Source organism: Microbacterium halimionae (genome assembly GCF_011761265.1).
In the GTDB taxonomy this organism is placed as follows: Bacteria; Actinomycetota; Actinomycetes; order Actinomycetales; family Microbacteriaceae; genus Microbacterium; species Microbacterium halimionae.
The window spans coordinates 1,611,847-1,667,397 of record NZ_JAAOZB010000001.1; the positions used below are offsets into that span (position 1 = coordinate 1,611,847).

Genomic DNA, 55,551 nt, shown 5'->3' on the forward strand with positions numbered 1-55,551 from the left:
GCTACGCTGCTGCGGCCGCTCTCGCGAAGACTGCGCTGCTGACGGGTCGGAATGTCGGCGACCTCGTCATCGAGGCTGGACTCATGTCGCGCGACGAGGTCACGAAACAGTTGTCGCCCGCGCGACTGTCTGGACTGCAAGCAATGACTATGGCGATTCCGATCATCGCTCCGACCGTCGATACCACTACAGAATGACGAAAGTCCGTGGCGTGATTGTGGCCGAGGCATCCGCAGCGCTAGCGTTCATAACGTTCGTCCCACACTACGAGGAGAGATCATGACTGACCCCACGCCTCAACCGTCCGCCTACAACGCGCCGCCGCCACCGCCGGCCGCAGCTTCAACCGAGCGCCCCGGGCGCACGATGGGCATCGTCGCCTTTATTCTTTCGTTCTTCATTCAGATCGTCGCGCTCGTGCTTGGCATTATCGCTCTGGTGCAAAGCCGGAAGGCTGGACAGAAGAACGGGTTCGCGCTCGCCGCAATTATCCTCAGCGCTGTATTCATGGTTGTCGGCGTCATTATCGGGATTGTCGTGTTCGCGACCATCATGGGCTCGTACGCAGACCTGTGTGCTCAGTACGGCTCCGGTACCCACGAGATCGACGGCGTCAGCGTGATGCTCACCTGCAACTAGCCGCAGGGTTCGTCCTTACTGCCGTGTCCTCAGCCGAGGATGCGGCAGTACGTCGTCAACTCACCAATGCCGTCAATGCCGACGGTGACCTTAGATCGGTCGCGAAGGAAGATTTGTGGGTCTCGAGAGTAACCCGCGCCGCCCGGGCTTCCGGTTGAGATGAGCGTTCCCGGTAGCAAGGTCACCGACCGGGAAAGATGCGAGATTAACGTCGCCACTCCTCGAATCATTTGCCCGGTCGATGCGTCTTGCACGGTCTGTCCGTCGACGACGGCCCAAATATGGAGGTCCTGCGGATCTGGGATTTCGTCGGCCGTAACGACATAGGGACCGGTCGGGGTGAAGCCATCGAACGATTTGCACCGCGACCACTGTGCCTCCGCAAACTGGATGTCTCGGGCCGTGATGTCGTTGACGACTGTGTATCCCCAGACGTGCTCAAGCGCATCTTCGACGCTGACATCCTTGGCGGCGGAGCCGATAATGACGCCAAGCTCTGCTTCGTAGTCGACCGATTCACTCAACGTTCGCGGCCAAGAGGTTGTGCTGCCATGGCCCGAGAGAGAATTCGGCCAGAGCACAAACACCGTGGGTGTGGAATCAGTTTTAAGACCAAGCTCGCCAGAATGAGCTGAGTAGTTGAGGCCGATAGCCAAAACGACGGGAGGCGAGAGTACCGCGGAGCCGAAGGTGAAGTCGGCGAGCTCATGCCGCTTCGCGCCGTGAGCCGCTTCGCGCACGTGCCTCAGTAGATCGTCGCCGCCCGCGATCAGCTCTTCGAGTACACGTGGTGCTCCGTCGAAAAGGTCGCCGACGAGCGTCGCGCCCTCTTCATCAACGAGCACTAGTTCCGGCGTCTTCGCCGTTTCACCAATGACATGGGCAAAGCGCATGACTCCACGCTAGCGCCAGCTAGCTCTCCTAGGCTGGATGCCATGACTTTCCCGTCTGATGACGAGCGCCCGCAGCGACCGAGGCCGAGCTTGACGCCGCCGTCCTTTTCGGAACTTTCGACAGAACCTCCGCAGGGTGCCGTCGTCGGTATCCCCGCAGTGGATGTGACTTTTCCAACGATTCCACCCGAGCACTCGTCGCGTGCGAATTGGCGACCGGCGATCTGGCTCGTCGGTGCGCTCGTGATCGTGCTCGTCATCCTGATCGCCTACTTTCTGAGCGCACTCGGCAGCGCGGCCTCGCTCGTCGGCATGCTGCTCGCACTCATACCTCTTGCTGTCGTCTTTCTGGCCGTACGTGCAATCGACCGCTGGGAGCCCGAACCCCCAGCGGTCATGGCGCTAGCGGTCGCGTGGGGTGGTGTCGGAGCAGTGGGAATCACCCTGGGCGTCGATCTGGCCATCACGCTCCTGTTCGGCAGCGAAGAGTCTGCGATCGCCGTCGCGCTGACGACTGTCGTGCAGGCACCGTTCGTCGAGGAGGTGGCCAAAGGCCTCGGCGTCTTATTGATCTTCCTGATTTTTCGGAGCCGTTTCGACGGCCCCGTAGACGGACTTGTCTACGGGGCACTTGTGGGTGCGGGCTTCGCTTTTACCGAAAACATCCAGTACTTCGCGATCGCATTCATATCCGGTGGCGTCGACCAGACGGGTGTGACGTTCTTCATGCGGGGAATCCTGTCGCCGTTCGCGCACGTGATGTTCACGAGTATTACGGGCCTTGCTCTCGGAATAGCTGCATGCCGCGGTCTCCGTCCCGCGGCATCGCTCCGCTGGTGGATATTGGGAGTTGCGGGTGCAATTGTGCTGCACGCGCTGTGGAATGCATCAGCCGTATTTTTCGATTTCTTCGCGCTCTATGCGCTCGTTCAGGTTCCGCTGTTTATCGTTTTCATTCTCGGAATCGTCGCTCTTCGTCGCGCTGAGTCGCGTCTCACGAGAGCGCGTCTTAGCGACTACGCAGCGGTGGGATGGTTCACGATCGAAGAAGTCGACATGCTCTCAACCGGTGCGGGTCGGCGCAAAGCGCTCGCTTGGGCCGCCACGTTGCACGGCGACAAAACATCGCTCATGAAGAGTTTTATTGCGGATGCCACCTCGCTCGCTGCGGCGCGCCAACGTGTGTTGAGCGGACGCGATGACCAGGCTCAGAATGACGAGCGGGCTCTTCTGACGCGGGCGACAGCTACCCGGTCAGCACTCTTCAGTTTGTGAGCATTCCGTCATCCAGCTGAAACATGCACGCAGTAGTGTGAACTGATCAGTTCATGCTCGATGTATTTTCCGGGAAGGCGCAGAAATGGCTCACGACGAAACTCTGGCAGCGCGAGACCTCGCCAGACTGCCCAAGGGGCATTTGCATCTGCACCTCGAAGCGGCAATGAGACCTGAAACCCTGACTGAGCTCGCAGCTCAGAAGGGTGTGACCATTCCGCCCACGAGCGGATTCTCGGGATTTTCCGCATTCGCTGGGATGTATCAGGGCCTTTTGGCGGTTCTCGCCGACGAAGAAAACCTGGAGCGACTCATTGACGAGGCGGTCGCTGACGCTGCAGCTGACGGCGCGTATTACGTCGAGTTCGGTGTGAGCCCCCAGTACTACATCGATACGTTCGGTTCGGTTGAGGCATCACTCGATCGACACCTCGAGTACGCGGCAGCAGCGGGCGCGCGCCACGGTGTTGAAATTGGGCTCATGGTCACAGTTGACCGCACTTTCGGTATCGAACCGGCTAGCGTTCTCGCGAGAGCCGCCGCGGCGCGAGCTGGGCGTGGCGTCGTGTCGTTGGGCCTTGCAAATGAAGAGCGCGGTTACCCCGCAGCTGAGTTCGCTGTTGCATTCGATATCGCGAAGGCTGCAGGTCTGCAATCAGCCCCACACGCCGGAGAACTCGTCGGGCCAGAATCGGTGTGGCAGGCGATTCACGCTTTGAAAGCTGACCGCATTTTGCACGGCGTGCGCGCGCTGGAAGATGAGGCTCTTGTCGCCGAACTTGCTCAGCGCGGCATCCCGCTGGACGTGTGCCTGACGTCCAACGTCATTCTCGGCGTGGTCGATGATTTGTCTGAGCACCCGCTGCAAGCACTTTTGGCAGCAGGCGTTCGTTGCTCAATCAACGCGGATGACCCGATTTTGTTCGGACCTGGTCTGCTTGGCGAATACATCGCAGCTCGCGAGCAGGTCGGTTTGAGCGATGAACAACTCGCTGCATGCGCGTGGACGTCTATCGAGACCACTCTCGCATCGGACGATACGAAAGCCCGAGCGCGCACAGAAATCGACAACTGGCTATCAACCACAGGAGATGACCGCTGATGTCACAACTTCACTTCGGGATTTTCGAATCCTTCCAGCCTCAAACGGGCGGCACGCACAGCTGGCCGCATCCTCTCGACGACGGGGAAGACTTCCTCGACCCCGAGCGCTGGGTGCGGATGGCACGTGTCATGGATGAGACGGGATACGACTTCCTCTTCCTGGCTGACCAGTACGGCTACCCGATTGTTGGCGATGACATCAGCACCGTCGCTGTCGAGCGAGGAATCAATTTCCCGACTCTCGACCCGATCGTGCTCGTCGCCGCGCTCCTGCGCGAGACGGAGAACCTCGGCTTTGTTGTGACGGCCACCACCGGAATTGACCATCCGCTGCAGATGGCTCGCAGATTTACCGCACTCGATCACCTGTCCGCGGGTCGTATCGGGTGGAACATCGTCACGGGGGCATCGCAGAACGCTCAAGCTGAACTGCTCGGGCACGAGACGCTCGTGCCGCACGACGTGCGATACGAGATGGCTGACGAATACGTTCGCCTCGCGCGTTCGTATTGGGAGGACAGCTGGGAAGACGGCGCCCTCGTCATGGTCGCGGACCAGCAGCTCGCTGTGCGCCGCGACCTCATCCATCGCACGATGTTCGAAGGCTCTCACTACCAGTCGCGCGGCTATTACACGTCGCCCCCGTCGCCCCAACGCACTCCGGTTCTCTTCCAAGCCGGAACCTCGCCGGCGGGCCGCGCGTTTGCCGCGACCCATGCTGAGTGTGTTTTCGTTCAGGCAACGGTGCCGGCGCACACGGCGCGAAGCGTCGCTGATATTCGCCAGCGTGCTGCGGATGCCGGGCGCGATCCGCGCCAGCTGCGTCTTATGGCTGGCATGACTGCGATCGTCGCCGATACGGAGGCCGAAGCGCGGGCCCTTGAGACAGAATTCGATGCTCTGCAAACTGACGAGATCGTTGCGGCCCTTTACGCCGGCAACACCGGCATCGATCTGTTGAGCCTCGATCCCGACAAGACGCTACGAGACATCATGGAAGCTGGCGGGCTCGTGGGCCAGCTCGGAACGAGCAATATTGAGCGTTTCCTTGGTAGTGCGGATACCCCTGCCCCCACGGTTCGCGAGATTCTTGACCAGCTACGTGGGCGTGGCACGCGCGGTTTCCGCGTCGTCGGAAATCCCGATCAGGTCGTCGATCAGATCGAGGCTCTTGCCGCTGAGACGGATCTCGACGGGTTCCTCATCGAACCCGCGTTTGGTTCGCGCGACGTCGAGGTGTTTGGTCGTGAGATTCTGTCTCGCTTGCGTGATCGCGGTCGCCTCGCACCGCCGGTCGGATCTACCCTTCGGGAACGCATGCGTGAGACCGAAGGGCCATTGGCCGACCGTCTCCCGGCTAAGTCGTAGCGTTGGGAGCGCCGCCGAAGAGCGCGTCTACGGCGGCGTCGTGGGCGACGTCGAGCACTTCGGCGGGCGTTCCCGAAATCAATGCGAATTGCAGGCCACGCCACAGTGCCATGAGCTCTACAGCGGCTGTCGCAGCCTCGTCCGTCGAGTAGCCACGCAGCGAAAACGCCGCTCGAATGTGGCTCGGCCAATGAGTCGCCAGCACCTCAAGGTGTGCGTGGTTCGCGTCGGGGTCGCGTGCGGCCGCCGCGAGCGCTTCGAAAAAGAGCGTGATGTATGGAAGGTTCTCTTCGTGGCGTAGCTGGCGCCAGCCATGCTTGAGGGCCACGCTCATGTCGCCCGGCTTTTGTAGCCCGGGCATCAATCCATGCAGACGCGGATACCTGTCATACGCCGCGCGAATTGCCTCTGTGAAAAGGCGATCTTTCGACGAGAAGTAGTACAACAGCATCCGGTTGTTTGAGCCGACCGCGCGAGCGAGTTGTGAGAGCGAGACATTCATGACGCCTCGCTCGAGTATGACGTCGACGCTGCGGTCGAGAAGTCGCTGAGCTTCTGGGTATTCCTCGCGGTCCACTTGCCCAGCATAGACGTGCCATAGAAAAGACTCAGCGCCCGGTGCCGCGGCGATGCCTGCGTGACTCCCGAGCGCTGAGCTGGTGTACAAACAGAATGCTCCCGTCTCCTGGGACTGTCAAGACCCACTACCCAAACGAGCCGGTCCTCATGCTTGGATAGAGATATGACTGACAACCGCACTAAGCCCGAAATCGATGCACCCGAGGGTGACGCTCCTGCTGAACTCGTCGTGCGCGACCTGATCGAGGGTGATGGCGCCGAAGCTAAGCCCGGCGACACAGTAACCGTTCACTACGTCGGCGTTGAGTACACGACGGGTGAAGAATTTGACTCCTCATGGGGTCGCGGCGAAACAATCCAGTTCCCACTTCGTGGGCTCATTCAGGGCTGGCAGGACGGCATTCCCGGTATGAAGGCTGGCGGACGCCGCGAACTCGTCATCCCTCCCCACCTTGCCTACGGACCGGCCGGTGGTCACTTCCTGGGCGGAAAGACCTTGATCTTCGTGATCGATTTGATTAGCGTCGGCTAATTTCTCGCTGATTCAACAAAGAGCGGATGCCGTCACGGCATCCGCTCTTTGTTATGAATATGCTGATTTTTTATTCTTTGGAATAGATTCGACCGCCAGTGAGTTTGAATTGTGCGAAGGCCGCGAACGGCGCGGCGACAGACTTGGAGAAACCATGAGCGACACCACGATCGACCTTCCCGGATACAAGTCGGGTACCTGGGTACTTGACTCCTCACACAGTGAGGTCACTTTCTCAGTGCGTCACATGATGATCTCGAAGGTGCGTGGCAACTTCGGCGTCAAGAGCGCGACCATCACCGCTGGTGAAAACCCGCTCGACACCAAGGTCGAGGCGACGGTTGACGTCGCGTCGGTCGACACTAAGGACGAGGGCCGCGACGCGCACCTCCGCTCCGCTGACTTCTTCGACGCGGAGAACTTCCCGACGTTCACGTTCACATCGACCGGTGTCCGCTACGAAAAGGGCGATCTGCTCGTCGATGGCGACCTGACGATCAAGGGCACCACGAAGTCCGTTACCTTCGAGCTGGAATTCGGTGGCTTCGGTACCGACCCGTGGGGCAACTACAAGGCTGGTGCCACGGCGAAGACCGTCATCAACCGTGAAGACTTCGGTCTCACCTGGAACGCGGCTCTTGAGACCGGTGGTGTTCTCGTCGGTAAGGACGTCACCATCGAGCTCGACCTGCAGGGTTCTGTGCAGGCCTGATCTGCTGTCACGAAGGAGGGGCAGGGTGCTGAGGCATCCTGCCCCTCCTTCGTGCCGTGCCGGATAGTGCGGGTTTCCGCGGCCCCGGTCGGGCTGGTAGAGTAAGGAGGTTGCCGTTTAATCGGCCGCGGCTAAAGAGAGCTCACGCATACGGCGAGGAGCACCGCGCAACGAGAAGAGAGGGGATCAAATTTATGGCACTCGAAGCAGACGTCAAGAAGGCGATCGTCGAACAGTACGGAACGCACCCCGGTGACACCGGATCCCCCGAGGTGCAGGTTGCGTTGATGACTAAGCGCATCAGCGACCTCACGGAGCACCTGAAAGAGCACAAGCACGACCACCACTCACGTCGTGGTCTGTTCCTGCTCGTAGGTCAGCGCCGCCGTCTTCTCAGCTACCTTCAGAACGTCGACATCGCGCGTTACCGCTCGTTGATCGAACGTCTGGGTCTTCGCCGCTGAGCGCACCCACGTATATCGCTTTCTTCAAGAGCCGCCCCATGGTGTGGGGCGGCTCTTGTCGTTTCTGCCGCTAACTCTCTAAACCGCCAGCGGTACCCGCCACATTGCCGAAACGCTGCTTGCACGAGTGAAACGCCGGGCTGTGGCATCCGTCTATCGGCGTGGTGCGGTGCCCGAGCAGCGTTTCGGCGTGGGACGTGGGTACTCAGCGGGGGAGTCAGACTGCGGCGGCGCGAGCTGAGAGGAGGTCGCTGTGCCAGCGTTCGGCGACATCCGGGTGGGCGCGAAGGCGAGATTTGAGGGCATTTTCGCCATACGTCGAGTGGATGGGGTTCTCGGGATCCTGAGTAACGCCCGCCGCAGCCGTAGCCAGCTCGTCGGGGAGCTGGATGATGGGTAGCCGCGCGTCGAGGGCTGGGTTGAAGAAGAACGGAACCGAAATACGGTCATCAGGATGCTGCGGCGAAATGACGCGGTGATTGGTCGCCGTGAGGTAGCCCTGGGTCGCGTACTCGAGAAGCTCGCCGATGTTTACAACAAACGCGCCAGGGACAGACGGGGCATCAACCCACTCGCCGTCTCGAAGCACCTGGAGGCCACCTTTTCCTGGCTCCACCCACAGCAGCGTGAGGACCCCGGAGTCTTTGTGTGCACCGACTCCCTGCTGCGGCGTAGGGTCATCTTTGCCGGGGTATCGCACGATCTTTATGAGAGTCGATGGGTCATCGAAGTGCTCGTCGAAGACCGTGGGCTCGGCGCCGAGCGACTCGGCCCACGCGGCAAGGAGCTTGTGAGCGACCTCCGTGAGTCGGTCGTGCCACTCCAGAGCAACTTCGCGGAGCTCTGGATGTGCGTCGGGCCAGAGGTTGGGTCCGGTGAGACGCGCGAAATCGGGCGCACCGTCACTCGTAATCGCTTCGCGTTCGGGGCCGATGTCGATCTGTTCCCGCCAATCAATCCGACCCTGCGTGAGCTCGCCACCTATGCGCGTGTAGCCGCGAAAATGTGGACTCTTTATGTTTTCAATGGCGAGTTTGTCGGCCACGGGAAGGTCGAAGAACTGCCGCGCGGCGGTGTGGAGACGGGCCTCAAGCTCCGGACTAACTCCGGTTCCGACGAGGTAGAAGAACCCGACGTCGTGTGTTGCCGCGCGCAGGTCTTGGCGAAACTTCTCAGCGGCAGCGGGTCCAGCGTCGAGCTGGGACAGGTCCAGAATTGGCAGGTTGGCATCGTCCATGAGTTGAGGCTACGACGAGTTTTAAGGCGAGCGGGTCAATGTTTCACTTCATGACCGACACCTGTGCTTAGGGTTGTGGCCTCTCTTTGCCGGGCGCAGCGTCGGCGTCACGGCGCGAGCCGGTTGGGTCGTTGTCGTGCCCATTGGATCGCGTCCATGCCGTATCGGCGAAGAGCCACTTGGGGCGTGGTTCCACGATTGGTCTGAAGACTTTCCGCACCGGTGCTGACGACAATCCAACGGCGATCCCAACGGAGGCGATTGCAACGGTCGGCAGCCAAATCCATGAGGGTTCCAGCCCACGAAGCACGCCAGATTCGCGCAACGGGTAGAGCACGAACGAATGCAAGAGGTAAACGTACATCGTGTACTGGCCGTAGCGCGTCCAACGGTGAGTGTCTCGTGGGATGAGTACAAAAAACGCCGTCATGAGAAGTATTGCGACAGCCATGAGACCGAGTCTCACGCCACCGGCCCACCACTCGGTGATGCCGAGTGAGGAGTAGTCCTCGTCGTAGAAAAGCCACTCGCGGAGGTTGACGTCACGCCAGGTGCCGGCGAAAGTCCATGTGACCCACCCGGCTGTGGCGAAGACCACAATTGATGCGGCCGGTAGCCACCACTGTCGGTGTCGCAGCAGGCGAAGCTTTCGCACGAGGTCATGCTCGTTCAACCACCAGCCCAGGGTGAAGAAGGGCAACAGGCCGAGAGTTCGAGACAGGGAAAGCGTTGAGTCGATGTTGGACATATAGCCAGCCGCGATAGAGATCCCGATGGTCCACAGAAGCGGCCATTTTAAGAGCGCAATGTAGGGCAGAAGTAAGCGGAAGATTCCCAGCGCGAGGAGGAACCACAGGGTCCACGAGGGCTCGGTCGGATTCGGGTTCGCGCGTCCCTCTACGAGCCACTTTGTCAGTGTCCACAGGCTCTCGAAGATGACGTACGGAACAAGGATGTCGGTGATGACTCGCGACATCTGGCGCTTACTCTGCTGGCCGCCTTTGGAGAAGTAGCCGGAGATCACCGCAAAAGCTGGCATGTGGAACGCGTACACGACGAGATAGAGCGATAACGCCGCATCGGAGTCGTATGTAAGTCGCTGGAGAGCATGACCCAACACCACGAGGACTATGCACGCGAAACGTGCGTTATCCCAGAACGGGACGCGACGCTTGTGTTCGCGTGCCGGCGCGGGCTGAGAAATAGTGGCCATGACCTGGAAAGGTTACTCGGCACAGTGTCTACAGCGAGGATTGTGTTTGCTGGGCTATGATTCCCGCCGATTCGCGAACCAGGGAATAATTTCGCAGAGGGTGCGTTGTAAGCGTTATATTCACTTGCATAGAAGGGGATGCGAAGGCATCCGGAAAGCGAGAAGAGATCGTGAGCGAGAGCAGCGCCTGGCAAGGGATGCAGTTCGGCATCATGACGGTGAGTGACATCACCCAGGACCCCACCACCGGGCACACCCCGTCTGAGGCCGAGCGCATTCGCGCAACCATCGAGATCGCTCGTCATGCCGAAGAGGTCGGCCTCGACGTTTTTGCACTGGGTGAGCATCACAACCCGCCGTTTTGGTCGTCATCACCGACGACAACGCTTGCTGCGATCGCTGGTCAGACCGAGAAGCTCGTTCTCTCCACTTCGACAACGCTGATCACGACAAACGACCCCGTGAAGATCGCGGAAGACTACGCGATGCTGCAACACGTGTCGGGTGGCCGGAGTGACCTCATGCTGGGCCGCGGCAACACCGGACCGGTTTATCCGTGGTTTGGCAAAGACATCCGTCAGGGCCTCCCGCTCGCCATCGAAAACTATGCGCTGCTCCACAAGCTGTGGCACGAGGATGTCGTGGACTGGGAAGGTCGGTTCCGCACACCGCTGCAGGGTTTCACATCGACGCCGCGACCGCTCGATGGTGTTGCGCCGTTCGTATGGCACGGCTCGATCCGCACGCCCGAAATCGCGGAGCAGGCCGCGTACTACGGTGATGGCTTCTTCGCGAACAACATCTTCTGGCCGAAAGAGCACTACCAGCGCCTGATCTCGCTCTACCGCCAGCGCTACGCCCACTACGGTCACGGCACGCCCGAACAAGCGATCGTCGGACTCGGCGGACAGGCATTCATGCGCGCAAAGTCACAGGATGCTGTCGCTGAATTCCGGCCGTACTTCGATAACGCGCCGGTCTATGGCCACGGACCGAGCCTCGAGGACTTCACCGAGATGACGCCGCTCACTGTCGGCTCACCGCAGCAGGTCATCGATCGCTATGCATCGATGCGCGACTACTTCGGCGACTACCAGCGCCAACTGTTCTTGATGGACCACGCGGGCCTTCCGCTGAAGACAGTGTTGGAGCAGCTTGATATCCTGGGCGGCGAAGTTGTGCCAGTGCTGCGCAAGGAACTGCAGCGAAATCGCCCCGCAGACGTGCCGAACGCCCCGACCCACCGCGCACGCGTTACTGCTGCGTACGGAGATGGCCCCGCCCGAGAGGCGCGGCCGCGCGCCAACCGTGGCGACAACCTCACAGCCGGTTCGCCCTACCAGGACGCTCCGGTACCCGCGGGTTCCGCTTTCGGCGCAGCTGCTGTTCGGCAGGGGGCGTGAGATGACATCGCGTCGAATCGCCGTCGTCTCGGCCGGGCTTTCGAACCCGTCGTCGACCAGAATGCTGGCTGATCGCCTTGCAACTGCAACAGCTGCTGAACTCAAAGCGCATGACATTTCAGTGACGTTCGATGTGGTTGAACTGCGCGACTATGCGCACGATATTACGAACAATCTCTTGACCGGGGTTGCAGTACCGGCGCTCGAATCTGCGATCAACGCAGTGGTTTCGGCTGATGCGCTGATCGCTGTGACACCGATCTTCTCTACGAGCTATTCCGGTCTCTTCAAATCCTTCATCGATGTCCTCGATCCCGAGGCGTTGCGCGGGATGCCAGTACTACTTGGCGCGAATGCGGGTACAGCGCGTCATTCTCTCGCTATCGATTACGCGATCCGTCCGCTGTTCACCTACCTGCACGCAGAACCGGTGTCGACGGGCGTCTTTGCCGCGTCATCTGATTGGGGAGGGAGCGCAGATAGTGTTGCGCCCCTTGCCTCCCGCGTAGAACGCGGGGCGAAAGAGCTGGCAGAGGCGATTATTCGCCGCGATGCTCGCGTATCGAAAGATCCCTACGATCCCGAGAACTATCTCGGAAACGGCCGGTCCTTCGGCGACCTTCTCGGGGGACTCGCAGGGGAATGACCTCTTAGTCCCCGCGTGCTAATGGCGCGCGGGGACTTCGGCGTGCGACGAACGCGTCGATGGTGAACCCAAGAATGAGGGCGACCGCAATGGATACCAGAACGGCAGCGATCGACCCGCCCGGGATGAGCGTGGCGACGACGGCTCCAATGACAGCCTGGTAGGAAGCCCATCCAAGCGCTGCAACCGCGGCGAGAGCGAGATATCGGCCAGCCCCCGTGCGAGTGGCGCCTGCCGTGAGGTTGACAGCGAGTCGTGCGAATGGAATGAAACGCGCTGTGAAGACTACGGCGCCCGTGCTGCGATCAAGCCTGCTGCGCGCGATAGCAAAAGCTCGCTGCATTCTGGGTCGCTGCATCCAACGCCACCGCGTGAGCCCCACTCGACGGCCGACTGCATAACAGCACGCGTCGCCGGCGAAAGCCGCGGCTCCCGCGATCAGAATGACCACGATGAGCGGTGGCGACCCCGTTGAAACGGCGAGGGCGCCGAATGCAGTGACAGCAACTTCCCCCGGGAGTATGACGAAGAATGCATCGCCGAACACCAGCACGGCGAGCAGCAGCAGACCCAGCGGGCTCGTGGAGAGAAACATCGCCAATTGTTCGGTCACCTAACGCTGCTTACGCCGACACGGTGAACACGAAGCGAACGAAAGACGTCAGGTGACGCGCAAGCGGTCATCCGGTGAACTCTCGGTGATGATCAGCGCTTTACGCAGTTTTTGCGTGCGAAAGGGTTCACGCTGACTCTGTGAGAGTCGCGTTGATCGCTGAGTCCTACCTGCCACACATGAACGGTGTTACCGGGTCTGTGCTGCAGGTTCTTCATCATCTTGAAGCCGCCGGGCACGAAACGCTCGTCATTGCGGCACGTGCTGCCGAGACGATTGCACCGGTCGGACGAGCGCGTACCGAGTTTCTTCGTTCGGTTCCGCTGCCTTCCTACCCTCAGGTGCGAGTTGTGTTCGCGAGTGCTGCGCGTATCGCCGGCATCCTTCGTTCATTCCGTCCCGATGTCGTGCATCTCGCATCGCCATTCGTGCTGGGCTGGCAGGCGCTCGCCGCCGCTGACGCACTGAAGATACCGGCAGTGGCGATCTATCAAACCGATGTCGTTGCGTATGCGGAAAAGTACGGGATGCCTCAGGCCACAGCGCTTGCCGCGGCACACGTAGCTCGGCTTCATCGTCGCGCCACGTTAAACCTTGCGCCGTCGCGGTCGTCTGCGGAGCAGCTCGAGCGACTGGGCGTCGACCGGATTGAACGTTGGGGCCGCGGCGTCGATGCCGTGCGGTTTACGCCGGAGCGCAGAAGCGCCCACTGGCGCCAATGCGTTGCGCCGGGGGAGCTCGTCATCGGGTACGTTGGCCGCCTGGCCGCTGAGAAGCAGGTGCGTGATCTCGCAGCGCTCGATGCGTTGCCGGGAGCGAGGGTCGTGATTGTCGGAGACGGTCCAGAGCGAGCGAGCTTGGAACGCCTCCTGCCGCGGGCGGTATTTCTCGGGCATCTCTCCGGTACCGACCTCGCCGAAGCGATGGCGAGCTTCGACGTGTTCGTTCATCCGGGCGAGAGCGAGACCTTCGGCCAGACCATTCAAGAAGCTCTCGCAAGCGGCGTGCCGGTAGTGGCAACCGGAGCTGGCGGGCCGCTTGACCTTGTCCACTCGAGCGTTGACGGGTGGCTGTATCGCCCCGGGGACCTCGCTGACATGCGTGCACGAGTGAGCGACCTGCTGGGCGACGATGCGAAGCGGCGAGCGTTTGCCCACGCGGCTCGCGAATCAATCCGAGACCGTACATGGGAGGCCCTCAGTATTCAGCTTCTGAGCCACTATGAAACGGCACGAGTGCTTCGCCCGATCGATGACGCCATGCTCGTGCGCATCTCGCCGCGTCCGTGGAGCCATGTGCCACGCACCTCGTCGCCACCACGGTGGTCAAGGTACGTCGCGCTCGGCGATTCGCTGACCGAAGGACTTTGCGACTCTTCACGTATGCCAGCGGGTGCATATCGCGGTTGGGCCGATCGTTTGGCGCCGCTATTGGCGCAGACAGCTCGAAACGGTAAGGGGTTCAAATACGCAAACCTTGCCGTTCGAAGTCGACGCATGCGTGACCTCACAGACGAGCAGATTCCGCACGCGCTCCGCCTGCGGCCGGATCTCGTTTCGATCCTGATGGGCGGCAATGACCTGGTTCAGCGTCGTGTCGACGTGACAGCGCTCGCCGATGAGCTGGAGCGCGGGGTGACACGGCTTCGTGAGTCGGGCGCCGACGTTCTCCTGGTGACGGCGTTTCTCCCGCGGCGTCGTGCATCGCGTTTTCTCGCGCCCCGATTTGCCGCCTTCAACGCACACGTCCGCCGCATCGCGATGATTCACGGATGCCGTCTGCTCGACCTCGATGCGTTGCCGGCGATATCCGGACTTGAGATGTGGGCTGACGACCGCGTTCACTTGCGCTCCGGCGGTCATCGGTTCTTGGCCTACCGCGCGGCCGAGGCACTGGGCGTGCCCGACGCGGAAGCTCTGGGCGACCTCGAGGCTGCGCTCCACGACGATGAGCCGACTCAAGGCGGTTGGCTTAAACGAGATGTCTTGCCATGGATGTGGCGTCGGGTGCGGGGGCGCACCGCCGGCGACGGTATCACCGCCAAACACAGCGACTACGTAGATATTCGCGGTCCGGGCATGAACCGCACGCAACGAGCGCTGTGAGATCGCGTCAGTACCAGCCCGTGCTCTCGGAGTGCCCCCACGCGGCGCAGGGTGTGCCGTATCGATCTCGAATGTAAGCCAAGCCCCAATTGATCTGGGTGTTGCCATTGGTGCGCCAGTCAGCACCCGCCGCCGACATCTTGTCGCCCGGCCACGCTTGCGGAATGCCGTAGGCGCCGCTGCTGGGATTAAGCGCATCTGCGCGCCAGCCTGACTCCCGGTTCCACAGCGAGACGAGGCATCCGAATTGATCGTCTCCCCATCCGTAGCTACCGAGGGCGCCCCGAGCATAGGCTTTGGCTCCCTCCGGGTCGACAGTGACGCCGTAGGTCGGGATATCGGGGGTTGGTGTGCTGGGCGTGGCGGGTGTGTTCGGCGTAGTGGGGGGTCCGGCGGAGCCCGAGGAATCTTCGTTGTTCGGGGGAGTGCTCGGGCTCTGGGCCGCGACAGCCAAGCTCAGTTGATAAGCACGCTCGAGTTCTGCGGTTGTGTTCCTGAGCGCCGCGAGCTGCGCATACATCGTGTCGGCACGTTGTTGGACGTCGGTGACAGCTCGCTGTTCCTCATCGGCCGCCGCTTGCGCCTCGGCTGCGGTCGTTTCCGCGGCGTCAGCGCGCTCAATGCGCGCTGTCTCAGCAGCGGTGGCTTGTTCTTTGAGTGCAGTGGCGAAGTCGGCACTAGACCTTGCGCTTTGGGCTTGAGATGACCAAGAAGCGCGCAAACGGTCGAGTAAACCGAGATTCTTCAAAAGTGCATCGGGGTCTGTCGAAGTGAGGAGTTGAACGCTGAGGGGAGCTGTCGATTCTGCCCGCATCCGCGACGCGACGACTGCTCCCACGACGTCCGACGTTTCAGCGAAGGCGTTCGCTGCCTCCTCGCTTTGCGCTGTGAGCGCCGACGCTGTTGCCTCAGCGGCGGTAGCTTGCTGCCGTGCGGTTGTGGCTGCGGCGGCGGCTGAAACTGCCGCAGACGACGCCTCAGCTGCGGCATCTTGCGCTGACGAAAGAGCGAGCTCTATTCGGGCGATTTCTGAGCGAGTGGCTTCTTCATCGCCCTGCGCCTCCTGAACGTCAGACCAGGTGGGGTCATCGCGTATCTCCGCGCTGTTCGCACCCATCGGTGCCTGCGCGAACCCCAGAGAGGCAACGATGGCAATTCCGAGCCACCGCAGGCGATGGGTGCGAACAGGAACCGTCAACATAGTGCTGGCGGCGTGTCAGCCTTCCATACCCTGCTCGAATTCTTGAACTTCCAGCGCGATCTGGCGACGGATGTCTGCCTCTTCGCGGGCGTCGAGTTCTTTGCTGGCGTCGACATCCGAAGCGGCTGGTTCGCGTGACTCGTGCTTGTGGTCGTGATTGCTCATCGGTGGCCTCCTCTGCCGGGTGCGCCGTGATGCGCTGTTCTCACGATAGGCATCGTGAGCGCGGTTCGCCAGCCGCGAGGCGCCCCCTGATAGTGTTGAGGTGGATGCCCCTGTGGTATTCGCTCAAATTCCATACGAGCTACACGGAGCAGGCCGGCAGAAAGCTGGTCTCCTGTGGTGGATTCCCCGTCGAAACGCCGGGTGTTCTTCTACTGGTGACCAGCGCAGGCGCGAATTGCGGCATAGCCGCGCGCTTATATCTGCCTGTTCCTGCTCCTTCGCGAAACCTCGCGCGCCATACGGGTGTGCGAGGTAAAACAAAGAAGGAGAGACCTCTTGGAAGGTCCTGAAATTACTGCAGCCGAGGCTGTTCTAGACAACGGCCGTTTCGGCACCCGCACAGTTCGGTTTGAGACCGGACGCCTCGCTCAACAGTCACAAGGCGCTGTTGCCGCGTACCTCGACGAGGAAACAATGCTGCTCTCTGCGACCAGCGCAGGTAAGCACCCTCGTGAAGGCTTTGACTTCTTCCCGCTGACTGTCGACGTTGAAGAGCGTTCGTACGCCGCGGGCAAGATCCCCGGCTCGTTCTTCCGCCGTGAAGGTCGTCCCTCAACCGAGGCGATTCTCGTTTGCCGTCTCATCGACCGCCCGCTGCGCCCGTCCTTCGTTGAGGGTCTCCGCAACGAAGTTCAGATCGTCATCACCGTGCTCTCAATTGCGCCCGGTGAGTTCTACGACGCTCTCGCAATCAACGCGGCATCACTTTCCACCCAGATCTCCGGCCTGCCGTTCTCGGGACCGATCGCTGGCATTCGTCTGGCGCTCATCCCCGGACAGGGCGAGCACAAGGCTCAGTGGGTTGCGTTCCCCAAGGCTGAGCAGCTCGAAGATGCTGTCTTCGACCTGATCGTCGCCGGCCGTGTTCTGCCCGACGGTGAAGTTGCGATCATGATGGTCGAAGCTGAAGCAACAGAAAACAGCTGGAACCTGATTCGTGGCGGCGCCACGAAGCCGAACGAAGAGGTCGTCGCCGAGGGACTTGAAGCGGCAAAGCCCTTCATTACCCAGCTCGTCGCCGCGCAGAACGTTGTCGCGTCGACTGCTGCCAAGGAAATCCAGCCTTACCCCGTGTTCCCGCCGTACGCGCAAGAGACCTACGACTTCGTCGCTGGCAGCGTTTATGACGAACTCGTCAACGTCTACCAGATCGCTGACAAGGTTGAGCGTCAGAACGCTGACGACGCACTGAAGGATCGCGTCAAGGGTGAAGTTGCTGCGGCCGTCGAAGAGGGCAAGCTGCCGGCTTCCGCGCTCGGCGAGGTTTCCGGCGCATTCAAGTCCGTCACGAAGAAGATCGTTCGCGGTCGCATCCTGACAGACGGTGTGCGAATCGACGGACGCGGCCTTGCCGACATCCGCCCGCTCGACGCTGAGGTGCAGGTCATCCCTCGTGTTCACGGCTCCGCGATCTTCCAGCGCGGTGAAACCCAGATTCTGGGTGTCACGACTTTGAACATGCTCAAGATGGAGCAGCAGATCGACTCGCTGTCGCCGATTACGCGCAAGCGTTACATGCACCACTACAACTTCCCGCCCTACTCGACCGGTGAAACCGGCCGAGTAGGTAGCCCGAAGCGCCGCGAGATCGGGCACGGCTTCCTTGCCGAGCGTGCTCTCGCACCCGTGCTCCCGAGCCGTGAAGACTTCCCGTACGCGATCCGCCAGGTATCCGAGGCTCTCGGTTCCAACGGTTCGACCTCAATGGGTTCTGTCTGCGCCTCAACGCTGTCGCTCCTCAACGCTGGTGTGCCGCTGCGCGCACCGGTTGCGGGTATCGCCATGGGTCTCGTTACCGACGAGGTTGACGGACAGACGCGCTACGCCGCGCTGACCGACATCCTGGGCGCAGAAGACGCACTCGGTGACATGGACTTCAAGGTCGCGGGTACGAGCGATTTCGTTACGGCGATTCAACTCGACACGAAGCTTGATGGCATCCCGTCCTCGGTTCTCACCGCCGCGCTCACCCAGGCTAAGGATGCTCGCCTGACCATCCTCAACGTATTGAACGCCGCGATCGACGCGCCTGACGAGATGGCGCCGACGGCGCCTCGCGTCATCAGCGTGCAGATCCCCGTCGACAAGATCGGTGAGCTCATCGGGCCCAAGGGCAAGACGATCAACTCGATCCAGGACGAGACTGGCGCTCAGATTTCGATCGAGGAAGATGGCACCGTGTACATCGGCGCCACCGATGGTCCGTCTGCTGAAGCTGCCCGCGCGCAGGTGAACGCGATTGCCAATCCGTCCAACCCTGAGGTCGGCGAGCAGTTCCTGGGTACGGTCGTCAAGATCGCAACCTTCGGTGCGTTCATCTCGCTGATGCCCGGCAAGGACGGACTCCTGCACGTCAGCGAAGTTCGCAAGCTCGCCGGTGGCAAGCGTGTTGAGAACGTCGATGATGTTCTCAACGTTGGTCAGAAGCTGCTCGTTCGCATCACGAAGATCGACGACCGCGGCAAGCTGTCGCTTGAGCCGGTCCTCGAAGAGGCCGCTGATCAAGAAGGTTCTGCTGCAGCGAACCCCGGCCCCGAGGCACCCGCCGAAGGTTGAGCTTCGTCTCACGCAGTGTCACACGATGCCCGCTCCCACTTGTGGGGGCGGGCATCAGTGTGAAAACCCTGAGATTCTCAACAAAAGCGTTATCGAATATTTATCAGAGGCACGCGCCAGAGTACGGCCGTGCACCACTGCTGCTTTAACCTCGAATAAGGCGTGGGGGCGTGAGGTGCGAGTCAGTCAGCTGAGTCGTTTTGATGACACATCAGGGGTGCGAAATGGGATCGTCCGGAACGGGATCTGCGAATCCGGCGATCGCGCCGGTGCATTCGCATCTGTCCGCGCCCATTCCTGTGCAGGGGCCCTCATTAGGAACCCATGTACGGGTACAGCTCGGCGATAGCGCGCACGTCGTATTTCCACTCATATTGGGCGGGGCCGAGTTTGGCTGGAACCTGAACATCGATGACAGTCACGCAATCATAGATGAGTTCGTCACGAGCGGTGGAAACACACTCCACACCGCCGACAGCTTCGTTGGCGGACGCAGTGAACACATTATTGGCCAGTGGTTGCACACTCGTCGCCTTCGTGACGACATAGTGCTGACCACCAGGGTCGGTGCGCACCCCGATAATCCAGGGCTCGGGCCAGTGCAACTCGTTCGCGCAGTTGAAGCGTCGCTGACGCGGTTACAGACCGACCATGTCGACGTGCTCTATCTCGACGGATCGGTTGCCGACGCCCCACTCGAAGAGACCTTGGCGACGACAGAGTGGTTGGTTGAATCGGGCAAGGTTCGAACCCTTGGCGCATATAAGTTCAGTCCATCGCAGCTCGTTGAGGCGAGAATCTTGTCGTCTGCGGGTTATCCGCGCATATCGGTGCTCGACGTTCCCTATAACGTCGTCCGTACTGCGGACTTCACTGACGATCTTCGACTCGTTGCGAGCGCACAGGGGATAGCGGTCACTCCATCGCATGCCCTCGAACACGGCTTTCTCGCGGGTTTCACACGAACCAGGGCTGACGCTGCGAAGTCCGTCCGCGGCGGCCAGAAGCTCGACAATCTCACCAAGCGCGGAACCCGAACCCTCCGCGCCCTAGATGCAGTCGGCAATGAGCTGGGCGTTCCGACAGCTGCTGTCGCGGTCGCTTGGCTCCTTTCGCAGAAAGTCGTTGCGGCACCGATTGTGAGCGTCGATGCGCCCTCGCAGGTGCACGAGTTGGTCCAGGGAGTGGGCGTCAAGCTCAATCGTGTTCAGCTGGCCGATATCGCTCGCGCATCCCAATAGACCACCCGACCGAGCGGTTCTTCGATCTGGTTCGTGGCCTAGGCTGGATCGTTGACGTGCGTTTCGCACCCACCGCCCCCAACGAAGAGAGCAGTAGTGACTCACTACCTGTATCTGGTGCGACACGGAGAACACCAGGACGCAGAGCACGGTTTGATCGACGGACCGCTCTCGGCCAGAGGGCGACGCCAGGCTGAACTTGTCGCTGATCGGCTGTCGGGCGTCCCCTTTGACGCAGTGTGGCACTCACCGCTGCTTCGTGCCGCTGAGACAGCGAAGGCCGTCGCCGAGCGACTGCCGTCGGTCTCGCCCGTGCCGTCGGCGCTCCTGTTCGACTGCGTGCCAACGGGTATGACTCCCGACACGCCGTCAGCTTTCGAGCCTTTCTTCGGCGGCGTCACGGAGGCAGAGATTGATGCTGGTCGTGCCCAGATGTCTGACGCTGTCGGCGAGTTTCTCGTTCGCAAACACGGCGATGTGCACGAGCTCATCATTACCCACAACGCTGTCATCTCGTGGTTCGTGCGCGACGTGCTTCAAACGCCGGAGTGGAAGTGGATGACGCTCAACCAAGCCAATTGCGGCCTGACGGTTTTGGCGCAAAAATCAGGTCGCCCATGGGTTGTGTTTTCGCACAATGACCTGGCTCATCTGCCCTTTGAACTTCGAACAGGCTTGCCTGAAGTACCTCTCGTCTAAGCGCGGGAGGGCGATCGCACTCCCGGCAGCTCTAGGCTGGAACACATGACCACAGCTGTAGCGATCGTAGGCGGCACGGGAAAGCTCGGAAGCATCATTCGTGCGGTGATCGACGATGCTGCCGACTTCGAGGTGACCGCCGTGCTCTCGTCGAGTTCCGACCTATCCGAGCTCGATGGTGCAGACCTGATCATCGACGCGTCGATCCCGGCGGTGTCGATGGATGTCGTCCGGGCGGCAACAGAGCGCGGCATCAATGTACTTGTCGGCACCTCTGGGTGGTCGGCTGAGCGGATCGCCCTCATCCGGGCGCTGGTTGAAAATGCTGGCACGGGCGTTGTCTTCATCCCGAACTTTTCGTTGGGCTCAGTCATCGGTTCTGCTATAGCCGCTGCGGCCGCGCCGTTCTTTCCCTCGATTGAAATCGTTGAGGCACATCGCGAGAGCAAAATCGATTCGCCGAGCGGCACTGCTGTGCGAACCGCCGAACTCATCGCGGCGGCGCGCGCATCAGTTGGTCCCGTTGATTCTCCCCACGTTGACCAGCGCGCGCGCGGGCAACAAATAGCGAGTGTGCCTATCCACTCTCTCCGGCGGCCCGGCGTCGTTGCGCGACAAGAAACCGTTCTTTCCGGGCCGGGCGAGTCGCTCTCGGTTGTTCACGACACGATAGAGCCGGCCGCGGCATACGCCCCAGGCATCCGGTTGGCTCTTCCGGCGGCGCGAGACGCGGTCGGAGTGATTGTCGGTCTCGACTCCTTTGTTGATATCGGCATTCGCCATCCCTCCGAGCGGTCGCACGGAAAAGGTGGGGGACTTGCGGAGGGCAACGTGCCAGGCCAAGTAGCGCGAACGACGGGCGCATGAGCGCTCGCATCGGCGTCGGTGTGATGGCGCTGCTCCTTGCGCTTTACATCGTGCTTGTGGCCCAGCGTGCGGTGCTTTTTCTTACGGGTGGAGATGCAGTGGGTATCGCGATCGGCGCGGCCCTCGTGGTGTTCCCGACTATCGCTGTGTGGGCCTTGATCAGGGAGATCATGTTTGGCGCTCGGGCCGCGAGCCTTGGCCGCAGGATGGAGGCTGAATCTGCTCTCCCTACCGAGGAAGTTCAGGTTCGCGCGAGCGGGCGGGTGTTGCGAGAAGAAGCAGATGCGCTGTTTCCCGCCTATCGAGCAGCGGTCGAACAGGCACCCGAAGACTGGCGGGCGTGGTTTCGTCTTGGGCTCGCCTACGACGCGTCTGGCGATCGACGCCGCGCGCGGGCAGCGGTCCGAACAGCGATCACGCTAGAGCGCACGTCGGCTCGATAGCCATCCCCACGCGCTCAGCATTCGGGTACGACGGCAGCTACCGCCTCTTCGACAGTGGGATACCTGAACTCGAAGCCGCTCTTCTCCAATACTTCCGGCTTCACATCCGCATCCGTTGTCAGAAGGGCCTCGGTCGCATCAGCACCGAGGGCAGCGCGAAGCGCCCATTCGGGGGCCCGGAGAAAATAAGGCCGATTCATGCGTCGTGCCAAAGCGAAGCCGAGGTCATTCGCCGTCGTCCGAGTCGGAGCCGTGAAATTGACCGGTCCTGTGATTTCGGCGTCGAGAATATGACGGATGCCGCGAATCTCGTCATCGAGTGAAATCCAGGGCCAGACCTGAGTGCCGCGACCGAGGGGTCCCGAGACACCCAATTTCGTAAGAAGCAGGAGCGGGCGAAGGACACCCTCCGGGTGAACTATCGGGGCTGTACGCATGAGCGCAACCCGAGCCTTGCCGCCAGCGTGAAGCGCGGCACTTTCCCACTCGCCACAGAGCTCGGCCAGAAAGGATGAGCCCTGCGGACCTGACTCCGTCATGACACCTTTTGGGAAGGCGCCATAGTATCCGCTGGCAGATGCGCTGATGAAGGTGGGCGCGTCATCGCCAAGCTGGCGTACTGCAGAAGCGAGCGCGCGCGTCGGGGTGATTCGTGACCAGAGCAGTGTGCTCTTGTAGCTTTTCGTCCACGGGAAATGGCCCACGCTGGCACCGTTTAGCCCGATGACTGCCTTTGCCCCGGCGAGGACGTCGGGCGAGAACGGTGTTGAGTCAGTGAGCCACGACACCTCGTCTTTGTTGCGTGCCTCTCGGCGCACGAGCGTCGTGACAGTGAACCCGTCGGCTCGGAACGACTCCGCCAGGGCGGTGCCTATGAGGCCTGAGGCCCCAGCAAGCACCACCCGGCCGGGTGTCGACGAGCTTTGGTCAGGCAAGTGTTGCCTCGATAGTGATATCAATGCCCGCAAGTGCCTGTGAAACCGGGCAGTTCGATTTCGCGTCCGCCGCGATGCGATCGAAGTCCTCTTGCTCGATTCCGGGGACTGCCGCATTCACGTTGAGGTGGCTTCCAGTGATTCCGGTGCCGGGAATGAACGTGACAGAGGCCGTCGCATTGATTGATGTCGGCGGCGTGCCGTTTTGGCCAAGCGCGTTAGAAAAAGCCATTGCGAAACAGGAAGCGTGCGCCGCGGCGATGAGCTCTTCCGGAGTCGTAACCGAGCTTGAGCCTTCGCTTCTCGCCTTCCAATTGACGTCGAAAGTTCCGAGCCCCGACGACGCAAGTGTCACAGTGCCGGCTCCGTCTACGAGTCCGCCCTGCCAGGTTGTGGTGGCTTCGCTAGTTGTAGTCATAGTCTTCCTCCTCGACATGAATGCACGATGTGCGCTCGTATCCAAAGCCTACGACCGGGGTAGGGCGTGTGAGGCGGATTACTTCTCAGTAAGTTGCGAGAGCTCCAAAGCGACAACATCGCGACTGGGCACGCCACCGAACCTGGTGCGAATCATGCCGTTGCTGTCGAGGATCAGCGTGGTCGGTGTTTGCACGACGTGAAAATGCTGGGCGATGTCAGGGCGCTCGGTCACATCAATATCGAGGTGGTTCACGCCGGAGGAGTCGTTCGCTAACGCCGAGAGAGTGCGGTGCATGCCAGGGCATCTGCCGCAACTCAGGGTGCTGAACTGCAGAAGCGTCGCTGATGTACCGAGCGGCCCTGCACCGAGTCGCGATGGATCAACGACGTTTGCAAAAGACAGTGAGCCTTGTAACCTGCCACGCAAAAGAATGACTGCGCCAGCGCTCAAAGTTGCCACCAGCAGTGCTGAGATGACGACGAGTACGGCGAGCAGATCCACAACAGTCAACGCTAGCCCTCAGAAGGAGGCGCGCGCACCACTGATCCCCAACCGATGGCAAGCGCGCACTAAAGTGGCTCCTGTGACGGATGCCACTTCCCAGACTGAGACCGACGCCCCAACCATCGAGTTCCGCAGCGACATGAGTGTCGAACTCATACGCTCCAGTGCTGCCGACGCTGACGTGCTGTTCGCCGCACGCGTCTCGACGCAGGGCGAGCAGACACTTGAGTCCGCTGCTGCCGGGACCGAAGCATCCGGTCGCGATCGTGGACTTATTAATTACCTGATGCGCGACCGTCACGGCTCGCCCTTCGAACACAACTCGATGACTTTCTATGTGCAGGCGCCGATTTTTGTCTTCCGTGAATTCATGCGGCACCGCACGGCGTCTTACAACGAAGAATCGGGCCGCTACCGCGAGTTGCGTCCGGTATTTTATGTTCCTGCCAACGATCGGAATCTCGTTCAGGTGGGTAAGCCCGGCGCGTATGACTTTTTGCCCGGTTCGCCCGAACAGAGCGAGCTCGTAGACGCAGAAACACGCGAGGCATCCGCTCGTGCGTTCGAGTCTTACCAAAAGATGCTTGACGCGGGTGTTGCGCGCGAGGTCGCTCGCATTGTGCTGCCGCTCAACATTTACTCGTCGATGTACGTCACCATGAATGCTCGCGCGCTGATGAACTTCCTTTCCCTTCGCACCAAGGTAGAAGGAACCCATTTTCCGTCGTTCCCCCAGCGTGAAATCGAAATGTGCGCGGAGAAGATGGAAACAGTGTGGGCTGAACTCATGCCAATGACGCACGCCGCGTTCAACGCGAACGGCCGAGTTTCTCCCTGATCTCGCCGTCCCGACCGGACCCGGACGTTGTCCTTTCGGTCTATTCTCTCGACGCGCAATTCGCCGAAACGCTGCTTCCCGCGTGCGGCGCGCCGCAGCCTCACCAGACTGTCGGCGTGTCTGGGTCGGACACCAGCGTTTTGGCTCATGCATGGGCGAAGTCACCTCTCGTCCACACGTGGAGCGTGGGGGAAGTGATCCCCAGATCCGGGTGAATCACACAGTGCGTTCGGCTCTGCGTGAAGTGTCAAGGGATGCTCAACCACTCTGTCGAGGCGTGTCTCCGTGCTGGAGGTGTCGCGCGCACGCGCACCCTCCGAAGCGCCGGCATCCCGCGTTTCTTCTTCGAAGAGGCCGTGCGCGAAGGCGTACTCATTCGCCCGCGGCGCGGAATCTACGCCATGCCCGAAACTTCACCGTCCCTCGTGCACGCGTTGTCACACCGCGCGGTTTTGGCTTGCGTAAGCGCTGCCCACCACTTCGACCTGTGGATGCTGGAGGCAGACAATCCGGAGAAGCCCCACACGTGGGCGCATCCAGATAGGCAGACGACAAGGCCACCCGACTGCGATTGTGTATGCCATCGCGACCACCCAGTCGGACGCTTCACCCTCACGACCGTGAGCGTGCTGCAGTGCCTAGTGCAGCTCGCGAGTTGTTGTGGATCAGAGTCCTTTCTCTGCGCTCTTGAGTCTGCGAGACGCCGTGGCCTGATCTCTCCGGCGCAACTAATTGAACTGCGACGCCGCGTGCCTGCTGCGGTTCGTCCGTTGATCGATTTTTCACGCGCCGATGCCGACAGCGGTTTGGAGACGCTTGTGCGTTACCGGCTGCACCTTCTGGGAATCGAGTGTCTGAGTCAGGTTCGGTTGACTGGAGTAGGAGTCGTGGATCTGATCGTCGGTGATCGCCTCATAGTCGAGGCCGACGGCTCCACTCACGACGGCCCCGGAAGACACCGCGACCGTGTCCGAGATGCTGCCGCGTTAGCGCTTGGCTTCGTCACGCTCCGTTTCGACACCGCGATGATTCTTCACGATTGGCCGGCGGCCGAGGCCGCGATCATCTCTGCTCTCAGCCTCGGTTTGCATGAGAGCCCGCTCGGACTCCGCGTCCGATCGTCGCTCTGAGCTGCAGCGACCCCACCCGCCCTGCAGCGACCGCCGCCGCACGGTCGCCGAAACGCTGGTGAGCGCGCACGACACACCGGGCGGCAGCATCCGCAACCGGCGAGTCGGCAGCAAAAGCAGCGTTTCGGCGGATGGAGAAGGAGAAAAAGGAGAGAGGAGACGAGAGGGGACGAGAAGAGAGGGGGAGAGAGGGGACGAGAAGAGAGGGGGAGAGAGGGGACGAGAAGAGAGGGGGAGAGAGGGGACGAGGGGGAAGAGAAGAGAAGAGAAGAGAAGAGAAGAGAAGAGTGGACGAGAGGGGACGAGAGGAGCTGAGGGCGCTAGCGGAAACGACCGAGGTGGATGCCTGCGTACATCAGAGCACCGATGGTCTCACCATCGGTGATGCTGCCATCGGCGATACGTTCCAGCACCTCGGGGAACGGAATCCACTCGACCAGGTCGATCCCCTCCTCATGCTGGCTTGTCGTGGCATCCGTTGCTGTTGTGAGTGCCCGGGCAAGGAAAACATGCTCGGGGGCGTTAGCAATCCCATTGAGGGCATTCATTTGACCGAGCCACGTCCAGTCGGCAGCCTCGTAGCCGGTTTCTTCGAGCAACTCGCGCTTTGCCGCGATGAGCGGCGATTCGCCGTCGGATCCGCCGGCCGGCACCTCGCTGGAACGCTCATTCGTGGGATATCGATCGAGAGTGAGAAGACAGATTCGCTGTCGTTCGTCGACGGCAACGACAAAAACCGCAGGATGCTGCATCTCAACCACGCCGTAAATGCCGGTTCCGTGCGGGCCAACGACTTCGTCCTCTCGCACGCGAATCCAATGGTTCTCATAGACGGTACGGGTGCTCTGGGTATGCCACGCCATGGATGTCACCCTATCTACGTCGGTGCCTGGTCTGGTGGCTGGAACCGATACCCTGGAGGCATGACGCACTCGGCCAATCCCTTCGGTCAGGTCCTTGTCGCGCTGATCACTCCGATGACAGCCGACGGTGAAGTCGACTGGCCTGCGGTCGAGAAGCACATCGATCACGTGATTTCGGCGGGTGCCGATGGCATCGTCGTCACGGGTACGACGGGGGAGACATCGACCCTCACCGACCCTGAAAAGATTCGACTCGTTGAAGTTGGCAAGAACGTCTCGGCTGGTCGCGCGAAGATCATCACCGGCGGCGGTTCGAATGAAACCGCGCACGCTATCGAGCTATACAAAGCGAGCGAGCGTGCGGGCGCTGACGGAATCATGATCGTCACGCCCTACTACAACAAGCCGACCCAAGCGGGCATCTTGACCCACTTTCGGCTTGTCGCGGACGCGACTGATCTGCCGGTGATTCTGTATGACATCCCGGGCCGCACGGGTGTCCCCATCAAGTACGAGACCATCCTGCGCCTCGCCAATCACCCGAACATCCTTGCGGTCAAAGATGCCAAGGGCGACTTCAGTGAAGTCAGCCGTGTGCTGAATCAGACTGATCTCATGTACTTCTCGGGCGACGACGCCAACGTGCTGCCGCACCTTTCGATTGGTGCCGCGGGTCTGATCGGGGTGACAGCGAATGTTGCCGCGCAGCCCTACCGCACGATCATCGATGCTGTGAATCGTGGCGATCTTGCCGCGGCCACTATCGCGCACAAGCAACTCGAACCCCTCGTTCGTGCCGTCATGACGCACGTGCCGGGCACGGTATCGGCGAAATACATTCTGCACGGACTCGGACGTATCTCGAGTCCGCGTGTTCGGCTGCCCCTGGTCGGTCCCGAAGAGTGGGAGGCCGCCCTCATCGAGGACGAGCTCGCACTCGTACGCGACGTGCCCGGTGCGGATTTCTCAAACTTCCGTCCCGACCGCAATGCGGCCGCTGGCGGTGCCCTGCCTAAGGTGCACGGCACAACACGATGACGCACGACACCTCGCGCGTATAAAAATGACGGATGCCTGATCTCAGGCCTCCCGGAAAGGCACCGGATGCCCACGAACGTTTACGACCCGCCCGCCCTCGAATCCGGAACCCTACGGGTCATCCCGCTGGGCGGACTTGGCGAAATCGGCCGCAACATGACGGCCTTCGAATATGACGGCAAGCTGCTCATTGTGGACTGCGGTGTCTTGTTCCCGGAGGAGAACCAGCCGGGTGTGGACCTGATCCTTCCCGATTTCGAGCCGATCAAGGATCGTCTCGATGACATCGTCGGGGTCGTTCTCACCCACGGTCACGAAGACCACATCGGCGCCGTGCCGTACCTCCTCAAGCGCAAGGGTGACCTGCCCCTCTTGGGATCAGGGCTGACTCTTGCGCTCGTTGAGGCCAAGCTCAAAGAGCACCGCATCAAGCCCTACACGATGACGGTCGCTGAAGGTCAGCGTGAACAGCTCGGCCCGTTCGATCTCGAGTTCATAGCTGTGAACCACTCGATCCCGGACGCTCTCGCGGTCGCTATTCGCACACCTGCCGGACTCGTCCTTGCAACTGGTGACTTCAAGATGGATCAGCTGCCGCTTGATGGTCGCCTGACTGATCTTCGTGCCTTCGCGCGTTTGGGCGAAGAAGGCGTCGATCTTTTCATGGTGGACTCGACCAACGCGGACGTTCCCGGATTCACGCCGCTTGAGCGCTCGATCGGCCCGGTTCTCGACCAGGTGATCGGTAAGGCTCCGCGCCGCGTCATCGTGGCGAGCTTTTCGAGTCACATTCACCGCGTTCAGCAGGTTCTGGATGCCGCCGCCGCTCACGGGCGGAGGCTCGCGTTCCTCGGTCGCAGTATGGTGCGCAACATGACGATCGCCGAAGACCTCGGCTACTTGCATGTGCCTGACGGCGTGCTGATCGACTACAAGAAGGCCAAAGAGCTTCCCGACGACCAAATCGTCTACATGTCGACGGGCTCGCAGGGTGAGCCGATGGCGGTTCTGTCTCGTATGGCGAACCTTGATCACGCAATTGAGCCAGGTGAGGGCGACACTGTCATCCTTGCCTCGAGCCTTATCCCCGGCAACGAGAACGCCGTTTACCGCGTGATTGACGGGCTCACCAAGCTCGGTGCCACCGTCGTACACAAGGGCAACGCGAAGGTGCATGTGTCGGGCCACGCTGCCGCTGGCGAACTGCTTTATTGCTACAACATCCTCACCCCGCGAAACGTCTTGCCGATTCACGGGGAATATCGACACCTGGTGGCAAACGCGAAACTTGCGCAGGAAAGTGGTGTTCCTGCGGAACGCACGATTCTTGGCGAAAACGGTACTGTCGTCGACTTGAAAGATGGTGTTGCGCGGGTCACAGGTCAGCTCGACATCGGTTTCGTGTACGTCGATGGTTCCACCGTGGGCGAAATCACGGATGCTGACCTCAAAGACCGCCGCATTTTGGGAGAAGAGGGCTTCATTTCCGTCATCGTCGTCGTCGATGCGGCAACAGGAAAGATCGTCACAGGTCCCGAAATTCACGCCCGCGGCTTTGCGGAAGCGGATGCTGTCTTCGACAGTGTGAAGCCAAAGATCGCTGCCGCGCTGGCTGAGGCCGCAGAGTCGGGTGTCCGCGATACTCACGCCCTCTCGCAGGTTGTGCGGCGAACGATCGGTCGCTGGGTCAACCAACGTCTTCGTCGACGTCCCATGATTGTGCCGCTCGTTATCGAGGCGTAAACCTTTTGAAGTGCGAAACGGCCCGGATATGCATTGCGTATCTCGGGCCGTTTCGCATTTCGAGTGCGCAGCCGACCGCGGCGGACCCCGCGTCGCTACCGCTCGACGTCGGTGGTCGGTCGTACCGTGGGATGCATGCCCAAGAGTTCCAGCTCAACAACGCGCGGTCGCGCCGCCGCGAAGGGGTCTGCGTCACGTTCCCGTAAGCCCGAACCCGCTCCCAAACGCTACGTCGGAGATGCCGAAAAGCCGCCCGTGATTGCCCGCATGTGGCTTGCACTCGCGCACGCCACCGGCGGACTGTTCCGCGCGTTTGGCCCCGAAAATCTGGAAAAAGAGCAGCGCCGTGATGGGCTGCCCTTCTTCATCGTGCTGTTGGCGATCGCTGGTGCCGTCATCGAGTGGTTTCTTATCGGAACTCCCGCATCGAGCTTGATCAGCGCTTACAGCGTGGGCGGGCTGGTAGGTCGGGTCTCGTTTGTACTCCCAGTGTTGCTTCTGCTGCTTGCAGGTTGGCTCTTCCGGCATCCCTCCTCTGTGCATGACAACGGGCGCATCGGAATTGGCTTCGTGCTGTTCATCTTGACCGTGGCGGGCTTTTGCCACGTCTTTGGTGGCCGGCCCGCTCCCAGCGAGGGACTGCCTGCGCTGAGTGCAGCTGGCGGCCTCTTCGGCTGGATGATCGGAGAACCTCTCGCACTCTTTTTGACAAACATCGGGGCCGGAATTGTCCTCGGGCTCTTCGCCATTCTGAGCGTTCTCATTCTGACGAAGACGCCCCCTAATCGCATTGGCACCCGCTTGGGTGACCTCTACGCATGGATGTTTGACGCTGAGCGGCCAGAGAAGTCTGCCCCCGCTGAAGCTAGTGCTGCGGTCGAGGCCGACTCGGATGCGGCAGGTGATCTGCCTTGGTGGCGTCGGAACAAGACTGGTCGCGAGAAGGACCCCGAAAACGAGCTTGGCTCTGATGACCTCACTGAACTTCTTTTCTCAGGCGAATCTGCGCCCAGTGGATTTGACCAAGCCATCGTCAGCGCTCCGCCGGTCCCACCGCTTCCGGACGCCGTAACTGAAGTCATCACTCCTTCGGTACGCGCTGAGGCGCAGCGTGCTGCAGCCGGCGGCGGCACCGCCATTCACGATGACGGCGACGCCGCCGAAGTCGACGGCGTCGACGACACAAGCGTTTCGAGCTTCGGCGGCTCTGGAGACCGCACGCCACCAGCCGCCGCGTACCGACTGCCGTCCGTCGCGACGCTGTCTTCGGGTACACCGCCCAAGGCGCGCTCTGAAGCCAACGACCGCGTCGTGCAAGCCATCCGCGGCGTTTTCGAGCAGTTCAATATCGACGCACGTGTGACTGGTTTTTCACGTGGACCAACAGTGACGCAGTACGAGATCGAGCTGGGTCCCGGTGTCAAAGTTGAGCGCATCACCGCGCTGACGAACAACATCGCCTACGCGGTTGCCTCGAACGAAGTCCGCATCCTCGCTCCCATCCCGGGCAAGAGCGCAATCGGTGTCGAAATCCCCAACACTGACCGCGAGACGGTAACTCTCGGCGATGTGCTTCGGTCGCCCGCTGCCGCGCAGCAAACACACCCCATGACAATCGGCGTCGGTAAAGACGTCGGTGGGGGCTTTGTCATCGCCAACCTTGCGAAGATGCCCCACTTGCTCGTCGCAGGCTCCACGGGTTCGGGAAAGTCAAGCTTCGTGAACTCCATGATCACGAGCCTGCTCATGCGCGCAAAGCCGTCAGACGTGCGAATGGTTCTGATCGACCCGAAGCGCGTCGAGCTCACCAACTACGCCGGCGTTCCGCACCTGATCACGCCCATCATCACTAACCCTAAAAAGGCAGCCGAGGCGCTGCAGTGGGTCGTGAAAGAGATGGACATGCGTTACGACGATCTCGCGTCCTTCGGATTCCGCCACATCGATGATTTCAACAAGGCAGTGGTCGCGGGCACGCTAGAAGTTCCGCCCGGCAGCGAACGAGTCTTGAAGCCGTATCCGTATCTGCTGGTTGTCGTTGATGAGCTCGCAGACTTGATGATGGTTGCTCCGCGTGACGTCGAGGACTCCATTGTCCGTATTACCCAGCTCGCGCGTGCGAGCGGAATCCACCTTGTGTTGGCAACTCAGCGACCAAGCGTCGATGTCGTCACTGGCTTGATTAAGGCCAACGTGCCCTCTCGATTGGCGTTCGCCGTCACAAGCGTCACAGATTCTCGCGTCATCCTCGATCAGCCGGGTGCTGACCGTCTGATCGGGCAGGGCGACGCCCTCTTCTTGCCGATGGGTACGGCTAAGTCGATACGCGTCCAGGGCGCGTGGGTGACGGAAGAAGAAATCGACTCCGTGGTCAAATACGTCACAGCGCAGGCACGTCCGGAGTATCGCTCTGACGTTGCTGCTGTGGCGGCAAAGAAGGAAGTCGATGCTGACATCGGCGACGACCTCGACCTGCTGTTGGCTGCGGCTGAGCTGATTGTGACGTCACAGTTCGGTTCAACCTCGATGCTGCAGCGGAAGCTCCGTGTGGGATTCGCCAAAGCCGGGCGCCTCATGGACCTCCTCGAATCACGTGAGATCGTGGGTCCTTCCGAGGGATCGAAAGCTCGAGATGTCTTGGTGACGTCAGAGCAGCTGCCCGGGGTGCTGGCACGACTTCGCGGTGATGAGGCTGGTGCCGCTGGCACAGCAGATCCAGTAGATCAGCAGTTCGCGGGGATTCCTGTCGCCGAGGATGACGAAGGAACCGAAGATGCATGGCAGCTGACGGGGCGCGACTGATGGCGGTTCCACGGCAACTGCCGAATGCCATCACGATCGCGCGTATCCTCTGTGCGCCCGTCTTTCTCTGGATGCTTCTTGTCGACAACGGAAGCGATGGTGCGCTTCGCTGGTGGGCAGCAGCGCTGTTCGTCGTTGCGATCGCGACTGACGGTATCGACGGCTACATCGCCCGCAAGTACAACATCGTTACCGACCTCGGCAAGCTTCTTGACCCGATCGCTGACAAGGTTCTCACCGGAGTCGCGTTCATCGGACTCTCGATATTGGGTGAACTGCCCTGGTGGGTCACGATCGTCGTCCTCGTGCGCGAAATCGGGATCACGGTCTACCGTTTCATCGTTGTCAATAACCACGTCCTGGCGGCTGCGTGGATGGGCAAGCTGAAAACGGTTGCGCAATCCGTCGCGCTCACCCTGGCCCTCGCTCCGTTTGCTGCACTCATCGGAGACTGGGCCAACTGGGTCAACATCGTCACGATGTGGATCGCGGTCGCACTCACAATCGCGAGTGGGCTCGACTACATCGTGTCTGAAGTGCGCGGGGCGCGCACTCAGCGTGCGACTGGTAAGAAATAGTGATGTCAGATGAGCGACCGCCCATCATTGGGGTTGATGACTTCGATGTTGAGACCACTGTTGTCCGGCGTAAGAAGCGCATGAGCGATGCAGAACGCCTTCTCGCTCGGCTCGCTGAGCTGAAGTGGACTGTTGCGACGGCCGAGTCTCTCACTGGGGGACTCGTCGTTGCATCTCTCGTTGCTGTACCTGGCGCATCTGCTCATGTACGTGGGGGCATCGTCGCGTACGCAACAGACGTTAAACAGTCGCTGCTTGGCGTCGATGCGACACAGTTGGCGCTCCACGGTGCGGTCGAGTCGAAAGTTGCGCGTCAGATGGCCGAGAAGGTTCGAGATGCGTTGGCCGAGGGCGGCACCCGCGTTGACGTCGGAATAGCAACAACCGGGATAGCCGGTCCGCAATCTCCTGATGGCCAACCCGTGGGGACCGTGCACATTGCAGTATCGACGCCACTCGGCACGAGGGTCGAGTCTCTCGTGCTCGAAGGTGACCGTGAGGCCATCCGCGCGGAAACCGTTCGTCGGTCGTTGAAGCTCGCTCTATCTGCGCTTTAGGGGCACTTGAACGCGCTCCGGAGACAAACTCATGTATTTCACAGGCGTTACATTGTTCGATTGCGGCCCTTTAGACCACCGTCGGGATTAGATTGGCATCACGCGGTGTTATAGCCTTATGCACCCGTAAGAACAACGGAACTAGCAGTGAGGAGGGGGCCCGAGATGATTTTAGTTCGTCACGAAATTGGTGAAGTCCTACGTGACTTCCGCCAGCAAAAGGGACGCACTCTCCGTCAGGTCGCCGGACGCGCAAGCGTCGCTCTCGGTTATCTCAGCGAAGTAGAGCGTGGTCAGAAAGAAGCATCGAGCGAAATTTTGGCGTCCGTCGCTGAAGCACTCGAGGTTCCTATCTCGATAATCATGCGTGAGGTGAGCGACCGGCTCTCTGTTCTCGAGGGCATGCCCACGTTCCCGGATGTTGTTCCGGACGACTTGGTGGCGCTTGACGCCGAGCTTGCCGAGTCCGAACTTTCCCTCCACTGACGCTCGATGCGTCGCAGCGAATTCGATCGCGCCGTTTCTGAAGAGTTCGGCGCACAAGCCCCAGTGCTGACGGCAGATCTCGTTCTGTCTTCAGCCGGTGGCCGGACGGCAGCACAGGCGCTTGGAGCCGGTGTGCCACCGCGTGAAGTCTGGCTCGCGCTGTGTGCTGAAACTGACGTACCCCTCAACCGGCGCTACGGTGCTGGCAGGCAAGAACCTCGTCGCCGCTAACGAGTCTGGATGCTCGATATTCGGCGTGTCGTCGAATATCTGTTCGATATCGGCATAGTCTCCTGCACAGGTGATGTCCGAAAGATGTCGTTCACGTTTTGAAGGCCGTTCGACGCAATGTCGGAGGCTCCTCGTAACGTGAACGACGTCATCGCGCATCACACGCCTTGTCGCAGCGTCCCACTCATCCGAGGGGGAGCGCGACAGCCTACAGGCGACACAGAAGCGAGCAAAAGGAGCACGTTATGCCATCACCCGCAGACCGCGAGAAGGCCCTTGAGTCGGCCCTCGCCCAGATTGACCGTCAGTTTGGAAAAGGCTCGGTTATGCGACTGGGTAGCGACGATCGCGCGCCGGTCGAGGTCATCCCGACGGGCTCCATCGCCCTGGACGTCGCTCTCGGCGTCGGAGGATTGCCGCGCGGACGCATTATCGAGATTTACGGGCCGGAGTCGTCGGGTAAAACGACACTTACGCTCCACGCCATCGCGAATGTGCAGCGTGCCGGTGGCATTGCAGCGTTCGTTGATGCTGAGCATGCCCTCGACCCCGACTACGCGCAGAAGCTCGGCGTCGACATCGACCAGCTGCTCGTTTCTCAGCCAGACACCGGCGAGCAAGCACTGGAAATATCGGACATGCTCGTCCGCTCCGGAGCTGTAGACCTCGTCGTTATTGACTCCGTTGCCGCTCTCGTACCCAAGGCTGAGATCGAGGGCGAGATGGGAGATTCGCACGTCGGTCTCCAAGCGCGTTTGATGTCTCAGGCGCTTCGTAAGCTCACTGGTGGTCTCAACACAACGAACACGACCATGATCTTCATCAACCAGCTGCGAGAGAAGATCGGTGTCTTCTTCGGCTCTCCCGAAACGACAGCCGGCGGTAAAGCTCTGAAGTTCTACGCATCGGTGCGACTCGATATTCGTCGAATTGAGACTTTGAAAGATGGCACCGAGGCAGTGGGTAACCGGACGCGCGTCAAGGTTGTAAAGAACAAGATGGCGCCGCCGTTCAAGCAGGCCGAGTTCGACATTCTCTATGGCGTTGGTATCTCTCGAGAGGGCAGCCTGATCGACTTCGGCGTTGAGCACGCCATCGTGAAGAAGTCCGGGGCTTGGTACACCTACGAAGGTGAGCAGCTCGGACAGGGCAAGGAAAACGCGCGAAACTTCCTGCTGAAGAACCCCGATATGGCCAATGAGATCGAATCCAAGATCAAAGCGAAGCTCGGTATCGGTCAAGCCAAGGCCGAAGATGCTGCGGCAGACGAGCTTGCGGCTCGTCGTCCGGCATAGTGGTTCACTTTGTCGAAGACGGGGGCGAGCAGGAATCGCTTGCCCCCGTCACACCCTTGTTTCGTGATCGTAGCTCCGACGCGTCTGTTGCGAAGTCACATGAGTCGCGAGAACGCCCAGCTCAACGAAACGTCTCTGGGGCTCTGAGCAAGTCTCGTGGTCAAAGCAACCGCAGCTCAAGTGACCGCCACCCAAATGACCCTGCGCCCGAAGCAACGAGCGCTACGGCAGAGAGTGCTCTCCTCCGAAAACTGCGTGCTCGTTCGCTCTCGATCCGGGAGGCGCGTGCGGTAATTGGCGCACATATCTCGGATGCTGATGCGCAGCAAGAGTTGATTGATTCGTTTCTTGAGCGTGGATATCTCGATGATGCCGCTCTCGCTGAGCAGCTGATTTATTCCGGCACGGAGAGGAAGGGCCAGGGGCGTCGCGCAATTGCACAAACCATGATGCAACGCGGGATATCTCGCGACGTCTCCGATGCAGCGCTGGCCGCCCTTCCCGACGACGACGACGATCGGGCCCTAGATTTCGCCCGCTCGAAGGCACGCTCGCTGCGTTCAGTTGAACGGCAGGCAGCGCTTCGCCGATTGGCTGGGCAGCTCGGCAGACGCGGGTTTCCAGGTAACGTCGCTCTTAGTGCAGCTCGTCAAGCACTGGATGAGCTCGAGTAGCGCGCAGGGTGCACTCGCGTGCCATAGCCGCATTCGGCTCGTAGAATGAGGTACATCATGACTTTCCCCTCGTCCGCTCCCACGCTGATTTCGCCCTCTGTTGCTGCCCACGATGCCAGCGGGCGTAAGCGCACGTACGAAGTGCGTACCTTCGGCTGTCAGATGAACGTGCACGACTCTGAGCGCCTCTCAGGCTCGCTCGAGAGCGCTGGGTATGTGAAGGCGGATGCTGGGAATGATCCGGATGTCGTGATCATTAACACGTGCGCTGTCCGTGACAACGCAGCAGGAAAGCTCTACGGCACACTGGGCTACCTCAAATCTCGCAAAGACAAGCACGAGGGCATGCAGATAGCTGTGGGTGGGTGCCTCGCCCAAATGGACAAAGACACAGTGCTCGATAAGGCCCCGTGGGTTGATGTCGTCTTCGGTACCCACAACATGGGTTCACTGCCGACTCTGCTTGAGCGCGCGCGCCACAACGGCGAAGCGGAGCTCGAGATCCTGGAATCTCTCGAAGTTTTCCCATCGACGTTGCCGACGAAGCGTGATTCAGTGTCGAGCGGATGGGTGTCCATCTCGGTCGGATGCAATAACACCTGTACTTTCTGCATCGTTCCGAGCTTGCGAGGTAAAGAGAAAGACCGTCGACCCGGCGATATCCTCAATGAGATCCGTCTGCTCGTTGAAGATGGCGCTGTAGAGGTCACGCTCCTCGGCCAAAATGTGAACTCGTATGGCGTCGAGTTCGGCGACCGTTCCGCGTTTGGAAAGCTCTTACGAGCGGCGGGCGAGATCGAAGGCCTAGAGCGAATTCGATTTACAAGCCCCCACCCGGCAGCTTTCACCGATGACGTTATCGACGCGATGGCTGAGACTCCTGCTGTGATGCCGTCGCTTCACATGCCCCTGCAATCGGGGAGCGACCGGATTTTGAAAGAGATGCGGCGCTCTTACCGAAGTTCGAAGTTCCTCGGCATCCTTGACCGTGTGCGTGACCGCATTCCTAACGCTGCGATTACCACGGACATTATCGTTGGCTTCCCTGGCGAGACAGAGGAAGACTTCGAAGAGACGATGCGCGTGGTGGAGCAGTCACGCTTTGCGAGCGCCTTCACCTTCCAGTACTCGATTCGTGAGGGCACACCGGCCGCAACGATGCCGGACCAGGTGCCGAAAGATGTTGTTCAGCAGCGCTTCGAAAGGTTGGCAGCGCTACAAGATCGCATTTGCCTCGAAGAGAATCAGCTTCAGGTAGGCCGAACGGTCGAGGTTCTCGTTTCGAAGAGCGAGGGCAAGAAGGATTCCGAGACTCACCGTCTGACGGGCCGAGCCGAAGATAACCGCCTTGTGCACTTCGAACTACCTCCTCACTCCGACCAGCCTCGTCCGGGCGATGTGGTGTCTGTAGAGATTACTCACGCGGCGCCCTTCCATCTGCTGGCTGATTCACTCGACGGTGCTCCTTTGCGCATCCGTCGCACGCGCGCCGGCGATGCGTGGGACCGAAACCAGGCCGATTCGTGTGCGGTTCCTGCGAGCCCCGGGCAGTCGGGTGGATCGGGCGCGGTTTCGCTAGGGCTCCCCACGCTTCGAATTGGCGTGTGAGCCTTCCTCCGTCGCCACGGCTTTGGGTAGTCGTTGGTGCAACTGGTACCGGTAAGACGCGTCTGTCTCTCGACCTTGCAGATGCGCTCCAAGAGCACGGCCGACCATCCGAGATCGTCAACGCTGACGCCATGCAGCTCTATCGCGGAATGGATATCGGCACCGCAAAGATCTCGGATGCAGAGCGCCGAGGCATCCCGCATCACCTCTTTGACGTTCTCGACGTCACGCAGGAAGCCGCAGTCGCCTGGTTTCAAGACACCGCACGAGCCACGATCGCTGAGATCCATTCCCGCGGTGCTGACGCTGTTTTTGTCGGTGGGTCGGGGCTCTATGTCTCGAGCGTTGTCTACGATTTTCGCTTTCCGCCGCGGGACGAAGGCATCCGCGCTCGACTTGAAGCAGAGCTTCTCGCGAGGGGCCCCGGGGTGCTTTTTGATCGGCTTCGCGACCTCGACCCCGTGACTGCAGACCGAGTGGATCCCCGCAACGGGCGACGCGTTGTGCGGGCTCTGGAAGTCATTGAGCTGGGGGAGCGGACGCACGGGGCGGCATTGCCGGAAGAACCCGCGCTTTGGCATCCGGAGACGACCCTCGTGGGTGTTTCCGTGCCTCGCGCTGAGCTGGTCGAGCGGTTGGATGAACGAGTCGCGGCTATGTGGCGCGATGGATTAGTGGCGGAGGCGTCGAAGTTGCGCGACGTCGGGCTAGAAGACGGCGTAACCGCAGGCAGGGCTATTGGGTACGCGCAGGCATTGGCACAGTTGCGTGGCGAAAAGTCAGAGGCCGACGCAATAGCTGAGACGCAGGCGCTCACGCGGCGGTACGCGCGGCGCCAGGTGTCGTGGTTCAAGCGTCTCTCGGGTGTGCAATGGGTCACCCCCGACTTTGATGCTGCAGAGCTGGTGAATCAACAGTGACCGTCGAGATTCGCGCTTTTGCCCCTGGCGACCTCGAACCTGTCATTGCTCTGTGGGAAGAGGCCGAATTAACTCGGCCATGGAATGACCCACGCAAGGACATCGAGCGAAAGCTCGCCGTGCAGCCTGAGCTCTTCCTCGTCGCAGAGCGCGAAGGAAAAGTCGTCGGCACAGTTATGGCGGGTTACGACGGACATCGAGGTTGGCTGTACTACCTCGCAAGTTCTCGTCAGTATCGTGGCTCTGGTATCGGCCGGGCGCTGGTCACTGAGGCGGAAGAACGGTTACTTGCGATGGGATGCCCAAAGGTGCAACTGATGGTGCGGCCAGAGAACGCAGGAGCCCGTGGTTTTTATGGTGCCCTCGGGTACGAGGCATTCGACGTATGGTCTACCGGCAAGCGGCTAATCGCCGACTGATACGCGCGCTGAATGCGAGAGGCCGCCACGTGGCTCTCGAAGGAGCGGCCTAGAATTGATGGATGCCACACACCATCGCGTTTACGAAAGGCCACGGCACCGGAAACGATTTCGTGATCGTGGCCGACCCCGACGGCTCACTCGCTCTGTCTGACGCGCAGGTGGCAGCGCTGTGTGATCGACATTTCGGTATCGGCGCCGATGGTCTCTTGCGGGTCGTGCGCACCTCAGCGATTGCTGAGGGCGCAGCGTACGCGTCTGCTGCCGAGTGGTTCATGGACTATCGCAATGCGGACGGTTCGGCCGCCGAGATGTGCGGAAACGGCATCCGAGTTTTTGCTCGCTATCTCGCGGATCATGGCTTCGCCGAGATTGACGAGACGCCGATTGCGACACGCGATGGAGTGAAAATTCTGCGGCGCCACGAGCGCGGCTTCGAAGTGGATTTGGGGCGCTGGGTAGTCGAGGACGCAGAGTACCGCGTGCGCGCCAAGGGTCTAGACGTCGCTCGTCCAGGTCTTGGCATCGACGTGGGAAATCCGCACGTCGTCGTGGCGCTTCCCGCTGACAGCGACCTCGATGGACTCGACCTGACGTACCGACCGATCCTTGATCCGGATCCATCGGCGGGCGCGAATGTCGAGTTTGTTGTGCCTGCTGACCCGCTTGTTCAGCACGGTGTTGGGTCCCTGCGAATGCGCGTGTTCGAGAGAGGCGTTGGCGAGACGCTCAGCTGCGGAACCGGAGTCGCGGCGAGCGCACTCGCTGTTCACCACTGGGCGGGTCCGGCCGCTCCCGATAGCTGGCGCGTTGACGTTCCGGGCGGCACGCTCGCGGTCCGCATGGCCGATGGACACGTTCATCTCGCTGGCCCGGCGACCTTGGTGTACTCGGGCCAGATCACTCTCGCCTGACGACTCAGAGAAGAGAAATCGGCTCGGTCGGAGGCGAACCGTGCCTGCGTATTTTGAGCACTCGGTAGCCTTTGCCTGTCGCCGCCCGGTGAACACTGAAGCCCTCGTGAAAGCTTGCTGCGATCCAGCGCTGGAGTGAGTCTGAGCCGAGATTTCGCTGCACAACGAGCCAGGCGTCTGACTTCTCGTCGAGTCGTGGAATCCAGCGCTCGAGCAGGCTATGAAGTTCGTTCTTTCCCACTCGAATCGGAGGGTTTGAACGGATGCTGCGAAATGACACATCCTCGGGAACATCGCCGGGCTTTACGGCGTTGACGTTAGAGAGGCCGAGGGCCTCAGCATTCCTTCGGACGAGATCAAGTGCACGCTCATTGACGTCGACAGCCCACACCGTGGCGTGAGGTGACTCAATCGCAAGTGAGAGTGCGATCGGACCCCAGCCGCAGCCGAGGTCGAGAAGGTTACCGCCTGATGGTGCAGGCGGGGTGTGCGCGAACAGCACCGCCGTCCCGGTGTCTAGCCGGTCGGGACTGAAGATGCCACCAGCGGTGGTGAGTTCGACGTCGCGTCCGGCGAGGGTGACTTTGAGAGTGCGAAGTTTCTCGGGACTGGCAGGCGACGCGCTGAAATAGTGGTCGCTCGACATTCTGAGATCGTATCGGAGGACACCGCCATTGCGGGAAGCTAAAGTTGAAGAAGGCCGAAATACGCAGAGACATCCGCGCTGTCGGCTACTGGTGAAAGGACACAATGACGCAGACGTCTGACGTCACAGGCTCTGAGAACGAGCGCATCGATGCGGTAGACCGCGTTCTCGCCCGTTCAGAGGGGCGCGCTGGTTTGCACACCTTCGGGAGCGCGCAAGCGCTCCAAGCGGCCGGTACGGCCAACTACGGCGACTCTGACGGCGACCAGTGGGATCGCGAAGAGCGCGCTGCGCTTCGTCGGGTCCCGGGGCTCTCTACCGAGCTGCAAGACGTTACTGAGGTTGAATACCGGCAGTTGCGTCTAGAGAATGTCGTTCTTGTCGGCGTTCACCCACAGGGTCAACAGCAGGATGCCGAAAACTCGCTTCGTGAACTCGCGGCACTCGCCGAAACTGCGGGAGCTGTTGTGCTCGACGGTCTGCTGCAGCGTCGCCCCCACCCCGATCCAGCAACATACGTCGGTCGGGGTAAGGCCGAAGAGCTTCGCGGCGTTGTCGCCGCCGTCGGCGCTGACACCGTGATCGCCGATACCGAACTCGCACCGAGCCAGCGCCGCGCGCTCGAGGATGTTGTGAAGGTCAAGGTCATCGATCGCACGACTGTGATCCTCGACATCTTCAGCCAGCATGCGAAGAGCCGCGAGGGTAAGGCGCAGGTCGAACTTGCGCAGCTCGAGTACCTGCTGCCCCGCCTACGTGGTTGGGGTGACTCCATGAGCCGTCAAGCGGGTGGCCAGGTGGGTGCCGGCGGTGCCGGAATGGGATCCCGTGGCCCCGGTGAGACAAAGATCGAACTCGACCGTCGCCGCATCCGTACCCGTATGGCACTTTTGCGCCGCCAGATTCGCGACTTCGGACCGGGTCGCGATGCGAAACGCGCCGAGCGCAAGCGCAACACGATCCCGTCTGTTGCGATCGCCGGGTACACCAACGCCGGAAAATCGAGCCTCCTCAATCGCCTCACAAGCGCTGGCGTGCTCGTAGAAAATGCGTTGTTCGCCACACTGGATGCCACTGTGCGGCGTGCTGAGGCATCCGATGGTCGTATCTATACGCTGACCGACACCGTGGGTTTTGTGCGAAATCTGCCGCATCAACTGGTCGAAGCGTTTCGCTCGACGCTCGAAGAGGTGGGCGATGCGGATGTGATCGTGCACGTCGTTGACGGTTCTCACCCCGACCCTGGTGCGCAGCTCGCGACGGTGCGCGACGTGCTCGGCGATGTGGGGGCGCGCTCAACGAACGAGCTGGTTGTGTTCAACAAGGCAGACCTTCTCGATGACGACGAGCGACTGATACTGCGTGGTCTTGCTGCAGATGCATACTTCGTTTCTTCGCGGACAGGCGAGGGCATTGATACGCTCCGTGCCGCGATTGAAGAAGCGCTGCCGCTGCCTGCCGTTGAAGTACACGCGCTGGTTCCGTACGACCGTGGCGAGCTTGTTTCTGCGGTGCACGAAACTGGCTTGATTATCACCGAGGAGCACCACAACGAGGGCACGCTCTTGCACGCGCATGTTTCTGCGCGGCTCGCGGCAGACCTTTCTGCCTTTGCGCTCCAGCCCTAGGAAAGTTCGATCGGCGGCACGCCGGTGGGTGTGAAACCGAAGACACTGCCCAGAAACGCTACTTCTTTCTCCAGCGAGTCAACGATCGTTTCTTGACGTCGAAAACCGTGCCCTTCGCCTTCGTAAAGCACGTAAGCGAGAGGGATGCCGCGGGCTCGAAGCGCGTCGCGGATCGCTTCGGCTTGAGACGGCGGTACGACGGCATCATCTGTTCCTTGCAGGATGAGCATGGGCGCCGTAAAACCGTCGACGTGAGATAGCGGCGAGCGCTCTCTGTACAGCTCATCAGCTCCGGGCAGCGGGCCGATCAGGCCATCAAGGTATCGGGCCTCGAAGTCGTGCGTGTCTGTCGCAAGGGTGCGCGCGTCACCGACGCCGTAGCGCGAAATACCCGCAGTGAAGACATCCGTTCGAGCCAGCGCTGAAAGCACTGTCCACCCTCCAGCTGAGCCGCCCTCGATAGCGAGCCGGCGTGGATCAGCGCGGCCGCTATCGGCCAGACCGGATGCGGCGGCGGCCACGTCTTGAACATCGACAACACCCCACTGGCCACGCAGCCGTTCGCGGTACGCACGCCCGTAACCGGTTGAACCGCCGTAGTTGACGTCGAGCACTCCGATGCCGCGTGATGTGAAGTACATGATCTTCGACGAGACGGCACCACCGACATGACTCGTGGGTCCGCCGTGAACGAAGACTACGTACGGGGGTAGTTCGCCGTTCGGTGGCGACACATCGGGATTGTGGGGCGGGTAGTCGAACGCGTGAACGAGCCCACGCGCGCTTGCGAAAGACACGGCTCGCGGCTCTGGCATCCATTCTTCGGCGACTCCTGCGGCGCCACCCGCGACAGCGATGCATGTGCCAGCATCAACATCTACGAGCCACACCCCCGACGCAACTTGCGCACCTGAACCAGTGATCAGAACCTGTGACCCCTGACCGTCTTCGATATTGAGCTGCGACGACAACGGCAGTTCTAGCGCGCGCTCTGTCGACGTCTTCTGATCGATCACGAATACTTCGTCTGCACCGTTCGTTCGGAGCGACACTATGCGTTCGTTATCAAGCATCGTGAACCAACGGGCGCCGAGCACCCAGAGCCCGCCGCCGGTGTCAGCGTCCGCCGAGGCGAGCGGCTCTGGTTCCTGGCCTAGCCGGTATCTCCAGAGATTCCAGCGCCCTGTCGGATCGTCGCAGAATATGACTTCGTCAGCGGCACTCCACACTGGCTGGAGGGGTGCTGAACCGTTGCCTCCTGCAGCGACGATCGTAGTGCCCTTGTCAGCGCCCGCCAGCGTTGTCAGACGGAGTGTGGTCTGGTCCCACGGCATATCGGGATGGTCCCAGCCGATCCAGGCGAGTTGCGTGCCATCCGGAGATAGCGAGGGTTGAGCTGCAAAATCACAGCCCGACGCGAGCACCTGTAGTTCGCTTGCCTCACGAGCGGCCGTGCCGTCGAGGGGGATGGCGACAATGTCGCGCGCAGGGATATCGATCGCATCGCTGTGCCGTTCGCGCACGGCGAGCAGAACGCCTGCCTCGAAGCGGAGACCTCCGAATCGGGTTCCTTCTTCAATTGGAGTCAGTGGCACAGGTGTGTCTCCAGGCTTCACCGCCCACACTCGGTCGTCGGAGCGCTCGCTGAAGAGAAGAGTTCCGTCCGACGTCGCCGTCCACGCGGCGCCACCGTATTCGTGAACGCGAGAACGCGCGTTCCAGGGCGCGGGCAGGAGTTCTTCCACCGTGTCATCGGCGCGTCTGCGTCGAACTGTCGTCCGTCCGCCCTCGTCTGGCAGACCTTGGCCCCACCAGATCTCGTTGCCGACGAAGCGTGCACCGTCAAAACGAGATGATGAGGCTGCGGCATCAGCCGCGCTGAGCGGAGAAGGCCATGTGCCGTAGGGGAGCGTTTCAGTCAATTAACTCTCCACCGGTGATGTCTCAGCCATCGAGATCTCTTCGAAGTCGGACGGCTGGCGGCTTAGGAGGGTCACGATCAGCCATGCCGATAGCCCGACGACTGACGTGAGGAGAATGTCACCGAATGTCAGCGGGCGCAGGAAGAACAGTGTCAACACGGTGAGGCCGATGAGGAGAATTCGCACTAGGACTCGCTGTTGGTCGAGCCAGCCTCCGAATGCGCCGGTGTTGAGGCCACGCCGCTGAAGCCCCCGACGAGCGCTGCCGCTTAGTGACGCGCCCAGTGCCCGAGTGCGGATGGCAGGACTCCACCTTCCGCTCAGCCAGGCGGAAAGAGCAACCACGATGCCGAGGAAAACCAATGCCAAGGCTGTGTCCCGCATCCCACCGACAATCATGAAATAGACAGACTCGAGAGTTGCTGCGGGAATCCCGACCGCTCCCGCGTTTAGCCCGATTATGGCGTTTGCGCCGGTCAATGCGGCAGCGAGTGTGCCGGCTCCAAGAGCTATACCGATACCGGCACCCAGAAGCGCTGTAGTGCGGCGGCGCGCTACTGCGATGCCTACCGCCAGGAGAGTCATCGCAGCGAAGGGCAACCAATAGCCGATCGTCGCTGCGAGGTTGTATATCGCGCTGAGAGCAAGGAGAGCATCTGATTGTGCGATAACGATCGTCGAATTGATCGTCGGGATTGCTGAGGCGAAGCTGAAGCCGTTCTCTATCAGCTGGGCCTTCAGATCATCGATGATAGGTCCGAGTTGGATGCCGATCTGGCCTTTGTCGTCAATCGACACCGTGCCTGATCCGTCGTTGGTTGCGACGGCGACCAGCGATCTGTGGCTGGCTTCAAGAGCTGTTCGCCACACGGAAGAAAAAGCATCCGAACTGACGATTCGTGAAATGGATGACTCGATGAGGTTCTGCACGCCGGCGGCCGCTGGCGCGCGGAGAAGATCGATAGCGCTGCTCGCGCTCGGCGGAAGGTCAAGGCTCGTGAGCCCATCGAACAGGTCGTTCGTCAATCCGCTGATGTCGACAGCGTCATCGATTGCAGCGGTCGCTTGATCAACGATCACTGCCTGCACGCCCGGATCGTCGATGAGTGGGGCGAAAGTCGAGACAAAGCTGTCTTCATCCACCAACTGGACGCGCGCCCAGCTGCCCACCACAGACACCGGTATCACGATGGCTGCCATCGTGATGCAGATTGCGGAAATAAGTCCACGCCACCACCCCTGGCGGCGTCGCGCCGTCACCGGGACCTGATCACCCGAAGGCGTTTTGCCGCCGCGAAGTGTCTCGTTTTCGGCTTGCAGTAGCGCAATCTGAGCCCTGAGCTCATCGATTTCAGCGGCCATGTGCCCAACCTTCTCCTGGTTGACGCCCAGACTAGCGACCTCTGAACTCTGAGTCACACAGCGCGCAGTATTGCGACAACTTTTCCGAGTACAACAGCCTCGTCGCCAAGAATCGGTTCGAATGCGCTGTTACGGGGCAGAAGCCAGGTGTGGCCGTCTCGCTGGCGGAAGGCCTTTACTGTCGCTTCGCCATCCAGCATTGCCGCGACAATGTCGCCGTTGTTGGCCGTCGGCTGAGAACGAATGACCACCCAGTCGCCGTCACAAATTGCGGCATCGATCATCGATTCTCCGGAGACCTTCAACATGAACAGATCGCCCTTGCCAACGAGCTGACGCGGGAGAGGGAAAATCTCGTCGACCTGCTGCTCGGCCGTAATAGGCACACCCGCCGCGATGCGCCCGACAAGAGGGACGAGTGCTGCATCGCCGACGGGCGGTGCAGAGTCGGCAGGGTTTTCACCAGAGACGCCGGGAAGGTCGATGAGGACCTCCATCGCGCGAGTCTTTCCGGCATCGCGACGAAGGTAACCGCTGAGCTCTAGCTGGTTGAGCTGATGAGTGACGCTTGAGAGCGACTTAAGGCCGACAGCGTCGCCAATCTCACGCATGCTCGGCGGATATCCATGTGCGCTGATCGACCGCTGAATGACCTCGAGAATCGCGACCTGCTTGTCGCTGAGGCTCTTGCGTCGACGGGTCTGCGGACGCTGTGCGCCGGCGGATGTGTCGCTCATGATGATGCTCCCGTCTCGCGGCCATCCGGCAGCGTTCTTCGAATGTCGGAGGTTGGTGATGGTCTCCGTGTATCGAAACGTTATCCGCATTCGAGCGCGACTACGCACAACTTGCCGCGTGTCGCGTTCGATTGGGTTCCGAATTTGTAAGTACTTGACTGTTTTATGAATCGAAGATAGCTTCGGAAGAGAAGTTCGTACCGAGCGCTCCTGGCCGAGCGCTCGGTACGAAACTTCCTCGCCAGATGGGAGTCAGAATGACCACGATCAGCGCAACACCTTTCTTGTCCACGGCGCCAGCCACGCGCCACAGTTCGACGCGCCTGCGTATGACGACACGGGGTCGTCGGGTTCTCCTGATAGTCGCGGCGGCCCCGATTGCCATCGCGCTTGTTCTCACATTCCTCAGCGGGGGAGCGGCACTGGCTTCCCGCGACGCGGGTGCGGCTGCCGGCACGTTTGAGACGCTCACTGTCGCGACGGGTGACACCCTCTGGGCGATCGCTGAAGAGATCGCGCCGACGGCCGACCCACGCGATGTCGTCGATGCGCTTATTCGCTTCAACTCCCTCGATGGAGCTGTCGTAGCAGCGGGCCAGACACTGGCGATCCCCGCTGAGTATTCCGCAGCCCCGTAACGCGGCTGCGCGCATTGGACAGCCTTGATGTCAACACCGATCGCGGAAGTACCATAGAGCGGGTGAGCGTTCGTCTAGAAGACCTGCCCCTCCGCGATGATCTGCGCGGGATGACCCCCTACGGTGCGCCTCAGGCGCCTCTCCCTGTGACGCTTAACGTCAACGAGAACACCCACCCGGTGCCGGAGGAAGTTGCTGACGACATCCTTGATTCGATCGCTCTAGCGTTACGCGACGTCAATCGTTACCCCGACAGAGAATTCACTTCGCTTCGAGAGAGCTTCGCGGAGTATCTCGGTCACGGCCTGACACCAAATCAAATTTGGGCAGCGAACGGCTCAAACGAGGTGCTGCAGCAGGTCCTGCAGGCTTTCGCTGGTCCAGGACGCGCCGCGATGAGTTTCACGCCCACTTACTCCATGTATCCGTTGTTAGCTCGTGCGGTTGGCTCGTCATGGATCGCGGGTCGTCGGGATGCGGATTTTTCTCTTTCGGTCGAAAGTGCAGTAGCTCAAGTGCTCGAAGCGTCTCCAGACGTCGTGTTTTTGTGCTCTCCCAACAATCCGACGGGAACTCCGATGTCGCTCGATGTCATCGAAGCCGTGTACGAGGTTGCTCCTGGCATCGTGGTCGTCGACGAGGCGTATCAAGAGTTCGCGCCACGTGAAGAACGCTCAGCGTTAACGCTCTTGCCGGGCCGAGAGCGTCTCGTTGTCTCACGCACAATGAGCAAGGCGTTCGCCTTCGCGGGCGCACGAGTGGGTTATCTCGCCGCGGACCCCGCGGTGATAGATGCGCTGCGGTTAGTTCGGCTTCCATATCACCTGAGCAGCCTCACGCAGGCCGCCGCGACTGCGGCTCTTCGGCATGCCCCCGTGATGCTCCAGATGGTCGATGAGATCGTGTCTCAGCGTGACCGAATTTCCGCAACCGTTGAAGCGCTCGGCTATGAGGCGCACCCATCTTGGACGAATTTCGTTTTGTTCGGCGGCGTCGAAGACACGACTGCGACGTGGCGGGGTCTCTACGACCGCGGTGTGCTTATTCGCGATGTGGGGCTCGCCGGCCACTTGCGCGTGTCAGCGGGAACTGACGAAGAGACCACCGCGTTCCTTGATGCGCTCGCCTCGGTACACTCGGGCTCATGACGTCCTCCAGCCTTGTCGGCTCCAGAACTGCCTCTGTGCGCCGCGAAACCAGTGAATCTCACGTTGAGCTCGATCTAGATCTCGACGGTACTGGTCGTAGCTCGATCGATACCAGCGTGCCCTTTTTCGATCACATGCTGACCGCTTTTGCGAAGCACTCGTTGACCGATCTCACGGTGCGTGCGTCCGGGGACACTCACATCGATGCGCACCACACGGTTGAAGACGTGTCTATCGTGTTGGGCCAGGCTATCCGGGCGGCGCTTGGAGACAAGGCTGGGATATCGCGCTACGGAGATGCCTTGGTTCCGCTTGATGAAGCCCTGGCTCAGGCTGTCGTCGATATCAGCGGTCGCCCTTATCTGGTTCACTCCGGCGAGCCTGTCGGGTTCGAGCACCACCTCATCGGCGGCCACTTCACAGGTGCACTCGTGCGTCACAGCTTCGAGGCAATCAGCTTTCACGCGGCTCTCACCGTCCACATCCGCGTCCTTGGCGGTCGTGACCCGCACCACATTGCTGAAGCGGAATATAAGGCGTTCGCGCGCGCATTTCGCCAGGCGAAGTCCCTCGATCCTTTGGTTGAAGGTATTCCCAGTACGAAGGGTGCTCTGTGAGCGACAGACCGGTTGTAGCGGTTCTTGACTACGGCTCAGGTAATGTTCACTCGGCCGTGAAGGCGCTCATTGCTGCCGGCGCAGATGCACGCCTCACGAACGATCGTGGTTTGGTCGCCGATGCTGACGGTCTTGTCGTTCCCGGCGTAGGCGCATTTCGGGCCGTCATGGACGCCTTGCGGGCGAGTCGTGGCGATGAACTCATCGACCGGCGTCTTTCGGGCGGTCGGCCGGTTCTAGGGATTTGCGTCGGTATGCAGGTGCTTTTTGGTCGCGGCGTTGAGCGTGGCGAAGACACCGAAGGAATGGGTCAGTGGCCAGGAGCCGTGACTGAGCTCGACGCGCCAATCTTGCCCCACATGGGCTGGGACACCGTGCGCGCTGATGCGAATTCGCGTCTCTTTCGCGGTATCGAGCACGAGCGTTTCTACTTCGTGCACTCATTTGGCGCGCAGTCTTGGCACCTCGAAACGATGCCGCCCTTTCCCTCCCCAGCGTTGACGTGGTGCGATTACGGCACGCCATTTCTTGCTGCGGTTGAGAATGGCCCACTGTCTGCAACACAATTTCACCCCGAGAAATCAGGGGAGGCGGGGATTCGGCTCCTCTCCAACTGGATCGAGGGGCTACCTACGGGCTAGTCTCTCAGCTTGTGCCCTGGGACGCGCGACCGCGCGCCAGCTTCTGCACGAGGAGCCATGAACGATTTTGCGTCTACACCCGAATTGACCCTGCTGCCCGCGGTCGATGTCGCCGGCGGAAAAGCAGTCCGCCTTACCCAAGGAGAGGCGGGGAGCGAGACCGAATACGGCGACCCCGTCGACGCCGCTGTGGACTGGGCGCGTCAGGGGGCGAAGTGGATTCACCTCGTTGACCTCGACGCCGCGTTCGGCCGTGGCAACAACACCGCGGTTCTTCGCCGGGTCATCAAACAGATAAAGGGCGTTCAAGTCGAGCTCTCCGGTGGCATCCGTGATGATGCTTCTCTTGAGGCCGCCCTGGAATCAGGCGCTACCAGAATCAACCTTGGAACTGCGGCACTCGAAAACCCGGAATGGGCGGCGGATGTCATCAGCCGTTACGGCGATGCTGTAGCTGTGGGTCTGGATGTGCGCGGCACCACACTCGCTGCTCGCGGTTGGACTCGTGATGGTGGAGACCTGTGGGCAGTGCTTGAGCGTCTTGAAAACTCCGGATGCAGCCGTTACGTCGTCACCGACGTCACGAAAGACGGGACTCTCCGCGGCCCCAACCTCGAACTGCTCCGCGAAGTGGCAACCCGCACACCGAAGCCCGTCGTGGCATCCGGCGGTATCTCTAATCTCGATGACATCGCGGCCCTCCGTGAGCTCGTACCTCTCGGAGTTGAAGGGGCAATCGTCGGTAAAGCGCTGTATGCCGGCGCCTTCACACTGGCAGAGGCGCTTGATGTCGCCGGAGGCTGACGGATCCACTCCCGCCCGCGCGGGCGACTCGGCGGGCGTGCCGTGGGAAGGGCGAAGCTTCGAGCCCAACACGCATTCCGATGATGACGGTTCTGCTGACCCTCAACTGATCGCGGCTCTTGAAGCGCCACGCGGTGAGAGCGGCAACTCGGTTGCGATTATCGAGTCTTATCGCACTGCGCGGCTGCTCATTCCTCTCGTCGCTAAAAAAGGCGAAGAGGGGGTGTCCCCAACTGGGTTGCGAGTAGACAAGACGCAGGAACTATCCATCGTGACAGTTGGAGCTCCTGACGGGCGAACGGTCATGCCGGTCTTCACGAGCGTCGACGCGATGAGATCGTGGGATGCCGCGGCTCGACCGGTTCCGGCAGATGGTGTCCGAACAGCCGTTGCCGCTGTGACGGAACAGACAGATCTCATCGTCATTGATCCGGGATCTCCATCCGAGTACGTAGTCCGCCGACCGGCGCTTTGGGCACTTGCCCACGGCGAAACCTGGGAGCCGAGCTATCGGTCGCCTGCTGTCTTCGCCGGAATCGAAGAGAGCATTTCGGGGGAGTTGTCGGTCATCGACTTTGCCGTCGCTGACGGTGATCCCGAAGGTCGGCTGCGCGGGCCCGAGCTGATTGTGATTCTCGATCTGGCTGATGGCCTCGCTCAGGAACAGCTTGACGCCGTTCTTTCGCGACTCGCGCGACGGTGGGCGACCGACGACCGCATCGCAACGCTCGTGGATTCGCTACAGGTGACTCTGCGCACGTCTCGCTAATGCTCGCCTAGATAACCGGACCGGTCCATTTTTCGCCGGGTGCTTTCCCGATCGGGTCGGGGATCACTGAAGCTTCACGGAAAGCAAGCTGAAGAGAGCGGAGGCCATCACGAAGTGATCGCGCATGCATGTCGCTGATTTCGGGCGCCCCCGCGGTGATGAGTCCCGCCAGTGCATTGATCAGCTTCCGCGCTTCGTCGAGGTCTGTTTGCGTGTCTGGGTCATCGGCGAGGCCAAGCTTTACCGCCGCCGCGCTCATGAGGTGCACTGCCGCTGTCGTGATGATCTCCACGGCTGGAACGTCGGCGATGTCACGGGTTGCGGCAGAAGCGGCTCGATCCTGTTCTTCCCAGCGCTCTTCGCGCTCGTCTGGGGTGTAGGTAGGCTCTTCGGACGGCTGAGTCGATTCCACGGTGTGCTCTCTGCTAGACTGTGCGAGCGCCGGAGTGTTGTGCTCCGGATGAAAGTGGATTACATCCCACCCGCGCTTGCCGTTCCAGGCTACCGGGTCATCGCACTCCGCTTGTCTCTAAGGGGACAGGTTGTCCAGGGTGTGTAAAGCCGACGCTTTAGGTCGCGCTGGGTGGAATGATTCCGATTTCGCCCGCGTCGAACCCTTCGTCGCGGTGGCATAAACCGCACGAAGAGGAGTTCCGCATCAGCGATCCCCGAACCAACGACCGCATTCGCGTTCCCGAGGTACGCCTCGTGGGCCCGGCCGGCGAACAGGTCGGCGTTGTCCGCATTGAGGTCGCCCTGCGTCTCGCGCAGGACGCAGATCTCGATCTCGTCGAGGTAGCTCCGAACTCGAAGCCTCCTGTGGTCAAGATCATGGACTACGGGAAGTTCAAGTACGAAGCCGCCCAGAAGGCCAAGGAAGCTCGTCGCAATCAGGCCAACACGATCCTCAAAGAGGTTCGTTTTCGCCTGAAGATTGAGCCCCACGACTACGAAACCAAGCGCAAGCGCGCTGAAGGCTTCTTGCAAGCCGGTGACAAGGTCAAGGCCATGATTCTTTTTCGTGGACGCGAGCAACAGCGTCCCGAACAGGGCGTGAAGCTTCTACGTAAGTTCGCCGAGGACGTTGCCGATCTCGGCACCGTTGAGTCGAACCCAACGATCGACGGTCGAAACATGGTCATGGTCGTTGCACCGCATAAGAACAAGTCCGAGGCGAAGGCGGAGCAAAACGCACAGCGTGCCGCCACGAAGGAAGCCGCGCGTCAGGCGCGCTCCACCCCAGACGAGCCCACGCCGGCTGCTGCCGAGTAGGCCCCACGACTCCCGCATCGCGGGATGACAACGAAGGAAGAGAAGATGCCGAAGCAGAAGACCCACTCGGGTGCCAAGAAGCGCTTCAAGATCACCGGCAGCGGAAAGCTCAAGAAGCAGCAGGCCGGTATGCGCCACAACCTCGAGGGCAAGTCGAGCCGTCGCACACGTCGCCTCAACAAGGACCAGGTCCTGTCCAAGGCTGACACCAAGATGGCCAAGAAGCTCCTCGGTCGCTGAGCGCCGAAGCACGTTAGGAATATAAGAAATGGCAAGAGTAAAGCGGGCCGTCAACGCCCACAAAAAGCGTCGCGTCATTCTCGAGCGCGCATCCGGTTACCGGGGCCAGCGTTCGCGTCTGTACCGCAAGGCTAAAGAGCAGGTCACGCACTCGCTCGTTTACGCCTACCGCGACCGCCGCAAGCGCAAGGGCGACTTCCGCCGTCTGTGGATCCAGCGTATTAACGCTGCGAGCCGCCAGAACGGTCTCACCTACAACCGCTTCATCCAGGGACTGGGTGCTGCAGGCGTTCAGGTAGACCGTCGTATGCTTGCTGACCTCGCGGTCAACGACCCGGCCACGTTCACCTCACTCGTTGAGACCGCCAAGAAGGCGCTCCCGAGCGATGTCAACGCTGCGAAGGTTTCTGCGTAATAGCTGCACATAACGACGAAGGGTGCTCCCGCGAGGGGGCACCCTTCGTCGTTTGCGTGTGAAGTTTCGCCATAGACTTGCGCCGTGCTTGAGAACCCGCGATCCCCGCGCGTGCGCGCAGTTGCCAAACTCCACAAACGCAGCGCACGAGCTGAAACAGGGCTGTTTCTTCTTGAGGGTCCACAAGCAGCGCGCGAAGTGCTGACGTATCGTCCAGGCAGCGTCGAGGAGCTCTTTGCAACTCCCACGGCCATGGAGCGACACGTCGAGTTGAGAGATGCCGCCGCCGCCGCTGAAATCGAAATCGTCTACACAACGGAAGCCGTGCTCGACGCGATGGCCGACACCGTGACTCCCCAGGGAATTCTGGCCGTCGCTCGACAGTCGCCGACGTCACTGAAGGATGTCTTTGCTGCATCGCCGCGACTTATTGCAATCTGCCAAGAAGTAAGGGATCCCGGAAATCTCGGGACCATAATTCGCGCGGCCGATGCTGCCGGCGCTGACGCCGTCATCCTTACCGGCCGAACTGTCGACCTGTACAACCCGAAAGTTGTTCGCGCAACGACTGGGTCCCTGTTCCATCTTCCTGTGTGCGTCGGAGTCGAACTGCCTGCGGTCGTAGAACGAGCGCGGGCTGCAGGGGTTCGGGTCATCGCGGCAGATGTGGGGGGCGCAGACTTTTTGGCTGCCCGAGAGATGCTGACGGAACCCACGGCGTGGCTCTTCGGCAACGAGGCGCGTGGACTCGACGAGGAGTCTCTGGCCTTGGCTGACGCGTCACTGCGTCTTCCCATCTACGGGGCAGCAGAGTCTTTAAACCTTGCTAGCGCCGCGAGCGTGTGCCTATACGAAAGCGCATTCGCGCAGCGTTCCTCCGCGTAGCGCTCCCGCCGAAGCCCTGTTACGTCTAGGTAAAGCTCTCGTCAACCCCTTGGGCGATAATGCGGAGCGACCTATGGTTTAGCCATGTCATCGCCTGATGCGGAAAGTCCAGCACCGCGAACGTCCAACATCACGGTACGTCGAGGGGAACCACTGGTTGTCATCGAAAATGTCGACAAATATTTTGGTGATCTTCACGTTTTGCGCGATATCTCGACCGTCGTAAATCGTGGTGAGGTCGTGGTCGTCATTGGCCCTTCCGGCTCGGGTAAGTCGACGCTTTGTCGCGCGATCAACCGTCTCGAGACAATCGATTCCGGACGCATACTGATCGACGACCAGCCCCTGCCTGAAGAGGGCAAAGAGCTAGCGCACCTCCGTGCCGACGTCGGAATGGTGTTCCAATCCTTCAACCTTTTTGCTCACAAGACGGTGCTGGAGAACGTGACGCTCGGGCCCACGCGAGTGCGCGGGATGAGCCGAAAAGCCGCGGATGAAAAGGCTATGAAGATTCTCGACCGCGTGGGCGTGGCGAACCAGGCCAAGAAAATGCCAAGTCAGCTCTCCGGCGGTCAACAGCAGCGGGTTGCGATTGCGCGATCGCTCGCGATGGACCCGAAGCTGATTTTGATGGACGAGCCGACGAGCGCGCTCGATCCCGAAATGATCAACGAAGTGCTCGACGTCATGATCGGTCTCGCGACGGAGGGCATGACGATGATCGTCGTCACCCATGAAATGGGCTTTGCCCGCAAAGCCGCAGACCGTGTCCTTTTCATGGCCGACGGCGCAATTGTCGAAGAAGCTACACCCGAGCAGTTCTTCACGAACCCTCAGAGCGAGAGGGCACAGGACTTCTTGTCCAAAATCCTCGAGCACTGACACGACCCGGATGCCATAAGCATCTGGGAACCGAAGATGGGTCGCACAAGCGGCCGCACACAGCAAAGGACGAAGACATGAAGCGACTGAGAACCCCTCTTATTGCACTGGCCGCGGTGGGCGCGTTGGCTCTTTCTGCCTGCGCCGGCAGTACAGATGGTGGAGATGCGGCTGAGCCGGCTCCTGCCGACGTGACCTTCGAAGAGGGCACGACGATGGCTGCCCTGAATGAAGCCGGAACGATCACCATCGGCACGAAGTTCGACCAGCCGCTGTTCGGCCTGATGGGCCCAAGCGGAACTCCTGAAGGATTCGACGTCGAGATCGGCAAGATCATCGCGGCCGAGCTCGGCATCTCTGCGGAAAACATCGAGTGGACAGAAACTGTTTCCGCCAACCGAGAACCCTTCATCGAGAACGGTCAGGTTGATCTCGTTGTGGCGACTTACACGATCAACGATGAGCGCAAGGAGGTTGTCTCGTTCGCCGGCCCCTATTACATGGCGGGGCAATCGATTCTCGTGCTCGCTGACAACGAAGACATCACCAGCGAAGAAGATCTCGTCGGCCAGCCGGTGTGCTCAGTTACCGGCTCCACTCCGGCGGCAATGCTGGAAGAGATCGGCGCTGAGCCCGTGCTCACTGACACCTACTCGAACTGCCTGGAGCCGCTCCGAAATGGTGCAGTGGTTGCCGTCTCGACAGACAACGTGATCCTCGCCGGTCTCGCAGCTCAGAACGAAGGCGAATTCAAGGTGGTCGGCGAACCTTTCACTGAGGAGCCTTACGGCATTGGACTCGCGCTTGATGACACCGATTTTCGGATGTGGATAAACGATGTTCTCGAGGCTAGCTACGAAGACGGCAGCTACGAAGAGGCCTGGAACAAGACAGCCGGCACTGTGTTGCCGTACGTCGACCCGCCCACGCCGGACCGCTACTAGCGCGTTTGCTGTCCGGGCCGAGACGCTCGG

The 55,551-nt window shown here is 60.9% G+C and carries 60 protein-coding genes (1 of these 60 only partly in view); 44 read left to right on the forward strand and 16 right to left on the reverse strand.

Annotated elements, in window-relative coordinates; genetic code table 11:
* Positions 1-197, forward strand: the final stretch of a protein-coding gene (locus tag FHS06_RS07370; RefSeq protein WP_167047436.1) for an aspartate ammonia-lyase. The gene continues 1,267 nt to the left of window position 1, outside the view; 197 of the gene's 1,464 nt are visible here — the last part of the coding sequence; the start codon falls outside the window, past its left edge; its stop codon occupies positions 195-197.
* A gap of 82 nt (positions 198-279) precedes the next feature.
* Positions 280-639, forward strand: coding sequence for a DUF4190 domain-containing protein (locus FHS06_RS07375; RefSeq protein WP_167047439.1), 360 nt, complete (start codon positions 280-282; stop codon positions 637-639).
* Between the two features lie 29 nt (positions 640-668).
* Here the strand turns inward: FHS06_RS07375 and FHS06_RS07380 are convergent, their stop codons facing one another.
* Positions 669-1,532, reverse strand: coding sequence for a fumarylacetoacetate hydrolase family protein (locus FHS06_RS07380; RefSeq protein WP_167047442.1), 864 nt, complete (start codon positions 1,530-1,532; stop codon positions 669-671).
* A 42-nt stretch (positions 1,533-1,574) separates the two neighbouring features.
* On the opposite strand from FHS06_RS07380, the gene FHS06_RS07385 reads away from it, so the two are divergent.
* The 3 genes from FHS06_RS07385 to FHS06_RS07395 all read left to right on the forward strand — a co-directional run bounded on the left by FHS06_RS07385 (position 1,575) and on the right by FHS06_RS07395 (position 5,279).
* Positions 1,575-2,807 (forward strand): PrsW family intramembrane metalloprotease, encoded by a 1,233-nt coding sequence (locus tag FHS06_RS07385; RefSeq protein ID WP_167047445.1) that lies wholly within the window; start codon positions 1,575-1,577, stop codon positions 2,805-2,807.
* A gap of 85 nt (positions 2,808-2,892) precedes the next feature.
* Positions 2,893-3,909 carry an adenosine deaminase gene (add, locus tag FHS06_RS07390; protein ID WP_167047448.1) on the forward strand — a complete coding sequence of 339 codons (1,017 nt, stop codon included), beginning with the start codon at positions 2,893-2,895 and terminating at the stop codon, positions 3,907-3,909.
* Complete coding sequence (locus tag FHS06_RS07395; protein WP_167047451.1) at positions 3,909-5,279, forward strand: NtaA/DmoA family FMN-dependent monooxygenase; 1,371 nt, start codon at positions 3,909-3,911, stop codon at positions 5,277-5,279. The genes add and FHS06_RS07395 overlap by 1 nt, the downstream gene beginning before the upstream one ends.
* Here FHS06_RS07395 and FHS06_RS07400 read toward each other — a convergent pair.
* Positions 5,269-5,856, reverse strand: coding sequence for a TetR/AcrR family transcriptional regulator (locus FHS06_RS07400; protein ID WP_167047454.1), 588 nt, complete (start codon positions 5,854-5,856; stop codon positions 5,269-5,271). The two genes, FHS06_RS07395 and FHS06_RS07400, sit on opposite strands and share 11 nt — an antisense overlap.
* A 165-nt stretch (positions 5,857-6,021) precedes the next feature.
* On the opposite strand from FHS06_RS07400, the gene FHS06_RS07405 reads away from it, so the two are divergent.
* The 3 genes from FHS06_RS07405 (at position 6,022) to rpsO (ending at position 7,566) form a co-directional block, all read left to right on the forward strand.
* Positions 6,022-6,390 (forward strand): FKBP-type peptidyl-prolyl cis-trans isomerase, encoded by a 369-nt coding sequence (locus FHS06_RS07405; RefSeq protein ID WP_167047457.1) that lies wholly within the window; start codon positions 6,022-6,024, stop codon positions 6,388-6,390.
* Positions 6,391-6,544: 154 nt separating this feature from the next.
* Positions 6,545-7,102, forward strand: coding sequence for a YceI family protein (locus FHS06_RS07410; RefSeq protein WP_167047460.1), 558 nt, complete (start codon positions 6,545-6,547; stop codon positions 7,100-7,102).
* 194 nt (positions 7,103-7,296) lie between these two features.
* On the forward strand, positions 7,297-7,566 hold the full coding sequence (gene rpsO / locus FHS06_RS07415; protein ID WP_165138826.1) for a 30S ribosomal protein S15: 270 nt from the start codon (positions 7,297-7,299) through the stop codon (positions 7,564-7,566).
* A gap of 217 nt (positions 7,567-7,783) precedes the next feature.
* Here rpsO and FHS06_RS07420 read toward each other — a convergent pair whose 3' ends face one another.
* The gene (locus FHS06_RS07420) at positions 7,784-8,803 is read right to left on the reverse strand and encodes an isopenicillin N synthase family dioxygenase (protein ID WP_167047464.1); all 1,020 of its coding nucleotides are present in this window, start codon (positions 8,801-8,803) and stop codon (positions 7,784-7,786) included.
* 67 nt (positions 8,804-8,870) lie between these two features.
* The gene (locus FHS06_RS07425) at positions 8,871-10,016 is read right to left on the reverse strand and encodes an acyltransferase family protein (RefSeq protein WP_167047467.1); all 1,146 of its coding nucleotides are present in this window, start codon (positions 10,014-10,016) and stop codon (positions 8,871-8,873) included.
* Positions 10,017-10,213: 197 nt separating this feature from the next.
* Here FHS06_RS07425 and FHS06_RS07430 point away from each other — a divergent pair, with 197 nt between their 5' ends.
* Together FHS06_RS07430 and FHS06_RS07435 are read left to right on the forward strand one after the other, a co-directional pair.
* The gene (locus tag FHS06_RS07430; protein ID WP_182486514.1) at positions 10,214-11,419 is read left to right on the forward strand and encodes an LLM class flavin-dependent oxidoreductase; all 1,206 of its coding nucleotides are present in this window, start codon (positions 10,214-10,216) and stop codon (positions 11,417-11,419) included.
* Between the two features lies 1 nt (position 11,420).
* Positions 11,421-12,065, forward strand: a complete 645-nt coding sequence (locus tag FHS06_RS07435) for an FMN reductase (protein ID WP_167047473.1) — start codon at positions 11,421-11,423, stop codon at positions 12,063-12,065.
* Positions 12,066-12,069: 4 nt separating this feature from the next.
* Here FHS06_RS07435 and FHS06_RS07440 read toward each other — a convergent pair whose 3' ends face one another.
* Entirely contained in the window at positions 12,070-12,678 is a 609-nt protein-coding gene (locus tag FHS06_RS07440) for a DedA family protein (protein ID WP_310734835.1), read from the reverse strand.
* 140 nt (positions 12,679-12,818) lie between these two features.
* Here FHS06_RS07440 and FHS06_RS07445 point away from each other — a divergent pair, with 140 nt between their 5' ends.
* Complete coding sequence (locus FHS06_RS07445) at positions 12,819-14,783, forward strand: GDSL-type esterase/lipase family protein (protein ID WP_167047476.1); 1,965 nt, start codon at positions 12,819-12,821, stop codon at positions 14,781-14,783.
* A gap of 7 nt (positions 14,784-14,790) precedes the next feature.
* Here FHS06_RS07445 and FHS06_RS07450 read toward each other — a convergent pair whose 3' ends face one another.
* Both FHS06_RS07450 and FHS06_RS07455 read right to left on the reverse strand, forming a co-directional pair.
* Entirely contained in the window at positions 14,791-15,984 is a 1,194-nt protein-coding gene (locus tag FHS06_RS07450) for an aggregation-promoting factor C-terminal-like domain-containing protein (RefSeq protein WP_167047479.1), read from the reverse strand.
* A gap of 15 nt (positions 15,985-15,999) precedes the next feature.
* Positions 16,000-16,149: a hypothetical protein gene (locus tag FHS06_RS07455; protein ID WP_167047482.1), complete on the reverse strand. Its 150-nt coding sequence runs from the start codon at positions 16,147-16,149 to the stop codon at positions 16,000-16,002.
* 336 nt (positions 16,150-16,485) lie between these two features.
* On the opposite strand from FHS06_RS07455, the gene FHS06_RS07460 reads away from it, so the two are divergent.
* From FHS06_RS07460 to FHS06_RS07480, 5 genes are all read left to right on the forward strand, one after another.
* A complete protein-coding gene (locus FHS06_RS07460) occupies positions 16,486-18,765 on the forward strand; it encodes a polyribonucleotide nucleotidyltransferase (RefSeq protein ID WP_167047485.1) in 2,280 nt (759 codons plus the stop codon).
* A gap of 224 nt (positions 18,766-18,989) precedes the next feature.
* On the forward strand, positions 18,990-20,006 hold the full coding sequence (locus FHS06_RS07465) for an aldo/keto reductase (protein WP_167047488.1): 1,017 nt from the start codon (positions 18,990-18,992) through the stop codon (positions 20,004-20,006).
* 96 nt (positions 20,007-20,102) lie between these two features.
* A complete protein-coding gene (locus FHS06_RS07470; protein WP_167047491.1) occupies positions 20,103-20,705 on the forward strand; it encodes a histidine phosphatase family protein in 603 nt (200 codons plus the stop codon).
* A gap of 45 nt (positions 20,706-20,750) precedes the next feature.
* A complete protein-coding gene (dapB, locus tag FHS06_RS07475) occupies positions 20,751-21,572 on the forward strand; it encodes a 4-hydroxy-tetrahydrodipicolinate reductase (protein ID WP_167047493.1) in 822 nt (273 codons plus the stop codon).
* The gene (locus FHS06_RS07480; protein ID WP_167047496.1) at positions 21,569-22,015 is read left to right on the forward strand and encodes a tetratricopeptide repeat protein; all 447 of its coding nucleotides are present in this window, start codon (positions 21,569-21,571) and stop codon (positions 22,013-22,015) included. The genes dapB and FHS06_RS07480 overlap by 4 nt, the downstream gene beginning before the upstream one ends.
* Positions 22,016-22,029: 14 nt before the next feature.
* Here the strand turns inward: FHS06_RS07480 and FHS06_RS07485 are convergent, their stop codons facing one another.
* From FHS06_RS07485 to FHS06_RS07495, 3 genes are all read right to left on the reverse strand, one after another.
* Positions 22,030-22,950 (reverse strand): TIGR01777 family oxidoreductase, encoded by a 921-nt coding sequence (locus tag FHS06_RS07485; RefSeq protein WP_167047499.1) that lies wholly within the window; start codon positions 22,948-22,950, stop codon positions 22,030-22,032.
* The gene (locus FHS06_RS07490; protein WP_167047502.1) at positions 22,943-23,368 is read right to left on the reverse strand and encodes an OsmC family peroxiredoxin; all 426 of its coding nucleotides are present in this window, start codon (positions 23,366-23,368) and stop codon (positions 22,943-22,945) included. The genes FHS06_RS07485 and FHS06_RS07490 overlap by 8 nt, the downstream gene beginning before the upstream one ends.
* A gap of 78 nt (positions 23,369-23,446) precedes the next feature.
* Positions 23,447-23,872: a TlpA family protein disulfide reductase gene (locus FHS06_RS07495; protein WP_167047505.1), complete on the reverse strand. Its 426-nt coding sequence runs from the start codon at positions 23,870-23,872 to the stop codon at positions 23,447-23,449.
* Positions 23,873-24,014: 142 nt separating this feature from the next.
* Between FHS06_RS07495 and thyX the strand changes: the two genes are divergently transcribed.
* A complete protein-coding gene (gene thyX, locus FHS06_RS07500; RefSeq protein WP_220476517.1) occupies positions 24,015-24,713 on the forward strand; it encodes an FAD-dependent thymidylate synthase in 699 nt (232 codons plus the stop codon).
* Positions 24,714-24,967: 254 nt separating this feature from the next.
* Entirely contained in the window at positions 24,968-25,843 is an 876-nt protein-coding gene (locus FHS06_RS14175) for a DUF559 domain-containing protein (RefSeq protein WP_167047511.1), read from the forward strand.
* 320 nt (positions 25,844-26,163) lie between these two features.
* Here FHS06_RS14175 and FHS06_RS07510 read toward each other — a convergent pair whose 3' ends face one another.
* Positions 26,164-26,706: an NUDIX domain-containing protein gene (locus FHS06_RS07510; protein WP_167047514.1), complete on the reverse strand. Its 543-nt coding sequence runs from the start codon at positions 26,704-26,706 to the stop codon at positions 26,164-26,166.
* A 60-nt stretch (positions 26,707-26,766) separates the two neighbouring features.
* On the opposite strand from FHS06_RS07510, the gene dapA reads away from it, so the two are divergent.
* From dapA to dapF, 13 genes are all read left to right on the forward strand, one after another.
* Positions 26,767-27,744 carry a 4-hydroxy-tetrahydrodipicolinate synthase gene (dapA, locus tag FHS06_RS07515; RefSeq protein WP_167047517.1) on the forward strand — a complete coding sequence of 326 codons (978 nt, stop codon included), beginning with the start codon at positions 26,767-26,769 and terminating at the stop codon, positions 27,742-27,744.
* Positions 27,745-27,810: 66 nt separating this feature from the next.
* Positions 27,811-29,487: a ribonuclease J gene (locus FHS06_RS07520; protein WP_167047520.1), complete on the forward strand. Its 1,677-nt coding sequence runs from the start codon at positions 27,811-27,813 to the stop codon at positions 29,485-29,487.
* Between the two features lie 135 nt (positions 29,488-29,622).
* Entirely contained in the window at positions 29,623-32,289 is a 2,667-nt protein-coding gene (locus tag FHS06_RS07525) for an FtsK/SpoIIIE family DNA translocase (protein WP_167047523.1), read from the forward strand.
* Complete coding sequence (gene pgsA, locus FHS06_RS07530) at positions 32,289-32,867, forward strand: CDP-diacylglycerol--glycerol-3-phosphate 3-phosphatidyltransferase (RefSeq protein ID WP_167048099.1); 579 nt, start codon at positions 32,289-32,291, stop codon at positions 32,865-32,867. The genes FHS06_RS07525 and pgsA overlap by 1 nt, the downstream gene beginning before the upstream one ends.
* A gap of 2 nt (positions 32,868-32,869) precedes the next feature.
* Entirely contained in the window at positions 32,870-33,424 is a 555-nt protein-coding gene (locus tag FHS06_RS07535; RefSeq protein ID WP_375138705.1) for a CinA family protein, read from the forward strand.
* A gap of 165 nt (positions 33,425-33,589) precedes the next feature.
* Complete coding sequence (locus tag FHS06_RS07540) at positions 33,590-33,910, forward strand: helix-turn-helix domain-containing protein (protein ID WP_167047526.1); 321 nt, start codon at positions 33,590-33,592, stop codon at positions 33,908-33,910.
* A 6-nt stretch (positions 33,911-33,916) separates the two neighbouring features.
* Complete coding sequence (locus tag FHS06_RS07545) at positions 33,917-34,141, forward strand: DUF3046 domain-containing protein (protein ID WP_167047529.1); 225 nt, start codon at positions 33,917-33,919, stop codon at positions 34,139-34,141.
* A gap of 245 nt (positions 34,142-34,386) precedes the next feature.
* Positions 34,387-35,436 (forward strand): recombinase RecA, encoded by a 1,050-nt coding sequence (gene recA / locus FHS06_RS07550; RefSeq protein ID WP_167047533.1) that lies wholly within the window; start codon positions 34,387-34,389, stop codon positions 35,434-35,436.
* The gene (locus FHS06_RS07555) at positions 35,436-36,110 is read left to right on the forward strand and encodes a regulatory protein RecX (protein ID WP_167047536.1); all 675 of its coding nucleotides are present in this window, start codon (positions 35,436-35,438) and stop codon (positions 36,108-36,110) included. The genes recA and FHS06_RS07555 overlap by 1 nt, the downstream gene beginning before the upstream one ends.
* 57 nt (positions 36,111-36,167) lie before the next feature.
* Entirely contained in the window at positions 36,168-37,718 is a 1,551-nt protein-coding gene (gene miaB, locus FHS06_RS07560; RefSeq protein ID WP_167047539.1) for a tRNA (N6-isopentenyl adenosine(37)-C2)-methylthiotransferase MiaB, read from the forward strand.
* Positions 37,715-38,638 (forward strand): tRNA (adenosine(37)-N6)-dimethylallyltransferase MiaA, encoded by a 924-nt coding sequence (miaA, locus tag FHS06_RS07565; protein WP_167047542.1) that lies wholly within the window; start codon positions 37,715-37,717, stop codon positions 38,636-38,638. Before miaB ends, miaA begins: the two co-directional genes overlap by 4 nt.
* On the forward strand, positions 38,635-39,057 hold the full coding sequence (locus FHS06_RS07570) for a GNAT family acetyltransferase (protein ID WP_167047545.1): 423 nt from the start codon (positions 38,635-38,637) through the stop codon (positions 39,055-39,057). The genes miaA and FHS06_RS07570 overlap by 4 nt, the downstream gene beginning before the upstream one ends.
* A 62-nt stretch (positions 39,058-39,119) precedes the next feature.
* A complete protein-coding gene (gene dapF, locus FHS06_RS07575) occupies positions 39,120-39,971 on the forward strand; it encodes a diaminopimelate epimerase (RefSeq protein ID WP_167047548.1) in 852 nt (283 codons plus the stop codon).
* A 4-nt stretch (positions 39,972-39,975) separates the two neighbouring features.
* Here the strand turns inward: dapF and FHS06_RS07580 are convergent, their stop codons facing one another.
* A complete protein-coding gene (locus FHS06_RS07580; RefSeq protein WP_167047551.1) occupies positions 39,976-40,617 on the reverse strand; it encodes a class I SAM-dependent methyltransferase in 642 nt (213 codons plus the stop codon).
* A 104-nt stretch (positions 40,618-40,721) separates the two neighbouring features.
* Between FHS06_RS07580 and hflX the strand changes: the two genes are divergently transcribed.
* Positions 40,722-42,245 carry a GTPase HflX gene (gene hflX, locus FHS06_RS07585; protein WP_167047554.1) on the forward strand — a complete coding sequence of 508 codons (1,524 nt, stop codon included), beginning with the start codon at positions 40,722-40,724 and terminating at the stop codon, positions 42,243-42,245.
* Here hflX and FHS06_RS07590 read toward each other — a convergent pair.
* Genes FHS06_RS07590 through lexA form a run of 3 tightly spaced genes read right to left on the reverse strand, consistent with a single transcriptional unit; the run spans position 42,242 to position 46,266 of the window.
* A complete protein-coding gene (locus FHS06_RS07590) occupies positions 42,242-44,167 on the reverse strand; it encodes a S9 family peptidase (protein ID WP_167047557.1) in 1,926 nt (641 codons plus the stop codon). The genes hflX and FHS06_RS07590 overlap by 4 nt on opposite strands.
* Entirely contained in the window at positions 44,168-45,529 is a 1,362-nt protein-coding gene (locus tag FHS06_RS07595) for a hypothetical protein (RefSeq protein WP_167047560.1), read from the reverse strand.
* Positions 45,530-45,582: 53 nt separating this feature from the next.
* Positions 45,583-46,266: a transcriptional repressor LexA gene (gene lexA / locus FHS06_RS07600; RefSeq protein ID WP_167047563.1), complete on the reverse strand. Its 684-nt coding sequence runs from the start codon at positions 46,264-46,266 to the stop codon at positions 45,583-45,585.
* Positions 46,267-46,523: 257 nt separating this feature from the next.
* On the opposite strand from lexA, the gene FHS06_RS07605 reads away from it, so the two are divergent.
* From FHS06_RS07605 to FHS06_RS07630, 6 genes are all read left to right on the forward strand, one after another.
* On the forward strand, positions 46,524-46,904 hold the full coding sequence (locus FHS06_RS07605; RefSeq protein WP_167047566.1) for a LysM peptidoglycan-binding domain-containing protein: 381 nt from the start codon (positions 46,524-46,526) through the stop codon (positions 46,902-46,904).
* Between the two features lie 62 nt (positions 46,905-46,966).
* Entirely contained in the window at positions 46,967-48,052 is a 1,086-nt protein-coding gene (locus FHS06_RS07610; protein WP_167047569.1) for a histidinol-phosphate transaminase, read from the forward strand.
* Positions 48,049-48,669, forward strand: coding sequence for an imidazoleglycerol-phosphate dehydratase HisB (hisB, locus tag FHS06_RS07615; protein WP_167047572.1), 621 nt, complete (start codon positions 48,049-48,051; stop codon positions 48,667-48,669). Before FHS06_RS07610 ends, hisB begins: the two co-directional genes overlap by 4 nt.
* Entirely contained in the window at positions 48,666-49,310 is a 645-nt protein-coding gene (gene hisH, locus FHS06_RS07620) for an imidazole glycerol phosphate synthase subunit HisH (protein ID WP_167047575.1), read from the forward strand. Before hisB ends, hisH begins: the two co-directional genes overlap by 4 nt.
* Before the next feature lie 57 nt (positions 49,311-49,367).
* A complete protein-coding gene (gene priA, locus FHS06_RS07625) occupies positions 49,368-50,114 on the forward strand; it encodes a bifunctional 1-(5-phosphoribosyl)-5-((5-phosphoribosylamino)methylideneamino)imidazole-4-carboxamide isomerase/phosphoribosylanthranilate isomerase PriA (RefSeq protein ID WP_167047578.1) in 747 nt (248 codons plus the stop codon).
* Positions 50,098-50,883 carry an SseB family protein gene (locus FHS06_RS07630; RefSeq protein ID WP_167047581.1) on the forward strand — a complete coding sequence of 262 codons (786 nt, stop codon included), beginning with the start codon at positions 50,098-50,100 and terminating at the stop codon, positions 50,881-50,883. Before priA ends, FHS06_RS07630 begins: the two co-directional genes overlap by 17 nt.
* Positions 50,884-50,890: 7 nt before the next feature.
* Here the strand turns inward: FHS06_RS07630 and FHS06_RS07635 are convergent, their stop codons facing one another.
* Positions 50,891-51,295, reverse strand: a complete 405-nt coding sequence (locus tag FHS06_RS07635) for a DUF1844 domain-containing protein (RefSeq protein WP_167047584.1) — start codon at positions 51,293-51,295, stop codon at positions 50,891-50,893.
* Between the two features lie 176 nt (positions 51,296-51,471).
* Between FHS06_RS07635 and infC the strand changes: the two genes are divergently transcribed.
* The 6 genes from infC to FHS06_RS07665 all read left to right on the forward strand — a co-directional run bounded on the left by infC (position 51,472) and on the right by FHS06_RS07665 (position 55,521).
* Positions 51,472-52,155 carry a translation initiation factor IF-3 gene (gene infC / locus FHS06_RS07640; RefSeq protein WP_167047587.1) on the forward strand — a complete coding sequence of 228 codons (684 nt, stop codon included), beginning with the start codon at positions 51,472-51,474 and terminating at the stop codon, positions 52,153-52,155.
* A gap of 45 nt (positions 52,156-52,200) precedes the next feature.
* A complete protein-coding gene (rpmI, locus tag FHS06_RS07645) occupies positions 52,201-52,395 on the forward strand; it encodes a 50S ribosomal protein L35 (RefSeq protein WP_165138742.1) in 195 nt (64 codons plus the stop codon).
* 28 nt (positions 52,396-52,423) lie between these two features.
* Positions 52,424-52,810 (forward strand): 50S ribosomal protein L20, encoded by a 387-nt coding sequence (rplT, locus tag FHS06_RS07650; RefSeq protein WP_167047590.1) that lies wholly within the window; start codon positions 52,424-52,426, stop codon positions 52,808-52,810.
* Positions 52,811-52,894: 84 nt separating this feature from the next.
* Positions 52,895-53,695 (forward strand): TrmH family RNA methyltransferase, encoded by an 801-nt coding sequence (locus tag FHS06_RS07655; RefSeq protein WP_167047593.1) that lies wholly within the window; start codon positions 52,895-52,897, stop codon positions 53,693-53,695.
* A gap of 84 nt (positions 53,696-53,779) precedes the next feature.
* Positions 53,780-54,577 (forward strand): amino acid ABC transporter ATP-binding protein, encoded by a 798-nt coding sequence (locus FHS06_RS07660; protein ID WP_167047597.1) that lies wholly within the window; start codon positions 53,780-53,782, stop codon positions 54,575-54,577.
* Between the two features lie 77 nt (positions 54,578-54,654).
* Positions 54,655-55,521, forward strand: a complete 867-nt coding sequence (locus FHS06_RS07665) for a glutamate ABC transporter substrate-binding protein (protein ID WP_167047600.1) — start codon at positions 54,655-54,657, stop codon at positions 55,519-55,521.
* The last annotated feature ends 30 nt before the right edge of the window (positions 55,522-55,551 follow it).

Bases quoted from the DNA above. Each gene is read 5' to 3' on its own strand.
- FHS06_RS07375 (WP_167047439.1), top strand. From the start codon at position 280: ATGACTGACCCCACGCCTCAACCGTCCGCCTACAACGCGCCGCCGCCA.
- FHS06_RS07380 (WP_167047442.1), bottom strand. From the start codon at position 1,532: ATGCGCTTTGCCCATGTCATTGGTGAAACGGCGAAGACGCCGGAACTA.
- FHS06_RS07385 (WP_167047445.1), top strand. From the start codon at position 1,575: ATGACTTTCCCGTCTGATGACGAGCGCCCGCAGCGACCGAGGCCGAGC.
- add (WP_167047448.1), top strand. From the start codon at position 2,893: ATGGCTCACGACGAAACTCTGGCAGCGCGAGACCTCGCCAGACTGCCC.
- FHS06_RS07395 (WP_167047451.1), top strand. From the start codon at position 3,909: ATGTCACAACTTCACTTCGGGATTTTCGAATCCTTCCAGCCTCAAACG.
- FHS06_RS07405 (WP_167047457.1), top strand. From the start codon at position 6,022: ATGACTGACAACCGCACTAAGCCCGAAATCGATGCACCCGAGGGTGAC.
- FHS06_RS07410 (WP_167047460.1), top strand. From the start codon at position 6,545: ATGAGCGACACCACGATCGACCTTCCCGGATACAAGTCGGGTACCTGG.
- rpsO (WP_165138826.1), top strand. From the start codon at position 7,297: ATGGCACTCGAAGCAGACGTCAAGAAGGCGATCGTCGAACAGTACGGA.
- FHS06_RS07420 (WP_167047464.1), bottom strand. From the start codon at position 8,803: ATGGACGATGCCAACCTGCCAATTCTGGACCTGTCCCAGCTCGACGCT.
- FHS06_RS07425 (WP_167047467.1), bottom strand. From the start codon at position 10,016: ATGGCCACTATTTCTCAGCCCGCGCCGGCACGCGAACACAAGCGTCGC.
- FHS06_RS07430 (WP_182486514.1), top strand. From the start codon at position 10,214: ATGCAGTTCGGCATCATGACGGTGAGTGACATCACCCAGGACCCCACC.
- FHS06_RS07435 (WP_167047473.1), top strand. From the start codon at position 11,421: ATGACATCGCGTCGAATCGCCGTCGTCTCGGCCGGGCTTTCGAACCCG.
- FHS06_RS07450 (WP_167047479.1), bottom strand. From the start codon at position 15,984: ATGTTGACGGTTCCTGTTCGCACCCATCGCCTGCGGTGGCTCGGAATT.
- FHS06_RS07455 (WP_167047482.1), bottom strand. From the start codon at position 16,149: ATGAGCAATCACGACCACAAGCACGAGTCACGCGAACCAGCCGCTTCG.
- FHS06_RS07465 (WP_167047488.1), top strand. From the start codon at position 18,990: ATGGGATCGTCCGGAACGGGATCTGCGAATCCGGCGATCGCGCCGGTG.
- dapB (WP_167047493.1), top strand. From the start codon at position 20,751: ATGACCACAGCTGTAGCGATCGTAGGCGGCACGGGAAAGCTCGGAAGC.
- FHS06_RS07480 (WP_167047496.1), top strand. From the start codon at position 21,569: ATGAGCGCTCGCATCGGCGTCGGTGTGATGGCGCTGCTCCTTGCGCTT.
- FHS06_RS07490 (WP_167047502.1), bottom strand. From the start codon at position 23,368: ATGACTACAACTAGCGAAGCCACCACAACCTGGCAGGGCGGACTCGTA.
- thyX (WP_220476517.1), top strand. From the start codon at position 24,015: ATGAGTGTCGAACTCATACGCTCCAGTGCTGCCGACGCTGACGTGCTG.
- FHS06_RS14175 (WP_167047511.1), top strand. From the start codon at position 24,968: ATGCTCAACCACTCTGTCGAGGCGTGTCTCCGTGCTGGAGGTGTCGCG.
- FHS06_RS07510 (WP_167047514.1), bottom strand. From the start codon at position 26,706: ATGGCGTGGCATACCCAGAGCACCCGTACCGTCTATGAGAACCATTGG.
- dapA (WP_167047517.1), top strand. From the start codon at position 26,767: ATGACGCACTCGGCCAATCCCTTCGGTCAGGTCCTTGTCGCGCTGATC.
- FHS06_RS07520 (WP_167047520.1), top strand. From the start codon at position 27,811: ATGCCCACGAACGTTTACGACCCGCCCGCCCTCGAATCCGGAACCCTA.
- FHS06_RS07525 (WP_167047523.1), top strand. From the start codon at position 29,623: ATGCCCAAGAGTTCCAGCTCAACAACGCGCGGTCGCGCCGCCGCGAAG.
- pgsA (WP_167048099.1), top strand. From the start codon at position 32,289: ATGGCGGTTCCACGGCAACTGCCGAATGCCATCACGATCGCGCGTATC.
- FHS06_RS07535 (WP_375138705.1), top strand. From the start codon at position 32,870: ATGTCAGATGAGCGACCGCCCATCATTGGGGTTGATGACTTCGATGTT.
- FHS06_RS07540 (WP_167047526.1), top strand. From the start codon at position 33,590: ATGATTTTAGTTCGTCACGAAATTGGTGAAGTCCTACGTGACTTCCGC.
- FHS06_RS07545 (WP_167047529.1), top strand. From the start codon at position 33,917: ATGCGTCGCAGCGAATTCGATCGCGCCGTTTCTGAAGAGTTCGGCGCA.
- recA (WP_167047533.1), top strand. From the start codon at position 34,387: ATGCCATCACCCGCAGACCGCGAGAAGGCCCTTGAGTCGGCCCTCGCC.
- miaB (WP_167047539.1), top strand. From the start codon at position 36,168: ATGACTTTCCCCTCGTCCGCTCCCACGCTGATTTCGCCCTCTGTTGCT.
- dapF (WP_167047548.1), top strand. From the start codon at position 39,120: ATGCCACACACCATCGCGTTTACGAAAGGCCACGGCACCGGAAACGAT.
- FHS06_RS07580 (WP_167047551.1), bottom strand. From the start codon at position 40,617: ATGTCGAGCGACCACTATTTCAGCGCGTCGCCTGCCAGTCCCGAGAAA.
- hflX (WP_167047554.1), top strand. From the start codon at position 40,722: ATGACGCAGACGTCTGACGTCACAGGCTCTGAGAACGAGCGCATCGAT.
- FHS06_RS07595 (WP_167047560.1), bottom strand. From the start codon at position 45,529: ATGGCCGCTGAAATCGATGAGCTCAGGGCTCAGATTGCGCTACTGCAA.
- lexA (WP_167047563.1), bottom strand. From the start codon at position 46,266: ATGAGCGACACATCCGCCGGCGCACAGCGTCCGCAGACCCGTCGACGC.
- FHS06_RS07605 (WP_167047566.1), top strand. From the start codon at position 46,524: ATGACCACGATCAGCGCAACACCTTTCTTGTCCACGGCGCCAGCCACG.
- hisB (WP_167047572.1), top strand. From the start codon at position 48,049: ATGACGTCCTCCAGCCTTGTCGGCTCCAGAACTGCCTCTGTGCGCCGC.
- priA (WP_167047578.1), top strand. From the start codon at position 49,368: ATGAACGATTTTGCGTCTACACCCGAATTGACCCTGCTGCCCGCGGTC.
- FHS06_RS07630 (WP_167047581.1), top strand. From the start codon at position 50,098: ATGTCGCCGGAGGCTGACGGATCCACTCCCGCCCGCGCGGGCGACTCG.
- infC (WP_167047587.1), top strand. From the start codon at position 51,472: ATGATTCCGATTTCGCCCGCGTCGAACCCTTCGTCGCGGTGGCATAAA.
- rpmI (WP_165138742.1), top strand. From the start codon at position 52,201: ATGCCGAAGCAGAAGACCCACTCGGGTGCCAAGAAGCGCTTCAAGATC.
- rplT (WP_167047590.1), top strand. From the start codon at position 52,424: ATGGCAAGAGTAAAGCGGGCCGTCAACGCCCACAAAAAGCGTCGCGTC.
- FHS06_RS07660 (WP_167047597.1), top strand. From the start codon at position 53,780: ATGTCATCGCCTGATGCGGAAAGTCCAGCACCGCGAACGTCCAACATC.
- FHS06_RS07665 (WP_167047600.1), top strand. From the start codon at position 54,655: ATGAAGCGACTGAGAACCCCTCTTATTGCACTGGCCGCGGTGGGCGCG.